Source organism: Sphingomonas longa (genome assembly GCF_016892685.1).
Taxonomy (GTDB): domain Bacteria; phylum Pseudomonadota; class Alphaproteobacteria; order Sphingomonadales; family Sphingomonadaceae; genus Sphingomonas; species Sphingomonas longa.
The window spans coordinates 170,222-227,892 of sequence record NZ_JAFEMC010000004.1; the positions used below are offsets into that span (position 1 = coordinate 170,222).

The window sequence follows — 57,671 nt, forward strand, 5'->3', positions numbered from 1 at the left end:
CGTTGCAGTGCCAGTTCGAGCCGACGCTGCTGACAGTGGGGAACTACAACGCCATCCTGACCGATCACAAGGAAGAGCTGGCCAAATCCTGGACGACGCTGACGAAGTATTTCCAGCGCACCAACAAGGTGCCTCGCGCTGCGCAGGGTGCGCTCGACCAGTTCGGAACCCGTACCTATTCCAGCTTTGCGACCGTCGCATCGCAATACGGTTTCTGCCGCACTGCCAATTCGATTGGACGGGATGCGCTGTTCAGCCCGCGCGGTGGCCTGTCGTCCCTGGCTCAGACGCGGATGAAGGAATTGCGCAACAGCCTGACACCCTATGGCGAGCAGCATTTCCCACGATCGATTGGTTTCGATCGCGCGACGACCCCGCGCCTCGACGCGCTGTGCTGGGACAAGAAGGCACGCTGGCAGGACAAGAAGTGCGGCCCGCTGACGTGGCCCATGGCGGCGACCACGATCGCGGCGGCGCCCGCGCCAGTGGTGGCGCAGCCCGCACCGGTGGTGTCTGCCTCGCGCTGACGGTCACTTCCTCGCGGACGGAATGGGGGCGAGATTGCTGGCGGTTCGCTTGCAAGAAGCCCCCCTCCTAATCTCTCCTCCGCGGAGATCGTTGCACGACCTTTTCTGCCACCCCGGTAAAGGTCGGGGTCCGGTAGGAATGACGCTGGTCATCGACCGAGAACGCTGCCCAACTGTACTCTGACCTTCACCGGAGAGGGCTCGGTGACACAGGCAGCGGCGCGATTTCGGACCGATGCCCGGCATCCAAGTGCTCCCGCGAAGGCGGGAGCCTAGTCCTGTGTCCCCGCCTTCGCGGGGACATATAACCGCCGCCCTACCGCAGCCCCAGATATTTGTGGGTCTGGAGCGATAGCCGCCAGCGGGGGCGTGCCATTGCCAGCGCCACGCATGCATCGCGGTTGGCGTCCGCCTGCGGGTCGTCGAGCGGCTGCACGAGATGATGCGCGAATCCCCAATCCTCCAGTGCGAGCGGATCGATCCCCGCCTGCGGCCAGACCAGCTTCAGCTCGTCGCCGGATCGTTGCACGACGTCACTGCCAGCCTTGGGACTGATACAGATCCAGTCGATGCCGGGATGCACGGACAAGGTGCCGTTGCTCTCGACCGCGATCCGGAAACCTCTGGCGTGCAGCGCCTCGACAATCGCATCGTCGATCTGGAGCATGGGTTCGCCACCGGTCAAGACCACGAAACGTCGCTCGAGGTCCTCGCCCCAATGATCCGCAACCGCCGCGGCGAGCGCATCGGCATCGGCGAACTTGCCGCCGCCGAGTCCATCCGTTCCGACAAAATCGGTGTCGCAAAACCGGCAAACCGCGGTTGCGCGATCCTGCTCGCGGCCCGACCACAGGTTACAGCCCGCGAACCGCACGAACACCGCCCGCGCGCCCGCGTTGACGCCCTCCCCCTGCAGCGTCAGGAACATCTCCTTGACCGCATAGGTCATGCGTAGCGGGTCGGATCGACGACGCCCGCCTGCTCGAACCCCTTCGATCGCAGGCGGCAACTGTCGCAGAGGCCGCAATGCAGGTCCTCTCCGTCAGCACCTTTGACCGGATCGTAGCAGGACCAGCTCACGCCCATGTCGAGACCGAGGCGTACGCCCTCGCGGACGATGTCGGCCTTGCTCATGTGCTGGAGCGGGGCCTGGATGCGGAACCGTTCGCCCTCGACGCCGGCTTTGGTGGCGAGTTCGGCCAGCCCTTCGAAGGCGCGGATGAATTCGGGGCGGCAGTCCGGATAGCCGGAGTAATCGAGCGCGTTGACGCCGATATAGAGGTCGCGTGCGCCCGCTGCCTCCGCCCAGCCGAGTGACAGGCTGAGGAAGATGGTATTGCGGGCGGGGACGTAGGTAACCGGGATGCCCGGTTCGACGCCGCCCTTTGGCACGGCGATGTCGGCGGTCAGCGCGGAGCCGCCGAACGCGGACAGGTCGAGCGGCAGGACGACATGGCGCTCGGCGCCCAGCATCGTCGCGACGCGCGCCGCGGCGGCGAGTTCGACGCGGTGGCGCTGGTTGTAGTCGACCGACAGGGCGAGGAGGCGGTGGCCATCCTCCCGAGCGCGGGCGGCGGCGACCAGCGAATCGAGGCCGCCGGACACCAGGGCCACGGCGAGCGACCCCGTCGCCGCAGGGGAAGACGTGAGATTCGAGACTGTCATGATCCGCGGGCGGCTACTCCGCTCTTCCCCAAAAAGAAAGGGCCGCGACGTCCGCGGCCCTTGGAGGTGTATGGGCCGAGCCCATCGAGGGAGAAAACCATGCTGCAATCAAGAAGCACATCCGCTTCATAACGGCAGTAACGTTACGATATGGTTAACGAACCGGGGCAAGATCGGAGGCATTTACCGGAAAGGTTGTCGCGCAGAAGGCACAGTCGACGGCGATGACGCCTTTGTCATCGGCCATCTCCTGCCGATCCTCGACGGAAAATTTCGCCAGCACGCCCAGAATATGCTCCGGCGTGCAGCGACAGCCGCGCGAAAGCTCTTGCCCGGCAAGGACGCGGATCTCGCTCTCTTCGTTGAACAATCGCCAGACCAGCGTCTCCAGCGGCAAAGCCGGATCGGCGAGTTCGTCGACACCCATCGTCGCGCCCAGCGCGGCGACATGCTCCCATTCCGGATGGTCGAGCTTGGTGTGCAGGCGCTCGCGACCCTCCTCCCCCTCCGGCAGATGCTGAAGGAGCAGGCCACCGGACACCAGCGACCCGTCCGGCCGACGCGCCATGCCCACCCGGACCAGCGTAGGTATCTGTTCGGATTGCACGAAATAGCTTTGCGCGGCGGCGGCCAGCGTCTCACCGTCGAGCGGGACAATACCCTGATACCGCTCGCCGGTGGTCGCCATGTCGAACGTGATCGCGAGGTACCCCTTGCCGAACAGGGCAAACAGCGTCGGCTGCTCCGGCGCCTCGGCGAGACGATCGGCATCGTACTGGATGTACCCGCGCAACTCGCCGGCGCGGTAGTCGCACACCAGCAGCTGCACGACGCCCGTCTCCGACCGCGTCTGCATCGTTAACTGAGCGTCCCCGTCCTTCAACGTCGACCCCATCAGCGCACACAGGGTCAGCGCCTCCGCGAGCAATGCCTCGATTGCGGGCGGATAGGCGTGCGCCGCCAATATGGTGTCGAGCGTCGGGCCGAGCCGCACGATCCGGCCGCGGGCGTGCCGCTCCGGGATCGCGAAACCGAGTGCGCGGTCGAGAGTATCGGTCATGTCGTGCATGCGGCCCGATGTGGGGACGCGGCGGCAGCGATCAACCGATCTGACCGAAGCACCAGCGCAACACCGACTTCTGCGCGTGAAGACGGTTCTCCGCCTCCTGCCAGATCAGCGACTGCGGACCGTCGATCACCTCCGTCGTGACTTCCTCGCCACGGTGCGCGGGCAGGCAGTGGAGGAACGCCGCACCGGGCTTCGCAGCGGCCATCAGCGCGGCATCGACCTGATAAGGGGCAAGCGCCGCCAGCTTCTCCTCGGCATGCAACTGGCCCATCGAAATCCACGTGTCGGTGACGACGATGTCGGCATCCGCCACCGCGTCGTACGGATCGGTGACGACGAGGGCGCGGCCAGAGGCGGCGGCGATCGCCTGCTCCGCAGGGGCGAAGCCGGGCGGACAGGCGGCGACGACGTCGAACTGCATCAGCGACGCGGCCTCGACGATCGAGGCCAGCACATTGTTGCCGTCGCCGAGCCACGCGACCTTGAGGCCGGGCAGCGCGCGGCCGGTTTCGAGGATCGTCAGCAGATCGGCCATGATCTGGCACGGATGCGACGCGTCGGTCAGGCCGTTGATGACCGGGACGGAAGCATGCGCCGCCATCTCCTCGATCTTGGCATGATCGTCGGTGCGGATCATGATCGCGTCGGCATAGCCCGACAGGATACGTGCGGTGTCGGCGACGCTTTCGCCGCGCCCGAGCTGCATCGACCCGGCGTCCATGACGATCGAGGTGCCGCCGAGCTGGCGGATCGCCATGTCGAACGACACGCGGGTGCGGGTGGAGTTCTTTTCGAACACCATTGCCAGCACGCGACCGGCGAGCGGCGCGTCGGCATCGACCATGCCCTTGGGCCAGCCGGCGCGGGCGGCCTTGCGATCCAGCGCGTCGGCCAGCATCGCCGCGACGCCGTCGGCGCCCGCATCGGTCAAGTTCAGGAAATGCGGCATTATCTAGTCCTCCCCTGCAAGGGGAGGTGGCGCGCGAAGCGCGACGGAGGGGTGAAACCCTCCGTTACGACGCGAGACACCCCTCCGTCAGGCTGCGCCTGCCACCTCCCCTTCCAGGGGAGGAGCGTTTCAATCATCGCTGACGGGGACATACACCCGCGCTGCATCCGACAGTTTCTGCGTGAATTCCGCGACATGGCTGTCGTCGATCACCAGCGGCGGCAGGACGCGGACGACGTTGTCGCCCGCCGCCACGGTCAGCAGCCCGTGATGATCGCGGCAATGCGCGACGAAGCGGCGGCTGTCGCTCTTCAGCTTCAGCCCGAGCATCAGCCCGCGCCCGCGCACCTCCTGAAACAGGTGATCGTGATTGGGGATCATCTGTTCGAGCGAGGCGCGCAGCCGCTCGCCCATCTGCGTGACGTGATCGAGGAAGCCTTCGCCATGGATCACGTCCAGCACCGCCTCGCCCGCCGCCATTGCCAGCGGGTTGCCGCCATAGGTCGAGCCGTGCGTGCCCGCGACCATGCCGCGCGCCGCCTCTTCGGTGGCGAGGCAAGCGCCGAGCGGGAAGCCGCCGCCGATACCCTTCGCCACCGCCATGATGTCGGGCGTGATGCCGTAGAGTTCGTGCGCGAAGAACTTGCCGGTGCGCCCGTAGCCGCACTGGACCTCGTCCAGCACCAGCAGCAGGCCGTGCTCGTCGCAGGCCGCGCGCAAGCCGCGCAGGAACTCCTCGCTACCCGCCATCAGGCCGCCCTCTCCCTGGATCGGCTCGACGAGGAAGCCGGCGGTGTTGTCACCGACCAACGCCAGCGCGGCGGCGAGATCGTTGAACGGCGCGTATTGGAAGCCGGGCAGCAGCGGCTCGAAGCCGTCGCGCATCTTCGCCTGATTGGTGGCGGAGATCGTCCCCAGCGTGCGGCCGTGGAACGCGTTGTTGAAGGTGATGAGGGTATGACGCTCCGGATCGCCGCCCGCGAAATGATAGCGGCGCGCGGTCTTGATCGCGCACTCGACCGCTTCGGCACCCGAATTGGTGAAGAACACCGTGTCGGCGAAGGTCGTGTCGACCAGCCGTTGCGCCAAATGCTCTCCCTGCGGGCTGCCATAGAGGTTCGACACGTGCATCAGCGTCGCCGCCTGATCCGCGATCGCCTTCACCAGATGCGGGTGGCCGTGGCCGAGCGCGTTGACCGCGATGCCGCTGGCGAAGTCGAGATACTGCTGCCCGTCCTCCCCGTACAGGTAGACGCCCTCGCCTCGGACCGGACGCACCCCGCACCGCGGATAGACGGGCATCAGGGGGGTGATGGTCACGACGACGACTCCTTCAAACAGCAAAGGGCGGCCCCGAACCGGACCGCCCGACTAGACGATACCGGGGGCGGTGGCGGGGCGTCAACACCGGGTATTGCCCGGCGAAACCAGTGGAACTGGCGAATGTTCGCAAAGGTCACGGGAGACCGCGTGGAGCCAGACCATTCCATAGAGGGTGGAACAACGGACCCGGAAGGGCTGCCAGATGCGATCCGTCTACAACGTACAGGATATAGATCAGGCACCGTGCGTAGGACGCCGCAGGCGGCGAATTTTACTGGCAGCCGTCGTCTTTCACCCGCAACACCGCGCCGAGTAATTCGGGGAGCTGTTCGGTGTTGAAAACGATGCTGGCGCTGGTCGCCTTGGTCGCCGCGGCTTCGGCCCCTGCTCAGACCACCGATGCCGGCGGGGCCTGCGCGCGACTGGCCGCGCAGACGGGGCTCAAACAGCAGAGCGATGGCAGTTGGCGCGCGAACATGCTGGGCGGCGTGGGAGCGGCCCTGTTCGGCGGTACGACCGGTGCGACGTTTCAGGTGCAGCCGATCGAGGGATCGACGGCGGAGCAAGCGCTGGAGAAAGCGTGTCAGCAGGAGAGAGCGGCCATCGCCTGCCGCGTGTCCGGTCCCGCGAGGATCATCGTGGGCACCAAGCGCGGCAACGCATCCATCGACCTCGCCAGCGGCGAAACCGCCGAGGTCGGCATGAAGGGACGCTATCTGACCTGCCGTCGCGGCAAGTGAGCCAGATCGCCCTTACCTGAAGGTTCACCGGCGCTTACGGTACGGGCACCGTTGTCTGACGGGTCGCTCTCGTCGTGGCGCGCCTAAATCGCCAGCGCTAAAGGCCCGTACCCGACGCTTCAGGCGAGTGCGGGCGCGCTCCGGCGACGGCGGGTCGCGCCGCCGACGAGGCCGACGCCGACGATCATCATCGCCCAGGTCGTAGGTTCGGGGACGACGGCGATCGCGTCGAGCATCTCGGTGGCGAAGAACGGCTTCAGGGTGCCGCTGGCGTCAGGAGCGAAGAAGAGGGCCTTGCCGCCCGACACCGAGGTCGCCGCGCCGTAGCGGAAGCTGGTGACGCCGGCGGTCAGCGGATCGCTGGCGATCGCCGCGCCGGTGGCGACAGTCGGGGCGACGATGCCGATGGTATCGTCGTTCAGACGGATCGAGGAACCGATGCCGGCGAGCAACCCGTTGGCGATCGCGTTCGCTTGCGATCCTTCGGTGAAGGCGGGAGCGGGTAAGGTGCTGTTGATAAACGACGCCTCGCCGACCAGCAACAGGCTGCCGCCGCTGCGCACATAGCGCTCGATCGCCATCATCTCGTCGCCGGCGAAGGCGTCGTTGCGGAACTGGAGCACCAGCAGGCCCGTGCCGGCGAGGATGTCCGTAGTGATGTCGCCCGCCGTCTGGACGACGTCGACGCCGGCCGTTTCGCGGTAGAAATTCGCGAGATTGGCGTTGACGAAGCTGGGGAAACCCGGAGGCGAAAAGCTGCGCTCCGAAATTACCACGCGCGTCGCCGCGCCGCGCACATTGTCGTAGAAGGCGCGGTTACCCGTGTTGCCCGCATCAAAGGCATTCAGCGAAAAGGTCGGCGTGGTGTCGCCACCCACGACCAGCGTTCCGGCATCGGCCGCCCCGGTCAGAAGGGTCGTGGCAAAGGCGAGCGCCGCAAACATCTTACGCATCAGAATCATCCCCCGTTTGGGCGGACGCTAAGACGAGTCCCGAACAAGTGTCAATTTGGGGTTAACGTCCCGATGCCGGACATAGAGCATGGCGCGTGCGCCGGCGCGTGCGCTAGGGACGCGCGCTGGTTTCATTGCGGAGAATGCAGTCATGACCTCTTCCCCCTGGGCCCACCACCGTCGCAGCGGCGTGGCCGACGATGTCGATTTCGAGATCAAGGGACAGGAGTTGCAGTTCGTCGAGATCGAACTCGATCCGGGTGAAAGCGCGGTCGCGGAAGCCGGTGCGATGGTCTGGAAGGACGCGTCGGTCGACATGACGACGGTGTTCGGCGACGGATCGGGCGAGAGCGGCGGCGGGTTCATGGGCAAGCTGCTCGGCGCAGGCAAGCGGCTCGTGACGGGGGAGAGCCTGTTCACGACCGTCTTCACGCATCACGGTCGCGGGAAAGCGCGGGTCGCGTTCGCCTCGCCCACTCCCGGCTCGATCCTGCCGCTGAACCTCGCCGATCTGGGCGGGACTCTGATCTGCCAGAAGGACGCGTTTCTGGCGGCGGCGAAGGGCGTGTCGATCGGCGTCCAGTTCCAGCGGCGGGTGATGACCGGCCTGTTCGGCGGCGAAGGCTTCATCATGCAGCGGCTCGACGGTGACGGCTGGGCGTTCGTGCAGATGGGCGGCACCGTGGTGGAGCGCGAACTGCGCAGCGGCGAGGAACTGCACGTCGATACCGGCTGTCTGGCGGCATACACGCCGTCGGTGGACTTCGATCTGGTGACGGTCGGCGGTATCCGCACGATGTTCTCTGGTGGCGAGGGGGTGTTCTTCGCGCGGTTGCGGGGGCCGGGTAAGGTGTGGATCCAGTCGCTGCCCTTCTCTCGCCTCGCCGGCCGGATGCTGGCGGCGGCGGGTAGCCGCGGCGGGCAGAATCGCGGCGAGGGTTCGGCGCTGGGATCGCTGGGGGACTGGATCGGCGGAAACGACTGATGATGTCGCAGCGTGGCGGGGCGTTCTATAACTCGGGAATGCCTCGCCTGCTCGTCATCGTGCTGGCGGCGCTGCTGACGCGGGCGCTGACGCTGGGCAACCCGATCCTGTATTCGGACGAGGAATTTTATTTCGCCGCCGCGCGCGCGATCGGGAACGGGGCGGTCCCGTTCGTCGACATCTGGGATCGCAAGCCGGTCGGGCTGTTCGCGCTATACCTGCTACCCGCCGCACTGGCGTGGCCGTGGGGTATCTGGCTATACCAGGCTATGGCGCTGGCGAGCGCGGCGGCGACGGCGTGGCTGATCGCACGACTGGCCGACCGAGCCGGCTGGGTCCGGGGCGGGACGGCGGCAGGGGTCGCATATCTCGCATGGCTGACCGTCGCAGGCGGTCAGGGCGGGCAGTCGCCGGTCTTCTACAACCTGTTCGTCGCGGCGGCGGCATGGTTCGCGACACGACCGGAGGCGCGGGCGCGCGACGCGACCGCGGCGATGCTGCTGGTCGGCATCGCGATCCAGATCAAATACACCGCCGGCGTCGAGGGCGTGTGGATCGGCCTGTGGCTGATGCACCGCTGCCAGTGCGAGCGGGGCGCGTGGTCGGCCGTCGCACGCGGCGCACTGCTGGTCGGGATCGCGCTGATCCCGACGCTGGCGGTAGCGCTGTATTATATCGCGATCCGGGAATGGCCAGCGTTCTTCTACGCCAATGGACTGTCGATCCTGGGGCGGCGGCCAGATGCATTCGGGGAGCTGGCGGGCAATCTGGCGATCTGCGCCACAATCCTCGGGCCGTTGCTGGCGATGGCCGTGCTGCGGGGGCCGGTGGAGGGCGGCGATGTCCTCGTCCGCCGATTCCTGAAGGGCTGGCTGACCGCGGCGCTGATCGCGTTCGGGCTCGTGGCGCCGTGGTTCGACCATTATACGCTGCCGGTCATGGTGCCCGCCGCGGCGCTGGCGGCGGGTTTCCTGGCGCGGCCGGACCGGCGGCGCAGAGGATACGGACTCGTCGCGCTGGTGGTCGTGATCGGGCAGGTGGCGCTGGTCGTCGACCGGGTTCGACGCGGGACCCCGGCGCAGTTCGCCGCGCTGGTGCGCGCGGTGGGGGGCGGGCCGGGCTGCCTCTACGTCTATTCCTCCACGGCGATGCTGTATCCGGCGACCGGCCGCTGCTCGCTGTCGCGCTACGTCTTCCCCAGCCATCTGACGCGGCTGCGGGAACAGAGCGCGATCGGCGTCGACCAGGCGACGGAGCTGCGCCGCGTTCTGGCGGCGGGGCCGGCCGTCGTGGTCGTCGGGCCGCCGTACAAGGGTGAGCGCGCGGACATCCGGGCGCTGGCGACGAGACTGATCGCACGCGATTACCGGCTGACGGCGCGGGTGACGCTGGGGCGGAAGTCGGTGGCGGTGTATCGGCGCGATCCGCCGGGGCTGGAGGAGGCGGTGGCGCGGTTTGATTGAAGGCCGTGGGGTCGCCGCACCCTTCCCTCTCCCAAGAGGGAGAGAGCGTTTTCAAGCGTCGAGCGATTCCTCGTCCAGCCGGGCCGCATTCTCCTGGATGAAGGCGAATCGGTGGGCGGGGTTGGTGCCCATCAGGCGGTCGACGAGGTCCTTCACCCCGGCCCGTTCCTCATATTCCTGCGGCAGGGTGATGCGGATCATGCTGCGCGTCTTCGGGTCCATCGTCGTTTCGCGGAGCTGGCCGGGGTTCATCTCCCCCAACCCCTTGAAGCGGCCGACATCGACCTTCTTGCCCTTGAACGCGGTCCGTTCCAGTTCGGCGCGGTGGGCATCGTCGCGGGCGTAGAGCGACTTCGTACCCGCGGTCAGGCGGTAGAGCGGCGGTTGCGCCAGATACAGGTGCCCGCGCCGGACGATGTCGGGCATTTCCTGAAAGAAGAACGTCATCAGGAGCGTCGCGATATGTGCCCCGTCGACATCGGCGTCGGTCATGATGACGACGCGTTCGTAGCGGAGCAGGTCGGCGTTGCATTCCTTGCGCGTACCGCAGCCGAGCGCGAGAGCAAGGTCGGCGATCTCCTGATTGGCCATGATCTTGGCCATCGTCGCCGATGCGACGTTCAGAATCTTGCCGCGGATCGGCAGGATCGCCTGCGTCTTGCGGTCGCGCGCCTGCTTCGCCGACCCACCCGCCGAATCGCCCTCGACGATGAACAATTCAGTGCCGGCGGGGTCGTCCGCCGAACAGTCCGTCAGCTTGCCGGGCAGGCGCAGCTTGCGGGCGGAGGTGGCGGTCTTGCGCTTGACCTCGCGCTCCGCCTTGCGCCGCAGGCGCTCGTCCATCCGGTCGAGGACGTAGCCGAGCAGCGCCTTGCCCCGCTCCATATTGTGTCCGAGCCAATGGTCGAAATGGTCGCGAACGGCACGCTCAACCAGCCCGGCGGCCTCCGGGCTGGTCAGCCGGTCCTTGGTCTGGCTCTGGAACTGCGGTTCGCGGATGAAGACGGAGAGCATCAGCTCGCTGCCGACCATCACATCGTCGGCCGTCAGGTCCTTGGCCTTCTTATTGCTCAGCAGCTCGGCGAAGTGCCGCAAGGACCGCACCAGCGCCTGCCGCAAACCCTGTTCGTGGGTCCCGCCGTCGGGGGTCGGGATGGTGTTGCAATACCAGCTATAGCTGCCGTCCGACCAGAGCGGCCACGCCACCGCCCATTCGACGCGACCCTGATCGCCCGGGAAATCCTGTCGCCCGGCAAAGAAGTCGGTTGTCGCACATTCGCGCGCACCGATCTGTTCGCGCAAATGGTCGCCAAGGCCGCCGGGGAACTGGAAGACCGCCTCCGCCGGCGTGTCGCCATCGATCAGTTCAGGCGCGCACTTCCAGCGGATCTCGACGCCGGCGAACAGATACGCCTTGGATCGCGCGAGCTTGTACAGTCGTTGTGGCTTGAAGTTCAGCTCCGGCCCGAAGATCTCCGTGTCCGGCGTGAAGGCCACCGAGGTGCCGCGCCGGTTGGGTGTCGCGCCGACGGTTTCCAGCGGACCGAGCGTCACGCCCTTGCTGAAGCGCTGGCGGTAGAGAACGCGCTCCCGGGCGACTTCCACCACCGTATCGCTGGACAGCGCATTGACCACGGACACGCCGACACCGTGGAGACCGCCACTGGTGGCATAAGCCTTCCCTGCGAACTTGCCGCCGGAATGAAGTGTCGAGAGGATCACCTCCAGCGCCGACTTGTCGGGAAACTTGGGATGCGGATCGACCGGGATGCCGCGACCATTGTCGACTACGGTCAGGCGGTTGCCCGGTTCCAGCGTGACCTCGATTCGCGTGGCGTGACCCGCGACGGCCTCGTCCATCGCGTTGTCCAGCACCTCTGCGGCGAGGTGATGCAACGCGCGCTCGTCCGTGCCGCCGACATACATGCCGGGACGACGGCGGACGGGCTCCAGCCCCTCGAGGACCTCGATCGACGATGCATCATAGGGGGTGCCGGATTGCGGCGCAGCGAACAGGTCCTCGGCCATGCGCGAACGTATGGGGTACGGTGGGGCGGAGGGCAAGTCGGGCGATTCGAACTCCCTCCCCTCCGACGAGAATAGCGGGTGAAGCCCAACTAGCCCTTCGCCAAGCAGATGTGCCTCGCGCCACGCCGCCCCGGGCGCCATCTCCGGGATCATGGCAACGTTACTCGATCCGCAGGCGCGCGGGCGCGTCATTCTCGTCGGGGCGGGACCGGGCGATCCCGGCCTGCTGACCGTGCGCGCCGTGGAGGCGCTGAAGACGGCGGAGGTGGTCGTCCACGACGGGCTGATCGATCCGCGCGTGCTCGATCTGGCACCCGCGACCGCGCACCGCATCTCGGTCGCGAAGACGCGGGCGCGCCATACGTTGCCGCAGGAGGCGATCAACGCGCTGATCGTCGCGCATGTGAAGGCGGGCAGCGTCGTCATCCGGCTGAAGGGCGGCGACCCGTTCGTGTTCGGTCGCGGCGGCGAGGAGGTCGAGGCGGTGCGCGCGGCCGGCCTGCCGGTCGAGGTCATTCCCGGAGTCTCGGCGGCGCTCGGCTGCGCGGCGGAGGCGATGCTGCCGCTGACGCACCGCGATCATTCCAGCGCGGTCAGTTTCGTCGCGGGCCAGTGCAAGGGCCTGTCCGAACAGGATTGGTCGGGGCTCGCCGGCCACGGCCGCACGCTGGTGATCTATATGGGCGTCGCGACCGCGTCGGACATCGCCGACAAGCTGATGGCGGACGGCGTCGCGCCGGACATGCCGGTCGCGGTGCTGGAGAAGGGCACGCAGCCGGGGCACCGTGCGATGAAGACGCTGCTCGCCGATCTCGGCCCGATGGTGACGCGCGAGGCGGTGCGCAGCCCGGCGATCATCGTCGTCGGCGAGGTCGTCGAGCTGTCGGACGCGGAGGACAAGCTGGCGCGCTGGGCGCGCGTCGCCGAAGCCGTCGCGGTGGAGGATGCGGCATGAGGCTGCTGACGGGCAACGACCTGCCCACGGGCGACGTGATCTGGTGGACCGGCTCGGGTTGGTCGCGCCATGTCGAGGACGCGGGCGACGTCGGCGCGGACGGCGAGGCGATCGGCCGCGCCGAAGAGGGCGCGCGGCGGGTCAACGGCCCCTATGTGATCGACGCGACCGTGACCCTGGACGGGCCGCGCCCCGCGCACATCAAGGACCGCATCCGCGCGCTCGGTCCTACCGTGCGGCCGGACCTGACGCTGAAGCCTGCCGATCCGACGGCGGGGAGTTGGGTGATATGACGATGCCAACGGCGCTCCTCCCCGGCACGGCGGGGAATTGAGGTAACATGTACAAGTACGACGAGTATGATCAGTCGATCGTCGATGCCCGCGTGGAGGAATTCCGCGATCAGGTGCAGCGTCGCCTGTCCGGGCAGATGACGGAGGACCAGTTCAAGCCGCTGCGGCTGATGAACGGTCTGTATCTGCAGTTGCACGCCTACATGCTGCGCGTTGCGGTGCCGTACGGTACACTCGACAGCCGGCAGATGCGGATGCTGGCGCATGTCGCGCGCAAGTACGATCGCGGCTACGGCCATTTCACGACGCGCCAGAACATCCAGTATAACTGGATTACGCTGAGCGATGCGCCGGACATCCTCGCCGAGCTGGCGACGGTGGAGATGCATGCGATCCAGACGAGCGGGAATTGCATCCGCAATATTTCGTCCGACCAGTTCGCCGGCGCCGCCGCCGATGAAGTCACCGATCCGCGCCCTTGGGCGGAACTGATCCGGCAATGGTCCACCTTCCACCCGGAATTCAGCTATCTGCCGCGCAAGTTCAAGATCGCGGTGATCGCCGCCGACGAGGATCGCGCGGCGATGCGGCTGCACGACATCGGCATCCAGCTGTGGGAGCGCGACGGCGTGCTGGGCGCGAAGATCTTCGTGGGTGGCGGCATGGGCCGCACACCGATGATCGCACATGAGATCAGGGACTTCGTCACCGCCGACGACCTGATGAGCTATCTGGAGGCGTGCCTGCGCGTCTACAATCGCTACGGCCGGCGCGACAATATCTACAAGGCGCGGATCAAGATCCTGCTGCACGAGATCGGCCCCGACGAATATCGCCGGCAGGTCGAGGAGGAGTTCGTGCTGGTCAAGACACTGGGGCTGGACCCTCCGGCGGCGGAGCTGGCGCGGATCACCGCGATGTTCGCGCCGCCCGCGTTCGATCCGGCGGCCTCTGCGGAGGTCGACCGTTCGGACCCGGATTTCGCCGTCTGGCTCGACCAGAACGTCCGGGCGCACAAGCAGGCGGGATACGCGATCGTCACGATCAGCCTGAAGCCGACCGGCGGCATCCCCGGTGACGCGTCGGCGGATCAGATCGAAGTGATGGCCGATCTGGCGGAGCGGTACAGCTTCGACGAATTGCGCGTCACCCATGCGCAGAACATCGTGCTGCCGCATGTCGCCGCGCGCGACCTGTACGCGGTGTGGCAGGCGCTGACCGAAGCGGGTCTGGCGGAGGCCAATCTGGACCTGATCGGCGACATCATCGCCTGCCCCGGCCTGGATTACTGCGCGCTGGCCAATGCCCGCTCGATCCCGCTGGCACAGAAGATCGCCAACCGCTTCGCCGATGCGGGACGGCAGCGCGATCTGGGCGAGCTGAAGCTGAAGATCAGCGGCTGCATCAACGCGTGCGGCCACCACCATGCCGGGCACATCGGCATCCTCGGCGTCGACCGGAAGGGCACGGAGAACTATCAGTTGCTGCTCGGCGGGTCGGGGGCGGAGGACGTGTCACTCGGCAAGATCACCGGTCCCGGCTTTTCCGAAGACGGCGTGGTCGACGCGATCGAGCGCGTCACCGACCGCTATCTGGCGGAACGGACGCCGGGCGAACGCTTCCTCGACACCTATCGCCGGGTCGGGATGGAGCCGTTCAAGGAGGCGATCTATGGTTGATGCGGCCGATCTGCGCTTTCGCGACGATGCCCCGCATGACGGTCCCGCGGTGACGCTCGATGCGTTCCTGGCGGGCCAGACCAACGCCACCGCGGTGCGGCTGGAGGCGGGTGACGATGCGCGCGCGCTGCTGCCGCACATGGAGCAACTGGCGCTGGTGGAGGTCAGCTTTCCGACGTTCCGCGACGGACGCGGCTATTCGGCGGCGCGTATTCTGCGCGAGGCGGGCTATGCCGGCGAACTGCGCGCGGCCGGCGACGTGCTGGTCGACCAGTTGCCGTTGATGCGCCGCTGCGGGTTCGACAGCTTCGCGCCCGAGGCGGAGATCGACGCCGACGCGCTGACGCGGGCGCTGGACCGGTATGATTTCCGTTACCAGCGTGCGGCGGATACGGCGGTGCCGGTATGGAAACTGCGTCATGGCTGAGGCGGCACGCGTCCTCGACATGATTGATGCGCGGCCGGCGTTCACGGCGGCGGATGCGGCGGCGATGCAGGTGCGGTTCGACGGCGTCGAGGCACCGGAGATGCTACGCCAATTGCTGACCGGCGAACTGGCGGGGCGGGTCGCGTCGGTATCTTCGTTCGGCGCGGAATCGGCGGTGCTGCTTCACATGGTCGCGAGCATCGATGTCGACGTGCCGGTGATCTTCACCAACACGCAGAAGATGTTCGGCGAAACGCTGGCATACCGCGACGAACTGTCCGAGCGACTGGGCCTGACCGACCTGCGCGTGTTCCGGCCCGACCCGCGGCGGCTGGCGGCGAAGGACAAGACGGGGTTACGCTGGTCCTACGATCCCGATGGCTGCTGCGACCTGCGCAAGGTGGAACCGCTGCGCCGCGCGCTGTTGCCGTTCGACGCGTGGATTTCGGGCCGCAAGGGCTTCCAGTCCGGCACCCGCATCGCGCTGCCACGGTTCGAGGAGGATGAGGGGCGGCTGAAGATCAACCCCCTCGCCGACTGGCCGAAGGAGCGGCTGGAGGCGTATTTCGCGGAGCACGACCTGCCCCGGCATCCGCTGGAGGCGCAGGGCTATCTGTCGATCGGCTGCGCACCCTGCACCAGCAAGGTCGCACCGGGCGAGGACCCGCGATCGGGCCGCTGGCGCGGGTGGGACAAGGTGGAATGCGGTATCCACGTGTCCAGCCCGTCGGGGGAAGAGCCGGCGTTCTAGGGCGGCGGCTATCGTTCCCCGAGCCCGGAGCGTCATCCCAGCGGAAGCTGGGATCTTCGTCGTAGCGGGACGACCTCTCCTCAAGGAGATCCCAGCTTCCGCTGGGATGACTGGGTGCGATCCCCGCTCTCGACCGGAGGCTGGGACGACAGCGCCAGGCCGAGCTTACGGTCGGATCGCTGAACTAACCGGCTAGGCTCGGCGTAGCGCCCGCGAAAAAGGCCGGGTCACCGCGATCGCGGTGCCCGGCCGAGGTCTCCCCCTGGAGATCGGGCGATCGGGTCTGCGGCCCCGACTCCGCAGACCCGTGCCCAGTGTCGGCTGTCAGAAACGATAGCCGATGCTGAACTGTACGATCGGGTAGAGCTTGTAATCGTCGACATCGTCCTGAACGTCGCGGCGCTCCGCTTCGAGATTGGCGCGGAACGCGGCGTTGTTGGACAGCGATCCCGTCGAGGTAAATTCACGGATCCTGACCGATCCCTGGAACAGCACGCCGGCGTCGAAGCCGAACATGAAGCCGCGACGGTTGCCGCCGCTCCAGCCGACCGTCACCGCCGGGGCGAACTTCTTCACCTCGGCGCGGCCGCGCAGCGTCCCGATCTGCGCCGGCGTATAGGTCTCGTCACCGACGTCGACGTCGGTCGCCGGCGTCGCGCTCACCCGCGCGCGGTTCTTGTTGATGCGCGCGCCCGCAGAGATGCGGAAATGCTCGCCCAGCGGGTAGATGTCCGCCATCAGGCCATAGCTTTCCAGCTTCAGCTTGCCGTCATAGGTGATGTCGTCCGGATCGATATCGCCGCTGACGCCCAGGAACGTGGCGCTGGCGCGGACACCGACATGGTCCGAAAAGCGGGCGCCGACTTCCGGCCCGACGCCCAAAGTACCGCCGGTCACGGCCGCACTGAACCGGATGCCCCCATCCGATCCCGCATCCTGCGCCATCGCCGGCGTTACGGCACCGATCGCCACTGCGGCGATCAAGTATTTCATTAACATCAACATTTCCCCCGTTAGAACAAAACTTGTCCTATCCCCGCCCGGCTTTTGCGATGCGGCGACGCGCCGCGCATGTCCCATTTGGGATAAGCCACCTTGCAAATCCTATATTTAGATGCATTTTCGAACATTCCGGCGTGGGGACGTCGGATGGGGGGGAATACGCATGACGCCGGACGCACAGGCGCTGGTCGAACGATTTCGACAAGCTGCGATGGGCATGACGAGTTGGGCCGACTCGTTGGAGACGCTTGCCCGCGCGACGGGCGGTGCCGCGGCGCAGATCGCGGCGATCGATCCGCGCCGGGGGCTGTTCGTCAACCTGCTGTCCGATTTCGGTCGCTACGTCGAACATGACTATCTGCGCGCCGGCGGGGCCGATCCGACGCACAATCCGCGCACGCGGGCTGCAATCGAGGGGCCGGCGTTCCGATGTCGGACCGACCGTGATTTCACGACGGACGCGATGCGCGATCGCTTGCCGATCTACACAGGCCTGTTCACCGATTACGACATCCCGCATTCGTGCATCGTGCCGCTGGGCCACACCGGCGACAGCGCGCAGATGGCGATGGCGGTGCTGCGGCCGGCGCGCAGCGGCGACGCGGGCGACGAGGAACGCCGTCTGCTGGAGGCGGTCGCTCCCGCCATCGCCGCGACCTTGGGTGCCAGCCTGATGCTCGGCACCGCGATCGACACGGCGCTGGTGCGCACGGCGGAGCATCTGTCGGGCCCGACGATCCTGCTGGGCTTCGACCGCAAGCTGGCATCGCTGTCGGCGGCGGCGGAGGCGATCCTGCGCACGTCAAACCACCTGACGATCCGCTACGGTCGCGTGATCGCCACCGGTCCGGGGGCCAATGCTGCCCTGGATGCGGCATTCCGCGAGGTGACCTGTCCCGAACGGCCGATGGCCGGTCGCGTGTCCGTCGCGCTGCGGCCGGTGCGGGGGCGGGAGCCGGCGATCGTCGACCTCGCCCCATTGCCGACCCGGATAGAAGGACCGTTATCGGCCGCCCGCGCCGTGCTGACGATTCGCACGCAGCGGCGGAGCGCCGATCCCGTCGCCTTACTCCAGGCGGCCTTTGCGCTGACCCCGGCGGAGGCGGAGGTGGCATTGATGCTGGCGGAAGGACACGACATCGCCACCGTCGCTGCGCATCGGGGTGCGGCGACGGGAACCGTGCGCAATCAGGTCAAGGCGCTGTTCGAGAAGACGGGGAAGAACCGTCAGACGGAACTGGTGCTGGCGATCCGGCCGTTTTGTTGAGGGTGGAGTCGCTGCAAGGCTTCTAAAGTTTGATACGAACCCAATCCGTTCGTGCCGAGCCTGTCGAAGCACAGGTGAGACCCATGCCCTTCGACAAGCTCAGGGCGAACGGATTGGGTGGATCGATCGTGCGTCATACCCCAGCCCCTCTTCAAGAGAGGGGAACTATACGATAGGATAACTCCGCCCCTACCCCCCGGCCTTGCCCAGCCGGCGACGATTCGCGCCGACCTTGCGCTGGTAGTGCTTCAGCACCTTTTGCGTGCCGGCCAGCGGCGTAGACCCGAGCCCGCCGGTCGCCATCGCGAATTGCAGTTCCAATGCAGCCTGCATCTTTTCCTGCATCATCAGACGTGTCTCGCGCTGGTCGGCGTCGCCGCCAGACGCGATCTTGGCGACGCGCATGCCGATCACCGCCGACGCTTCCATCCCCAGGGCCCAGGCGTCGAAGCCCGCTTTCGCCCAATCCGCATACGGCCATTTGTACATCCGGCACTCCCGATCCGCGGCGGACTGTCCGTCACGCCGCGATCGTTAGCACGTTGCGGGCCACGCGTCGCGCGCCGCCCGATCGATCCGCCTCAAGCGCGGCCGTCGATCTGGGGCCGTCGATCTGGGGCCGTCGATCTGGGGCCGTCGATCTGGGGCCGTCGATCTGGGGCCGATCAATAGCCCGCATAATCGGAGAAGCGGGTGATCGTCGGGTCGAACTTCATCACCACCTTGCCGGTCGCACCGTGGCGCTGCTTGGCCACAATCAGTTCGGCGAGGCCATAGACGCGCTCCATCTCGGTCGCCCATTTCTGGTGATCCTCGAAGATGCGGCTGTCGTCGCCCTCGGTCGGGCGCTTCGGCTCCTTGGCGGCGATGTAGTAATCCTCGCGGAACACGAACCAGACCATGTCCGCGTCCTGCTCGATCGATCCCGATTCGCGCAGATCCGACAGCATCGGCCGCTTGTCTTCGCGGCTTTCGACCGCACGACTCAGCTGCGACAGCGCCAGCACGGGCACGTTCATATCCTTGGCCAACGTCTTCAGCCCGCGCGAGATTTCGGAGATCTCCTGCACGCGGTTCTCCGACCCCTTGCCACCCGCGGTCAGCAGCTGGAGGTAGTCGACGACGACCAGCCCGATCTCGTTATTATGCCGCCGCTGCAACCGGCGGACGCGGGTATGCAGCGCCGAGATGCTGAGACCGCCGGTATCGTCGATGAACAGCGGCAGATTCTCCAGCTCCGCCGCCGCCGCCGCCAGCTGCGCGAACTCGGCGCGGCTGATCTTGCCCATGCGCAGGTTTTCGGAGCTGATCCGCGCCTGTTCGGCCAGAATACGCGTGGCGAGCTGGTCGGCGCTCATTTCCAGCGAAAAGAACGCGACCTTCGCACCGACCGAATCGGCGGGCGCGATGCCGTCCGCCATGTCGCGCATCCAGCGGCGCGCGGCGTTGAAGGCGATGTTGGTCGCCAGCGACGTCTTGCCCATGCCGGGTCGGCCGGCGAGGATCATCAAGTCGGAATGATGCATGCCGCCGATCTTGGCGTTGATCGAGTCGAGGCCGGTGGTCACGCCCGACAGGTTGCCGCCACTGTTCAGCGCGCGCTCCGCCATCTTGACGGCCATCGTCGTCGCCTGTGCGAAGGTCTTGGTCGCGTTCTCCGCGCCGCCGTCGCCCGCGACCTTGTACAGTTCCTCCTCGGCCGCCTCGATCTGGGCGCGCGGGTTGACCTCCTCCGACGTGTCCATCGCGCGATCGACGAGCGTGCGGCCGACCGTCACCAGCGCGCGCAGCATCGCCAGGTCGTAGATCTGGGTCGCGAACTGGCGCGCACCGATCAGGCCGGCACCCGATCCGGTCAGCCCGGCGAGGTAGGACGGCCCGCCCAGTTCGCGCATCGCCTCGTCCGCCTCGAACATCGGGCGCAGCGTCACCGGCGTCGCCAGCATGTCGTTGGCGCGCAGCGTCTTGATCGCGGCGAAGATACGGCCGTGCAGCGGCTCGAAGAAATGCACCGGCTCCAGCCGGTCGACCAGATCGTCGGCCAGCCGGTTGTCGATCATCATCGCCCCGAGCATCGCCGCCTCCGCCTCGACGTTGCGGGGAAGCTGCTGCTCCACGACGGGGGTAGCGGGAGTCGGAAATGCGAGTGTGGCCATGCGCCGTGCTGTAGCGCCGTGGCCGGCCCCGCGCCATTGCCGGGGCATGCGGTTCACCGTAATCGGGGTCATGGCCGATCGCCGCATCATCGACGTCACGCTGGACGAGCGCACGATCCTGTGGCGATCCGCGGACGTCGAGCAGGAGCGGCGAATCGCGATCTTCGACCTGCTGGAGGGCAACAGCTTCGCCCCTCAGCGCCCTGCGCCGGACGGATACCAAGGTCCGTACCGGCTCGCGATCTCGGTCGAGGAAGGCCGGCTGGTGCTGGCGATCAAGCGCGAGGACGATACGCCGCTCGAAACGCTCATCCTGTCGATGGCGCGTTTCCGGCGGCCGATCCGCGACTATTTCGCGATCTGTGACAGCTATTACCAAGCCATCCGCGCCTCCACCCCGCAACAGATCGAAACCGTCGACATGGCCCGGCGCGGCGTCCACAACGAGGCGGCGGAGCTGTTGATGGAACGGCTCGACGGCAAGATCGCGGTGGATTTCGACACCGCCCGTCGCCTCTTCACGCTGATCTGCGTCCTGCATATCCGTGGTTAAGGTCTGGCACGCGTTGGTGGGCGGGCTGGCGACAGTCGGCGCGCTGGGGGTCGGCGGCTGGCATCTCGTCACGCATTGGGCGCCGTCGACCGAGCGCTATAAATTGCAGGGGGTCGATCTCGGCGAGGATGCCGCCGTCCCCGAATGGCCGACGGTGCGCGGCCGCGGCGCGGATTTCGCGTATCTGGTCGCGACCAGCGGCACAGACCGTCGCGCGCCCAATTTCGAGACGAACTGGCAGGCTCTGCCCGACGCGGGGATGCGGCGCGGCGCGGTACACCTCTATTCGCTGTGCCAACCGGCGGAGGATCAGGCGAACGCGTTCAACACGGTAGTGCCACGCACCGGCGACGCACTGCCGGCCGCGGTCGACCTGTCGTTCCGCGAGGATTGCGCCGCCCGGCCGGAGCGTACGGCGCTGATCGCGGAGCTGCGCCGGTTCCTGACGATCGTGGAGACGCACACGGGCAAGCCCGCCCTGCTCCGGATCGCGAAGCCCGCGGAGCGTCAGTACACGTTGACCGCCGCCCTTGCCCGGCCGGTTTGGGCGACGGGCAATTTCTTCGCGCCCGCCTATCCTGCGCATCCGTGGCAGATGTGGCGCGCGACCGATATCCGGCGTGTCGACGGCATCGAAGGACCCGTGAATTGGGACGTAGTGGCACCATGACCGACACCGAAGCGACTCGCCTGATCGCCGCCGCGCGGGAGGCCGCGCGTCATGCGCATGCGCCCTATTCGCGGTTCGCGGTCGGGGCGGCGCTGCTGATGACCGACGGCAGCATCGTGACGGGCGCCAACGTGGAGAATGCCAGCTACGGCCTGTCGCTCTGTGCGGAGACGGTGGCGATCGCGACCGCCAGCGCCGCGGGACGCTTGCGCGAGGTTGTGGCAGTCGGCGTGATCGGCGGCGCAATGGACGCCGACGGACTTGCCACCGGCACCGTGCCGGTCAGCCCCTGCGGCCGATGCCGTCAGGTGCTGAACGAAGCGGCGCAACTCGGCGGGCGCGACCTGCCGGTGCATTGCGGCGCGGCGCAAGGCGATGCGGTGCGCAGTTATCGCCTCTCGGAACTGCTGCCCGATGCGTTCGGGCCGGCGGATTTGGGGATCAGTTAGCGAACCTTCGTCATGCCGCGGCGAGCCGGCATGACGAAGGTTCGGGAGAATGGCCTCAGCGCCGCTTGCGGGCCGCCGGCGGCGGAACGGGAACGGCAGCCGGCACCACGCCCTTTGGCGCGGCGGCAAGGCGACGGATCAGGTCGGTTTCGGCCGCGCGGTATGGGGTGCCGTCGGTGCGGAACACCTCGTGGAACCAGATCGTCGGCTCGGCCATCACATACGGCTTCTGCCAACTGTCCCACGGCAGCCGCGTCTGCGTCTTGCCGTCGACGAAGCCCCAGTTCATCGCCGCGACGTTGTAACGCTTGGCGATCGGCAGGCTGCCGTCGAAGGTCGATCCATTGCCGCGCGCCATGTATTCGGTGCACAGGATCGGACGACCATAGGGCAGCAACTGGCGGATGCGCCCCTCGAACGTCTCCGGCCAGTTATAGTCGTGGAAGCTGATAACGTCCGATTGCGTCAGTTGCAGCTTCTCCATCGGCGACGACTTGCCGTTCGGCGTCCAGTCGCTGCCCAGCCATACGCCCGATGTCAGCGGTTGCGACGGATCGGCGTCGCGCGCCCAGTCGAACACCTGCGCCAGCATCGCGCGGACCAGCGGCTCCTTGCCCTCCTGCCCCTTATACTGGTCCGCGCCATTATCGGGCTCGTTCCAGACATCCCAGCCGAGGATACGATCGTCGGTCGCGAATGCGCCGATCACGCCCTGCACATAGGCCTTGTAGCCGGGATAGCGGCTGCGATCGCGCAGGCCGGGCATGCCGGGGCCCTGCACCCAGCCGCTATTGTGGACCCCGGGGATCGGAGGATGCTGAAGCCCCAGCACGGGATGCGGGTCCCAGCAACTGTCGAACAGCACGAACAGCGGCTTGATGCCGTGACGCTGCGCGATCGTCAGGAACTCGCCGATGCGGCGCTTGAAGCCCTGCGCATCCTGCTGCCACAGCTGGTCGTGCAGGAACACGCGCATGGTGTTCATGCCGATCCCCTGCGCGAGGCCGAGTTCATAGTCGATCCGCTTCGGATCCCACGTCTCCGCCTGCCACATCTCCAATTGGTTGATCGCAGTGGCGGGGGCGTAGTTCGCCCCGACCAGCCAGGGCTGTTTCGCGTACCACGCATTGGCCTGCGCCTCCGTCCAGCGGCTGCGCGCGTCGGCAGGCGTCGCCGCCAGTGCCACGCTCGCCAGCAGGGTCGCCCAAAGGATCTTCATCGCGCCTCTTCCTCCAGTTCGCCGTCTACCGCGGCCTGATCGCTAAGCCCCGAGTATCACGGCATATTAGTCTTATAACAAGCCTCGATATTCCAGCGTCGCATGATATGCTGCACGAAAATACATCATCCGAAACTTCGGGAGAGATATGCCATGCGCCCTGCCCTGTTCGGCCTGTTCGCCGTCCTGACCCTCGGCGCCGCCGCGCCGCTGCCGCGCGACGGCGGCACGCCCGGAAACCCGCAGTTCGAAGGCGCCGACCCGCACGCGATGATGATCGACGGCGAGATGTGGGTGTTCCCGACCGGCGGCCCCAAGGACCAGACGGGTACGGCGACCGGAAGCTGGGACGCCGACCGGTTCGGGGCGTGGTCGTCGCGCGACCTGCGCCACTGGACCGCGCGCGGCGAACTGATCCGGCGTGACCAGATCAAGTGGATCGGCGACGACGGCGCGAGGGAGCATTTCCTCTGGGCACCCGGCGTCGCGACGCGCAACGGCAAATACTACCTCTATTATTCGGTCGGGCCGCAGAACCCGACGCCCAGCCGGATCGGCGTCGCCGTCGCCGATCGTCCGCAGGGGCCGTACCGCGACAGCGGCAAGCCGCTCGTCACCGGCGGCAACGGGTTCGAAGCGATCGATCCGATGGTGTTCGTCGATCCGAAGACCGGCGTCGCGTACCTGTATGCGGGCGGCAGCGCCGGCGCGAAGCTGCGCGTGTGGCAGATGGCCGACGACATGATGTCGGTCGTGCGCGAGATGCCGGTCGCGACGCCGAAGAACTTCACCGAGGGCGCGTTCGTCAACTACCGCGCCGGCACCTATTACCTGTCGTACAGCCACGGCCGCTTCAACGGACCCGACTACTCCGTCCATTACGCCACCTCATCCTCGCCGCTCGGCCCGTGGCGGTACCGCGGCGCGATCCTGACGAGCGATGCGAAGCATCAGGGGCCGGGGCATCACAGCATCGTGCCGACGCCGGACGGTCGCACCCTGATCGTCTATCACCGGTGGGAGCAGCGCCCCGGTCCCGCCCCGTTCAAGGGCGAGCGCGTCGTTGCGATCGATCGGCTCAGCTATGGGAAGAACGGGACGATCCTGCCGGTCCGGATGACCGATGGCGCGGAGGCCCCCACGCTGGCGGCGCGATGATCCGTTTCCGCTCGGACAATTGGCTGTTAGGCTCCCGGATCGCCTGATAATAGTCGGGCGGGGAGAGATGCCGATGACCGATACCGACCTGCCCGACGCCCTGTTGCCGGGCGTTCTCCGGACCGTGGACGGCGTGCGCGTGCCGCGTGGCACCGGCCGGCGGCTGCATGGCGGCATCGCGCGCAAACTGGGCATCGCCATCCTGTCCGGCGAGTACGTGCCGGGGCAAGTCCTGTCGGGCGAGGTCGCCTTTTCCGAAGCGCTGGACGTGTCGCGCAGCGCTTACCGCGAAGCCGTGCGCGTGCTGGCGGCGAAAGGGCTGGTCGAAAGCCGGCCCAAGGCGGGCACCCGCGTGCTGCCGCGCGACCGGTGGAACCTGCTCGACCCGGAGGTGCTCGCCTGGGCGTTCTCGGGCGAGCCCGACCGCGATCTGATCCGTGGCCTGTTCGAACTGCGCGGGATCGTCGAACCGGCGGCGGCGGCGCTGGCCGCCGAGCGGCGCGACCGCGTGCAGCTGAAGGCGATGAAGGACGCGCTGGCGGCGATGACCCGCCATACGCTGGCGAGCGAGGCGGGCCGCGCGGCGGACCGCGACTTCCACAACGCGATCCTGCACGCCACCGGCAATCCGGCGCTGATGGTGCTGAGCGCGAGCATCGGGGCGGCGGTGAACTGGACGACGCAGTTCAAGCAGCGTCAGCGCGCCCTGCCCCGCAACCCGATCCCGGACCACCGCGTCGTGCTGGACGCGATCGCGGCGGGCGACGGTCCGGCCGCCAGCGCGGCAATGAAGACGCTGGTCGATTTGGCGCTGGAGGATACGCAGCTGTCGATCGGGGGGTGAAAGCGTCGGACACGTCATGCCGGGCTAGTCCCGGCATGACGAGAATGCTTACGACCCTAGCCGCCCATCCGTCACCCCAGCGAAAGCTGGAGTCTCGTGGAGACGGGCACTTCGGCTACCAAAGAACCCAGCTTTCGCTGGGGTGATGAGAGCGTGGGATGCCGGCCGCCAGCCCGGATCAGTACAGCTTCGCCTCCACCAGTCGCATCGCGCGGTTGGGCGTGAGATCGAACATCACGCGCACCTTGCTGGTCGTCGTCGCCGGCCATTTCGCGTGGGTAATGCCGTTCGCGAGCGGTGCATCCGCCTGCGCCGGCAGGTCGCGCCACGTGCCGTTCACCCACGCCTGCATCCGGTACGCACGCGGCGCAGCGAAGTGGCCGCCGTCCGCGAAGAAGGCGAGTTCGGCGCGCTCCAGCTTCACCGGCTTGCCGAGGTCGATCGCATACCATTGCTGCGCCGGAGTGGGCTTGGAGGACCAGCCATTGCCGAGTTCGGGAAAGAACCAGACGCGGCCATCGATCGCGTCGTGGACGTTTTCCGCTTCGTCGGCGGTGGACGCGCTGCCCTTGGGGAAGTCGGCGCGCTTCAGTTGCACCGCGCGATCGATCGGGCGATCGATGGGCGGCAGGGCCACGCGCGTCACCGGCACGGTCAGACGACCGAGCGTCGCGCGCTGCGCCACGGCACGGCCGTCGACCTCGATCGACAGGCCCTTGCGCCCGTAATGCCGGCCGGTCGCGTCCCACGTCACGGCAACGCGGTGGCCATGATAGGGCACATCCTGCACGCGGAACCACGCCAGCGCCTGCGGATCGCGCGCGTCCGGCAGCAGCGGATTCACCTCCAGCACGTCATCCGCACGCGGACGGATACCGACGAGGCCGCCGAGGATCAGATCGGCATAGCCCGAGTGGAAGTAATGATGGCTACGGCCCAACCCGACGATCGGCCGGCCGGTGTCCGGATGGTAATCCTCCTCCAGATCCAGCGCGTCGCCCTGGTAATGGAGCTGCGTGTACTGGCGCAGCAGGCGCATATAGTCGCTGCGCGTCACCACCGACTGTTTGTAGTGATCGAGCAGGTTGGCCATGCCGAGCAGCACCTGCGTCGTCTGGAACGGCCAGACGGGCCCATTCCACTGGCATTCGGGCCGGCCGCCGGTGAAGACGCCGTTCTCGTACCGATATTGGTGCATATAATATTGGTAGGAGGGCTCGACCGTCCGCATCCCGCCCGCACCGCCGAGTTCGGTCGGCGACAGGACGTGGCTCCACGCGGCGGCGAAGCGGCGATCGTCGGCCGCCAGATCGAACGTCCAGGGCAGATAGCCTACGAGTTCGCGACCGCGGATCGGCTCCCAGTATTTCACGAACTGATTGTCGACCTTGTACCGGTCGGTGAAGTGGCCGAGCGCCGGGTTCCACAGGTCGCGCTCCACCCGCGTCCGGATGTCGGCGGCACGCGCGGTATAGTCCCTCGCCGTGGCGGCATCGCCGGACAGCGCCGCGATCTCCGCGATCGCACGGGCGTTGGCGAACATGTACGCGTTGATCGAGGGGCGGAACGCGTTGCCGCCGGTGAACCCCTCCTGCCCGCCGGAAGCGTCGATCGAAGAGATCGTATACTCGGTCGCGTCGAGCAGCGGCTCGACCCAATACAGCCCCTTCGCCTTGTCGAAATGATCGTCCCACTGGCCGTAGAGCGTCCGCATCGCCGTCAGGTGCCGCGTCGCCCCCGCGCGATCGCCGTCCACCAGATACCGGCCCCACACGCTGTCGGCCATGTAGTCGGTAAAGTGGCGGTCGTTGCCGCCATTATACATGTGCGCGATGTAATCGTCGGCGAAGCGCCGGTCGTTCAACCACCGCCCCTCCCCCAGATGGAAGCCTGTAGCGTCGTTCAGGCTGGCCCAGGGTTCGAGCTGCCAGCCCACGTCATCGAGAAATTCCGTCGAGATATAACCACGCTCGCCGAGGTCGCGCTGATGCGCGCGGTAGAGCGACCAGCGATAATAATAGACCGCGTCGATCTTCGGGTCGGCGGATTCGAAGAACGGGATGCGGTTCTCGTACCAGGGTGCATCGTTGCCGAACCGCGACTTGGCAATCGCCTTCGTGTCGAGCGTCGGCGGTGACGCCGCCGCACAGAGAAGCGCGGCGGTCGCCGCCAGCAGCAGCGCCTTCAACGCACCGGCCCGTTGGCGACGGGCGGGTCGAACTGCGGCACGCCGGCCGCGTCGTAGCGGATCGGCTGGACGCGAGTGTGGCGGTTCGGATCGAAGAGCGGGTCGCCCTTGATCGCCTCATAATCGCGCGCATGGAAGACGAGCATGTCCCGCCCGCGCTCGTCGACCGTGAAGCTGTTATGACCGGGGCCGTAGATCCTGTGCGCGACGCTGGTCTTCATCACCGGCTGTTGCGACTTCGCCCAGACCGCGGGGTCCATGATGTCCGCGTCGTCCTTTGCGGTGAGCATACCCAGGCAGTAGCGAGCGTCGGTGGCGCTGGCCGAGTAGGTCATGAACAGCCGCCCGTTGCGGGCGAGCAGCGCCGGCGCCTCCGCGACCTTGTAGCCGCGGATTTCCCACGGCAGCGTCGGTACCGTCAGGCGCGCGGGCTTGGCCGCGAGCGTCAGCGGCGTCGCCAGCGGCGCGAGATACAGGTTGGAGTTGGTCTCGATCCCCGGCTCCCGCTGCGCCCACGCCAGATAGCGCGTGCCGCGGTGGACGAAGCTGGTGGAATCGAGGTTGAAGCTGTCCCACGGCGTTTCCAGCTGGCCGAGCACGGACCATTTGCCCGTCATCGGATCGGGACCGTCACACACGACCGCATAGGTGCGGATGCGGAACACGTCCTCGCCGCCGCCGCTGGGCCCGGCGGCGAAATACATGATCCAGCGACCGTCGATCAGGTGCAGTTCCGGTGCCCACAGGAAGCCGGACCGCGGCCCCGACGCCTCATGCCGCCACAGCACCGCTTCCTTCGCCGTCGTCAACCCGGCGATCGTCTTCGACCGGCGCAGGACGAGCCGGTCGTACTCGGGAACCGAGCCGGTCAAGTAATACCAGCCGTCGGTGTGGCGGAACACCTGCGCGTCCGCGCGCTGGCGGACCAGCGGGTTGACCGGCACGGCACGCCGCTGCGCCAGCGCGGGCACCGCCAGCGTGGCGGTGGAGCCGGCGATGAACAGGCGGCGGGTGATCGGGTCCATGATGCTCTCCATTACGTCCTGTATCTTGCCATGTCGGCCGTCACACCTGCGTCGCCGCCAATCACCGTTCGCCCCGAGCCTGTCGTAGGGCTTTGGCGACGTACTTCGACAGGCTCCGCACGAACGGTCGGGGGACGTCCGAATGAGGCGAAGTTGTCGGCGGCTGCCCGTGTTTATGCATGTTCTGACGGATTACTGCTCCGCCACCGGCCACCCGTCCGCGCCCCAGCGGATGCGGGCGATGCGCAGTGTCGGCGCGCCTTTGTTCTGCCTGTCATACGCATGATAGACGACGTAGTCCGTGCCGTCCTTGTCGCGGAACGCGCCGGCATGGCCGGGTCCGCGATAGCGCTGTTGCTCCTGAAGGTCGGCGCGCAGGAAGATCGTGCCGCCGCCCTGCAACATCGAACTCCCGTCCTTGCCCAGATACGGCCCGTCTACGTCCTTCGATCGGCCGACGACGGTGTAATAGGTGCTCTGTGCGCCCTTGCAGCAATAGTCGTAGCTCGCGAGCAGCCAGTAGTAGCCGCCGTGATCGATGACGAACGGTGCCTCGATCGGTGCGGGGCCGCCGGCGGGGGCCGGGCGGCGGGCGATCGACACCGGCGCGGCGCCGGGCTTCAGCAACTTTCCGGTCTTCGGGTTCAGCTCGAACAGCTTGAGCCCGGTCCAGAAACTGCCGAGCGCGAGATACTGGCGACCGTCGCGCGCGACGATCAGGTTCGGGTCGATCGCGTTGTAATCGCTGTCCGGCGTCGAGCCGACCACCATCCCCTCGTCGCGCCAGCCATAGCCGGGCGCGGCGGGATCGAGCGTCGAACTGGTCGCCAGCCCGATCGCCGACCGGTTCGACCCGAACGTCGAGACGGAATAATAGAGGCGATAGCGACCATTTACATAGCTGATGTCGGGCGCCCACATGCCCTTCGTGCCGGGCACCGCCTTCGTCGCCCACTCGGGCAACGCGGCGATCGGTGACGGAGCCTCGGTCCAGTGGATCAGGTCCTTCGATGTCCGCGCGCCGAGCATCTGGCCCGGCCCCAGACCGGTGCCGTAGACGTAATAGGTATCGCCGGCGCGGATGATGACCGGATCGTGGACGGGGGCGATCGCCCCCTCCAGCCGCGTGTTGAGCGGCGACGGCGGCTCCTGGGCGACCGTCGCTCCCCCTGCAAGCAAGGAGAGCGCGGCGGCAAGGACGATCCGGATCATCGGACTTTCCTCAGCGCAGGTCGAGCATCACGACCGACTTGGGCGGCAGCGTGACGGTCAGCGTTCCGCCGCCGAGCTGCGCGCCGGTGAAGGCGGTCGGCACGACGTTGTTCGGCTGATCGAACGTGTTGATCGCCGTCATCGTCGGGGCGGTGACGATCGTGCCGGTGACGCCGCTGGCGGTGACGCCGGTCAGCGTCGTCGACACCGTAATCGACCGGTTCGGATCGCTGTTGGCCATGCCGACATGGACCTGACCCGCCTTGTCGCGGACTGCGCTGGCGCTGACGGTGGGGACGACCCACTTGTCCTTGTTGTACCAGGGCGACTTCAGTTCGATCGGCAGCACCGTCGCGTCCATGTACGGCTTGTACATCTTGAAGACGTGATAGGTCGGCGTCAGGACCATCTTCGGCCCCTCGGTCAGGATCATCGCCTGCAGCACGTTCACCATCTGCGCGATCGCGGTCAGCTTCACGCGGTCGGCATGCTTGGCGAAAATGTTGAGGTTGATCGCCGCGACCAGCGCGTCGCGCAGCGAGTTCTGCTGGCGCAGGAAGCCCGGATGCGTCCCCTCGTCCTGCCCATACCACGTGCCCCATTCGTCGATCGCCAGCCAGATCCGCTTGTTCGGATCGTACTTGTCCATGATCTTGGAATGCTTGGTGATGATCTCGTCCATCCGCCACGTTTCCGCGAGCGTCTCGGCCCAGCCGGCCTCGTCGAACTTGGACGGCGACATGCTCGGGGCCCAGCCGCCGGGGACGGTGTAGTAATGGAGCGAGAGCGCATCGATCTGACCCGACGCGTCGCGGATCATCGTTTCCGTCCACTCGTAATCGTCGCTGTTCGCGCCTGATGCGACCTTCAGGATGCGGGTTCCCGCCGGTGCCTTGATGAAGGTCGCGTAGCGACGCGTCACGTCCGCCGCATAGGGTGCGCGCATGTTGCCGCCGCAGCCCCACAGCTCGTTGCCGACGCCGAACAGCGGCACCTTCCACGGCTCCTTGCGGCCGTTCTTCGCACGCTCGTCGGCCAGCGTACCGGCGGGCGAGGTCATGTATTCGACCCACTCCGCCATTTCCTGCGGGCTGCCGTTGCCGACGTTGCCGCTGATATAGGCGTCCGCGCCGACCTGTTCGGCGAGGTCCATGAACTCGTGCGTGCCGACGGTGTTCGGCTCGGTCACGCCGCCCCAGTGGGTGTTGATCTTGACCGGACGCTTTGCCTTCGGCCCGATCCCCTCGCGCCAGTGATATTCGTCGGCGAAACAGCCGCCCGGCCAGCGGATGACGGGCACGCCGAGGCCCTTTAGCGCGCCGACCACGTCGTTGCGGAAGCCGCGCGTGTTCGGGATTTTACGATCGTTGCCCACCCACAGGCCGCCATAGATGCCGTTGCCGAGATGCTCCGCGAACTGCGTGAAGACGCGGCGGTCGTAGGTCGCGCCGGGCGTGTCGCCGCGGACGGTCGCAGTCGCGGTGAGCGTACCCTGCGCTGTGGCGGCAGGTGCCTGCTCGGTTTGGGCGACGGCGCCACCGCTGGTCGTCAGCAGCAGGGCGGCGGCGAATGTGCGCCAGGTCCTCATCATCGATCTCTCCCGTCTCATGTCCGTCATCGTCGCAGCGATGTTCGATTACTCGGACATAACGGGTCGTTCATGCTCGCGCAATCAGTCGATCGACCATTCCCATACACCGATGTCCTTGGAATCGGTGAAAACCATCCGCAGCCATCGGGTGGTCGCCGGGTGTGCGACGACGATCGGCGAACCGCTGCGAACCGCGTCCGGAGCCAGCGCCAACCAGGTGCGACCGTCGTGCGACTGCTCGATGCGGAAACGATATGGCTTCGTCGCAAATTCGGGCCGAAGTCGCGTTTCGCGGACCTGCCGGATCGCGCCGAGATCGGCGATCAGGGTCGCAGCACCCGTTCCCGTCGGTTTCCACACGGTGGCGTAATTGTCGTCCGCCGCACGATCCGGTCCGTGCAGCGAATCGCCCGCGCTGCCGCTCGCCTGCCAGCGGAGACCGCGACGGCGCTGGGCCGCGAAGCCGGACACCGCCGCGCCGGCATGGGTCGGTATGACCTTCGCGATCGTGCCGTTCGCCGCAAATAGAAGCGCGTCGACCGCCACCTGCCGCTTCACGTCGGTGCCGGCGGAATCGAAGGGCAGGCCCTGCCGGTGGTAGAGGATGTAGGGCTTGCCGCCGGACCGGAAGACGGCGTGGTGGCCGGGGCTGATCACCTGTCGCGCGGCGTCGGTCTGAAGGATCGGGCTGGTCGCGCCCTCCGTGAATGGGCCGAACGGCGTCGCGCCGACGGCGTAGCGGACCTTGTACGTGTCCTTGGTCGTGTTGCCGTCGCTGTAGGTCAGGACATAGCGGCCGTTCGCCTTCACCATGAACGGCCCCTCGAAATAGTTCGTGGGCGTCACGTCGCGGACCGGACCGTCGAAACCGATCATGTCGGGTTTCAGCTTCGCGACGAAGCAATGCCCATTGGTCCAGTTCCAGCCCGAACCCCAGTACAGATACGCCTGCCCGTCGTCGTCGATGAAGGCCTCCGCGTCGATCATGTGATACTTCGGCGCGAACGCCTTGTTCACCAGCGGCTTGCCGCCATTCGCATCGCGCCACGGCCCCGCCGCAGAGGGCGCGGTACCGACCCAGATCTCGTTGCCGACCGAGACGTACATCCACCAGCGGCCATCCTTCGCCTGCACGACGGACGGTGCCCAGACCTTGGCGTCGCCCGACGTGGGGCTGGTCGCCGCCCGTTTGGTCGGCCAGTCGGGTGTCGAGAAGGTCCAGTCGCGCCCGTTGTCCGACTGCCAGAGGCCGAGCCGGTCATCGCCCCACGGATCGATCGTCGCGAAGATGTACCAGCGGCCCTTGTCGCGGACGATCGACGGGTCGGCGAAATAGCCCGGCAGCAACGGGTTGCCCGCACCGGGCGCATCCCAGCGCGGTGCCGGAACGTCCGCTGCCACCCCCGCTCCGGCGATACACAAAGCGAGGATGGCGAGCGCGTTTTTCATCGTAACCTCAGAACCGGAACCGGGCACCGAGGCTGTAGTAGCGCCCTTCCTCGCGAACATCGCGCGGGAAGAACTGCGTGGCGTTGTAGTTGCGGTAGTTGTTGAACGGCGTCGCCAGGATGTTGTTGATATCCGCCGTCAGCGTCAGGTTCTTGAACGGCGTATAGGCCAGCGAGTAGTCGAGACGCTCGACCGCGCGCGTCGTCTCGCCGGCATATTGCTCCTCGTTCACGTTGCGGTTGAAGCTGTTCACGTACTGGCTGCGACGGTTGTACGACAGTCGCGTCGAGATCGGCCCGCGCTCGTAGAACGCAGTCAGGTTGTACGTCCACTTCGATACGCCGGTGATCGGCACGATCGGGGCCTGTTCGCCCAGCGCGGACGGCAGTTCGTTGGTGCCGTCCAGATAGGTGACGTTCGCCTGTCCGCCGAATCCGCTGAGGAAGCCGGGCAGGAAGTCGAAGAACGACTGGACGCCGATTTCCGCGCCCTTGACCTTGCCGGCCCCGGCATTTTCCGGCTGCGTCAACTGGACGCGGCCCAACCCCTCGAAGTTCTCGACCGGGTTGGTGTAGGTGTTGATGAAGCCGTACAGGTCGCGATAGAATACCGCGCCGGTCAGCGACCCCGTCTTCGAGAAATACCATTCCAGCGTGGCATCGAAATTGTTCGAGGTCAGCGGCTGGAGGTTGGGATTGCCGCGGGTGATGAAGGCGTTGAACAGCGGCTGTCCGTCCGGCCCGGTGGTCTGCCCGCCCGAGGTCTGGCTGTTGAACGTCACGGTCGCGCCCGGGTTCAGCTGACCGAACGTGGGGCGGGTGCGCGTTTCCGTATAGGCGAAGCGCGCCTGGAATTTGGGCGTGAACTTGATCCGCATATTCGCGGACGGCAGGATATCGAGGTAGTTCTGCTTGTTCGTGATCGGATCGATGCTGGCGACGCCCGCGGCATCGACAGAGCGCTGGAAGCCCGAATAGCGGCCGTCGGTGTTCACCGCGCGCACGCCGAACGTCCCGTCGATCTCCAGACCGCCGACCGTCAGCTCATACTTGCCCTGCGCGTAGAAGGCGTAGGTCTGCTCGGCCGCGGTGAAGCCGCCAAGCGGATCGAGCGGAATGATCGCCGTCTGGAAACGGGCGAGGTTGTCGGCGATGCCCGCATCGGTCGGGTTCGCCGCCGCAAGCTGCGTCAGCGCCGCGATCGACGCCTGCTGAAGACCAGCGAAATTCTCGCGGATGTTCGAACGGCTCGGCATCAGCCAGTTCTGGAAACCGGGCAGCGTGTCGCTGCGGAAGCCGTCCGTCACCGTCTCCAGCGCGCCCGACGGCAGGCTGGCGAGCGGAATGCCGAGTGTCGAGGTGTTCGCGTAGCGGTTGCCCTGGTCCAGGCTGGAATTGCGATCGACGTAGCGGACGCCGAACTGGATCGACGGCAGCACCGCGAAGTCGGTGGCGAGATCGACGTCGGCGCGCCACTGGATGCCGTCGCCTTTCGCCTTGTAGCGACGCTCGTAATAGCCGCGCCACGCATAGTTGGCGGGGTTCTGCGCGTCATATCCGTTCAGATCGTAATCGACCGATCCCTTCACGTCGAACGCCGCGTTGACGGTGGGCGCGGAGGTGAACTGGGAGTCGAGGCTGTACTCGCTCGCGGTGTAGGTCGACGTGGTATAGGCGAAATCGCTCGAAATCTTCGCGCGACCGACACTCCAGACGAAGCCGATCGCCCCCTGATAGGTGTCGGTGCGGTCGTTGTTGGTCGAACGGTACATCTCTGCCGGGTAGCCGCCGGTCTTGGTCAGGCTGGCGGCCTTGTTCGGCTCACCCTTGACCAGCACGACGTTGCTCAGGGTCGGGCGAACGCCGTCGACGCTCGCGCGTTCGAGGTTGGCGTTGAACCACTCGTTCGCCGCCTCGCCGCGATATGCCTGCCACAGGCCGTCGGCATAGATTTCGAGGTTCGACGCGGGCTTCCACTGGAGCGAGCCATTGATCGACGGCCGCCAGCGCTTGCCGCGGCTGTAGTAATTGCCGATCGAGCCGGGGAAGGCGAACGCGTTGCCGACGCCGGGAGTGGTGACCGGCAGGTCGTCGTCGGTGGTACCGAGGTCGCCGACCGGCGTCCGCACGAACGCCTCGTCATAGCGGACGGCGTTGCGATAGTGCGACTGCGTGTAGGCGAAGTTGATGAGCGCGCCGAAGTCGCCGATCCCCGTCTCCCAACGGTTGCTGATGAGCAGGTTGCCGTTGGGGTCGTACTTGTTCGACTGGTCGTTGTACGTACCGCGGATCGCGCCGGCGATCTCCAGCCCGTCGAAGTCGAACGGGCGACGCGAGCGCACGTTGATCAGGCCGGCGAGGCCCGGCTCGATCAGGTTCGACGTGCCCGACTTGTACACCTCCAGCGCGGCCAACGCACCGGCGGGGAAATCCTGCAACGCGACGCCGCGGTTCTCCGCGGTGAAGATCTCGCGACCGTTGAATGTGGTCGTCAGGTCGGGCAGGCCGCGGACCAGCACGCCGTTCGCTTCGTCGTTCGAGCGGTTGACCTGCACGCCGGTGATGCGGGCCAGCGCCTCCGAGGCGTTGTTGTCGGGCAGCTTGCCGATATCCTCGGCAACGATCGCGTCGATGATCGAGTCGGAATCGCGCTTCAACGCCTGCGCGGAGCTGAGGCTTTGGCGGAACCCGGTCACGACGATATCGCCGTCGTCGCCTTGCGCGGCGTAGCCGGCGGGCGGTGCGGCCCGTGCCGCCTGCTGGTCCTGGCCGCCCTCCGGCGACTGCGGCGCGGTCGGCGTCTGCGGAGCGGCCGGCCCGGGGGCGATATCGGCGCCGGGGTTGACCTGAGCCGCGGTGCCGGCGGCAGGCGCATCCTGCGCGGCGGTGGCGGGCGCATCCTGCGCGGTGGCGGCAGGCGCATCCTGCGCGGCGGCGGGCATCGCGCCGGCGATCACCAACGCCATCGTGGCGCTCGACAACAGGAATAGGGGTGCGCGCTTCATCGTCTCGTCCTCTCCACCGGTGCGATGTGCACCGTGCGGCCGTGCTCGGCCTGCTGAACCCGGGAGATCCCGACGCCGGACGGCGGCGGTAATACCCGCCGCCGCGCTAGTCCGCTTTATCGGACGAATGCAATATATGTCGGACTTAACAATGCGATAAGCGACGGGAGTGTGGCCTATCTGCACTCCCGCCGCGACGTAACGCGCTCATTCCGCGGCCAGTTGAGGGAACTACTGCGGCTCGGTCGCCTTGGCGGGCTTCGCCTTTGTCGGAGTTGTACCCTCGCCGACAAACGGTTCGAAGCGGAAGGCGACGCGTGTCGGCTCCAGCTTCGTGCGGTACTGCATGTGCGGCTTGCCGACGTCGCTCCACGTCGTGTCGCCACCGACGCCCCACTGCGCCGCGTCGATCAGCAACGATACCTGGCCATGCGGCACGATGTCGCTCGACTTCCACGTTCCCGGCGCGCGGCGATAGAGATCGGTGTAGGGAAATGCCAGTGCGTTCATCATCAGCGGCGTCTCGCCGACGACCCTCAAACCGTTACCCGCGCCCGACAATTCCATCCAGCGCACGTCGACCTTGTTGCCGGTATCCTGCGGCCGCATGAAGTCGTGGTTCTGCTCCGCGATCGCACCGCGCCACAGGCCGATCGCCGCACTCGTCTTGCGATCGACATAGCTTTCGTGCGGCCCGCGCCCGTACCACTCCACCGTCTTGATGCTGGTCGGCATCGCATACTGCAGGCCGACGCGGATCGGCGGCGGCAGGTCGCTCTTCAGCGGCGTCAGTTCGCCCGCGACCGCGACCGATCCGTCGCCCGCCATCGTGTAGGTGGTGACGAAGCGCACCGCCCCTGCACCCATCTCGTGATCGACGACGATCTCCGCCCCCGCATCGGTCTTGCGCACCGCAACCGAGCGCACCTGACGCTCGTCGTTGAAGCCCTTCCACGGCGCGACCAGCGCGATGACGCCGTTGGCGGTGTCGTTGTCGGTTTCCGCGCGCCAGAAATGGGGCGCGCCGCCGGTCGCCAGCACCGTACCGCCGCGGGCATAGCCATCGACCAGTCCGGTCTTGCGATCGATCGTCAGGCTTGCGTTGCCCGCCGACAACCGCACCGCATCGGCGGCGTCGCGCACCACCACCGCGCCGCTGCGCGCGACGACTGGTTTCGGCGTACTGCCCATGGCGAACTGCTCCCACCCGACCGTGTAGCCGGCGGGCACCAGCGGCACCGCATTCGCCTTGGCACGGGCACGCACGGTGACGAGATACTCCGCCCCCGGCTTGCGCGTGAAGGCGGGCAGCGGCAGCGTCACCACCTCCGCCGAGCGCGCGGCGAGCGTCAGTGCGGGTAGCGCGCCCTGCGCCACGGCAACGCCGTCTTCCTCCACGACCCAGTCGAAGTCGAAGCCGGACAGGTCGCGGAAATCGTGACGGTTGCGCACCGTGACGCGACCGGTCGCGGGATCGAACCCGTCGAACTGGATCGGCGAGAGGACCTTCTGGACCTCGTACAGTTGCGGATTGGGCGTGCGGTCGGGCTGGTTCAGGCCGTCGCCGAACTCGATATCGCCGCCGGGGTTCGGACCGTACTCGCCGCCGTCGCCCCAATAGCGGCGACCGTCCTTGGTGTAGCGGTACATCGACTGGTCCACCCAGTCCCAGATGAACCCGCCCTGCAGCTTGTCGTATTTGTAGATGGTGTCCCAATAATCCTTGAAGTTGCCGCCCGAATTGCCCTGCATATGAGCGTATTCGCACTGGATCATCGGCTGGGTACGGGTCGGGTCCGTCGCCCAGTCCACCATCTTCTCGATGTCGTCGTACATCGGCGCGTAGATATCCACGAAACCGTTGGGCGCGTGATTCCAGTCGAGCGTACCCCAGCCCAGATACGAGATCAGTCGCGAGGGATCGCGGCGACGCGCGGCGGCGGCGGCCTTCTCGAAATTGGGACCGATGCCGGCTTCGTTGCCCAGCGACCAAAAGATGATCGACGGGTGGTTCTTGTCGCGCTCGACCATGTTGGTGACGCGGCTGACGTGCGCGCCCTCCCAGGCCGGGTCGAAGCCGATCTGGAGTTTCGGGCGGAGCTCCGGATGCTTGTTCGCGTAGTCCATGTACGCGTGGCTCTCGATATTGGCCTCGTCCATGACGTACAGGCCATATTCGTCGGCGAGGTCGTACCAGCGCGGGTCGTTCGGATAATGCGACGTCCGCACCGCGTTGATGTTGTTGCGCTTCATCAACTCGATATCGCGGCGCATCGACGCTTCGGAGATGACGTGGAACGTCTCCGGATCATGCTCATGCCGATTGACGCCGCGGATCATGATCAGGCGACCGTTGACCACCACCCGGCCGTTCTTGATCTCGACCGTACGGAACCCGATCCGCTGCGGCGTCGCCTGAATGACCGTGCCATCGGCGTCGAGCAGTTCGACCATGAGGTTGTAGAGGTTCGGCGTCTCCGCCGACCACGCGCGCACGCCCGGCACCGGCGCGGACAGCGTCACCGTGCGCTCGGCGCGGCCGGGGGCGATGCGCGCCTCCTTCACCAGCACCGGCGTCGTGCCGTCGGTCAGCGTCATGCGCGCGGTCATCGGCTTGGTCGACGGCGTCACCGCGAGTTCGGTCGCCAGCGTGCCGTTGCGATAGGAGGCGTCGAGCCCCGCCTTCACGAACAGGTCGCGCACGCGCGCCTTCGGTGCGGCGACCATGTACACCGAGCGCTCGATCCCCGACACGCGCCAGAAATCCTGATCCTCGATGTAGCTGCCGTCCGACCAGCGGTGCACCTGGATCGCCACCGTGTTGCGGCCCGGCTTCACCAGCCGCGTGACGTCGAAGTCGCTGGGAAGCTTGGAGTCCTCCGAATAGCCGGCCTCCTGCCCGTTCACCCACACGCGGTAGGCGGAACCGGCCGCGCCGATGTGCAGGACCACGTCCTCCCCCGCCCACCCGGCGGGCAGTTCGATATCGCGCCGGTACGATCCGACCGGGTTGGTCGCGTGCGGGATCAGCGGCCGGTTGGCGGGAAATGGATAGGTGATGTTGTTGTAGCGCGGCTGGTCGTAACCCTCGGTCTGCCAGTCGGCGGGGACCTTGATGCTCTTCCACGCGGCGACGTCGTAATCCGGCCGCTCGAACCCGGCCGGCACCGCGTCGGAGGAGGGCGAGAAGGCGAACTTCCACTGCCCGTCGAGCGACAGGTAGCGCGACGACTTGGTCATGTCGCCGGCGGTCGCCGCGGCGAGGCTTTCGTACGGGAAGTGCGTGGCGCTGGCGGGCATCTTGCCGCGCGCATAGACTGCCGGGTTCTCCCAGTCGGGTCGGCTGGGATCGACCTGCACCGGCTGGACACGGGGCGCGCCGTCCTGCGCAACCGCAGCCGCCGTCACTGCGAGGAGCGAACCGCTCGCGAGGATGGTCCAGTGCTTCAAAACGTCTCTCCCTGCCCGCGGCCTCACCAGCCTGCTGATCTTGTATGACAATACAGATGAAATAGTGTTGCGCAACTGGTAGGCAGTGCCTGCCCGAACGATTGCAGACGCCATTCAATTGGCGGGAGAGGTACAGAATGACGATGTCACGCCGCACGATCCTGGCCGCTGCGGTGGCTTCCCTGACGGCCGCGCCCGCACTGGCGGCCGATCCCGCCGTGACGCTGCCGATCCGCGTCGATGTCGAGCATCCGGGCACGCCGTTCGAGGGATGGGGCACCGCGTTGGCGTGGTTCGCGAGCGTCACCGGCGGCTATCCGGATGCGACGCGCAACCGGCTGGCGGACCTGTTCTACGGACCGGACGGGCTCGGCTGGACGATCGCGCGGTACAATATCGGCGGCGGCAATCCGCCGGGCACCTCGGGCTATTTGCGGGTCGGCGGTGCGATCCCCGGCTTCTGGCGGCAACCCGCGGGCACGACCGGCAGCGACTGGTGGCGGGCGGACGATGCGCGGGTGTGGGACTGGTCCGCCGACGCGTCGCAACGCTGGTGGCTGGACGCGATCCGGGTGCGCGTGAAGACGCCGATCTACGAGGCATTCTCCAACTCGCCGCCGTGGTTCATGACGGTCAGCGGCAAGGTGTCGGGCGCGGAGAAGGCGACGGACGACAATCTCCGCCCCGGTCACGAAGCGACGTTTGCAAGCTATCTCGCGCGCGTGGTCGAGGAATTGCAGCGCCGCCACGGAATCGCGTTTCGCACGCTGTCGCCGGTCAACGAGCCCAATACCGATTACTGGTTCGCCGCGAACAAGCAGGAGGGGGCGCACTGGTCGCCCGCGCGGCAGGCGATGATGATCGACGTCAGCGACGCGGCGCTCAAGGCGCGCGGGCTGAAGACCGTCGTCTCCGCGCCGGACGAGACGAGTTCGAACCTGTTCCTCGAAGATTGGGCCGGCTACCCGGCTGCGACCCGCGCGCGGATCGGGCAGTTGAACGTCCACTCGTACGGCACGCTGAACCAGAGCGGCGTCCGCGATGCGGCGCGGGCGGCCAACATCCGGCTGTGGATGTCGGAAGTCGACCTGTCCGCCGACAAAACGGTGGAGGATTTCACCGACATCCGCCCGGCGCTGGCGCTGGGCGAGCGGATCATCGGCGACCTGAAGAAACTGGAACCCGCCGCCTGGGTGTTCTGGCAGGCGGTCGAGGACGACAGCGCGCGCGACGGCAAGCCGGGGTCGAACTGGGGCCTGATCAAGATGGACCTGCGCGCCCCCGCCGCCGGGCCGCACCGGATCGCGATCACGCCCAAATACTGGGCGATGGCGAACTTCAGCCGCTACATCAGGCCCGGCATGTCGCTGGTCAAAGTGGATGACGTCGACAGCGTAGCGGCATTGAGCGCGGACGGCGCGGAGGTGGCGCTGGTCCACGTCAATCCGGGCTGGTCGCCGCGCAATCTGGTATTATCGCTTCAGGGCGCATGGCGGGTCGAGACGATCGTCACCGATGCCGGGCGCAAGTCGGAGAAGACCGGATCGGTGCAGGCGTGCGGCACGATCCGCGCGGTGGCGCCGCCGCGGGGGATCACGACGCTGAGGCTGGTGCGGACGGCGGCTCGCTGCTGACCGGCTATTCGGCGGCGGCCATATTCATGTCGCCGCCGGGCATCGCGACGCCGCGGTGGATTCGCACGCCCGACATCGACGCCAGCTTCACCGGCTCCGCGGTTGGCTCGGCGGCAGGCTCGGCGGCGGCGGTGTCGGTGGCGCCGCGGTGGATAGCCACGCCGTGGACGGTATCGCCGCTCGGCTGAGGGTCGGCGGCGGCGAGCAGCGTTTCGGTACCCGGCTCCACGCCGGCATAACGCTGGCGCAGGCTGAGCGCCCCCGCCATCGCCCCGCGCCAGCGATAGAAGATATGCGCGCCGATCTGGCCGATGCGTGACAGGCTGGGGGCCCACCAGGGCGATACCGCAAAGGTGTGATAGAAGGTCGCGACGCCGACGGGTGCATAGACCGCACCGCTCAGGGCGGCGGCGGCGACGCGGCGCGCGCGCTCCCACGAGCCGACATCGCGCTGGCGATCCATTGACCCGTCGCAGGCGAAGCTGAACTGGCAGCCCTTGGACGAGCGCTGATACACGACGCCGCAGACGCTGGACGGAAAGGCACGGTCGCGGACGCGATTGAGCACGACCTGCGCCACCGCGCGCTGGCCGTCGTCGGTTTCCGATCGCGCCTCGTAGTAAATGGCGGCGGTCAGGCAGTCCTCCGCGCGGTTCGCATCCGACAGGGAGCGGGCGGCGGAGGTGAACGGCTCGGCGGGCGCGGCCGGGGTGGCGATCGTCGTTTCCGGCTGCTGGTCCGGTGTCAGGCCGAAATCGGCGAGCAGCTTGGCCTGCGCCTTCGACAAGGCCGGCGGCGGCACCGCCTGCACGACGCGCACGCGCTGTTCGGGCGCGCAGCCCGTGGCGGCCACAGTGGCGGCGATCGACAGGCTGAGGCGGAAGCGCATGTCGACCGACTACCCGGATATGGTTGACCCCCCGTTAAAGACGAGCGCTTATTGTGCAGCGCAGCATAGCCACCATATCCAGGTGATGATCGGTCGCGCGAGCGGCTCATGAGGAGCAGACATGCGACGTATCTCCGACACATTGGCCCGTCTGGCCAAGTTCCAGCCGCCTTCCATGCCCTCCGCCGGCGGTGCGGGTGGTAGCGACCGGCTGGGGACGCTGACCGGCTTCGGCAGCAATCCCGGCGCGTTGCAGGCGCGGCTGCATGTGCCCGAGGGGCTAAAGCCCGGCGCGGCGCTGGTCGTGGCGCTGCATGGCTGTACGCAGACGGCGGCGGGGTACGATCACGGCACCGGCTGGTCGGATCTGGCCGACGCGGAGGGTTTTGTCGTGCTGCTGCCGGAACAGGCGCGCGGCAACAATGCGAACGTCTGTTTCAACTGGTTCGAGCCGGGCGACATCCGCCGCACCGGCGGCGAAGCTGAGTCGATCGCACAGATGATCCGCGCGACGATCGCGCAGCACGGCATCGATCCGACGCGCGTCTTCGTCACCGGGCTGTCCGCGGGTGGGGCGATGACGGCGGTAATGCTGGCGACGTACCCGGAACTGTTCGCCGGCGGCGCGATCATCGGCGGCCTGCCCTATGGTTCCGCATCGAACGTGTCGCAGGCGCTCGACCGGATGCGCGGGCACGGGCTGGCCGGTGACGAGGCGGCGGCCGCGGCGGTACGCGCCGCCGGCAAGACCACGCGCTGGCCGCGCGTGTCGGTGTGGCACGGCAGCGCGGATTCGACCGTCACCGCAGCGAATATGGACCGGCTGACCGGCCAGTGGCGCACCGTCCACGGACTTCCCGCCGCACCGGACCGCGTCGAGACGGGTCCGCGCTGGGAACGCCGCGTGTGGGCGGACGCCGCGGGGCGCGATGCGGTCGAGCAATGGGCGATCGCCGGCATGGGCCACGGCGTGCCGGTCGATCCCGCCGCGCTGGGCCATGCGGGGCCTTACATGCTGGATGTCGGCCTCTCCAGCACGCTGGCGATCGCGCGATCCTGGGGCCTGACCGAACGGGTGAGCGTTGAGCGGACGGCGGAGGAGCCGGCGACGGCCTCTTCCTTCCCGGAGATGCCGTCGCTGGGGTCGATGCCGGCGGGCGTGCAGGATACGATCGATCGCGCGATGCGAGCGGCGGGATTGATGCGTTAACCTGCCAGCGATCGACGTTCTCGCGCGAAGGCGGAAATGGGGGAAATCACTGCCGCCGGTATCCGACATTACCGCCCACCCCTTGCCTACCGCCCCGCCTCGATAGAGGACGGCAACGAGGGAGAGCCGGGTTGGCGAGCGTAAGCGTTTCAGGTCTGGCGAAAAGCTTCGGCGACACGCATGTCCTCTCGCCGACCGATCTGACGATCGAGGACGGGGAGTTCGTCGTCATCGTCGGGCCGTCGGGCTGCGGCAAGTCGACGCTGTTGCGGCTCATCGCCGGGCTGGAGACGCCGAGCGCCGGCCGGATCGCGATCGGTGGCCGCGACGTCACCGATGCCGCGCCGGCAGACCGCGGCGTGGCGATGGTGTTCCAGTCCTACGCGCTTTACCCGCATCTGACCGTCGCCGGGAACATCGCCTTTCCGCTCAAGGTCGCCGGTCGCCCCAAGCACGAGATCGCCGAGCGCGTGGCCGCCGTCGCCGCGTCGCTCGACCTGACCGACCTGCTCGATCGCAAGCCGCGCGCCTTATCGGGCGGTCAGCGGCAGCGCGTCTCGATCGCCCGCGCGATCGTCCGCCAGCCGAAGGTGCTGCTGCTCGACGAGCCGCTGTCCAACCTCGACAGTGAATTGCGCGTGCGGATGCGGCACGAATTCGCGCGGCTGCACCAGCAACTCGGCGCGACGATGATCTACGTCACGCACGACCAGCTGGAGGCGATGACGCTGGCGAACCGGATCGTCGTGATGGCGAAGGGCCGCGTCGAGCAGGTCGGCGCGCCGCTGGACCTCTACGCCCGCCCCGCCAATCTGGCGGTGGCGAAGGCGATCGGCTCACCGGCGATCAACCTGATCCCGGTGACGGTGGTCGCCCCGGACGCGGTGCGGCTTCCGGACGGCGCGATCGTCAACGTCGGCGCGCGCGGCGTGACGGGCAGCGTCGCGACGCTCGGTATCCGGCCGGAGCATCTGTTCGCCGCGGACGACGGGCCGATCGCCGGCGCGGTGGAGCTGTTCGAGCGGCTCGGCCCGCTGTCGTTCGCGCATCTCGGCACCCGCCCGGACACGATCGTCGCACAACTTCCGGGCGATCGTCGCGTGACGCTGGGCGAGCCGCTGCGGTTCGGGGTCGATCCGACCGACACGCACCTGTTCGATGCGGAGGGACGCGCGATCACCCCTTGATGCTGCCGCCCAGCAGCCCGCCGATGTAATAGCGTTGCAGCGCGAGGAACAGCAGCAGCACCGGCATCGTCGTCACCACCGCGCTCGCCATCATCAGCTCGCCGTCCGCCGCATGCTCGCGCGCGATGGCCGCCACCGCGACGGGCAGCGTGTACAGATGCTGATCCGCGAGCACGATCAGCGGCCACAGAAAGTCGTTCCAGCTGCCCAGAAACATGAACAGCGCCAGCGTAACGGTGACCGGCGTCAGCAACGGCAGCACGATCGTGCGGAAGATGCGCGCCTCGCTCGCGCCGTCCAGACGCGCCGCGTCGATCATCTCGTCCGGGATCGCCAGCGTCGCCTGCCGCACGAACAGCACTGCGAAGATGCCCGCCAGCGACGGCAGGATCACGCCCGCATAGCTGTTGATGAGGCCAAGCTGCTTGAAGATCAGGAACAGCGGCAACATCGCCACCTGCCCCGGCACCACCAGAGACGCGATCAGCAGCTTCAGCAGCCGTTCGCGCCCCCGGAACCGCAACTTGGCGAAGGCATAGCCCGCCGGCACCGTCAGCAGCAGGCCGAGCAGCGTCGACATCGCCGCCACGAACAGGCTGTTACCGATCGCCGGCACGATCCGGTAATCGAACCACGCGCCGTCGATCAGCCGCCGGGCGAGCAGTTCGTGATAATTCTCCAAGCTCCAGCGGCTCGGCCAGAATGGCGGCGGGAACGCATTCGACTCCCCGCGCGGCATGAACGACACCGTCACCATCCACGCCAGCGGCAGCGTCACGACCAATGTCAGCACCGCGACCAGCGCGTTGGTCAGGATCGCTCCGATCCTCAAACGGGACACTTTCACAGCCATTCGTACCGCCGCCCGATCCGCGCCTGCACGAAGGTCAGGATCAGGATCAGCACGAACAGCACGAACGCCACCGCCGATGCGCGGCCCAGATTCCACCAGGTGAACCCCTCCTGATACATGAAATACAGCACCGTCGTGGTGCTCTGCGCCGGACCGCCCAGCGTCATCACGTACGGCTCGGCAAAGATCTGGAGGAAGCCGGCGACGCTCATCACGGCGGCCAGCAGCAGCGTGGGCCCGATCGCCGGCAGCGTGACGTGGCGGAACCGCGCCCATCGCCCCGCGCCGTCCAGCCGCGCCGCCTCCATCAGGTCGCCCGGCACCGCCGACAGCGCGGCGGTGAAGACGATCATGTTGTACCCGAAGATCTTCCACGTCACGAAGATCAGGATCGCCGGGATCGACGCGTGCGGATCGCCCAGCCAGTCGACCGGGCCGATGCCGACCCAGCCCAGCGCATAATTGACCAGCCCGAACCGCGTGTTGAGCAGGAATCGCCAGACGACCGCGGTCGCGACGACGCTGGTGACATAGGGCGCGAACAGCAGCACGCGCCACAGCGGCTTCCACCGAACCGTCTTCGCGTCGAGCAGCAGCGCGGTCGCCAGCGACAGCCCAATCGCCGCCGGCACGCCGAGCAGGGCGAACAGTGCGGTGTTGCCGAGCGACCGCCAGAACAGCGGCGTCCGCGCGAGATCGGTGAAATTGCCGAACCCGACGAAACCGAGGTTCGACCAATCCGCCAGTGCGTAGAGGCTGTAGTCGGTGACGCTGAGCGCCAGCGCCAGCACGGTCGGCAGCACCAGCACAAGCAGGATGATCGCCAGCACCGGGGCGGTGAACATCCACGCGGCGCGTTCCTGACGCGTCATGCCAGCTTTCCCGCCTGCACCAGCGCACGGCGTTTGGCGAGCAATTGGTCAACGCGTCGGTCCATCGTCGCCAGCCCCTCGTCGATCGTCATCAGGTGGCGGACGACGCGTTCGGCAATCAACTGCACCTCGATGCGGACGCGCTCCCATTCGACGATGTTGGGGTCGACGGACAGGTCGAGCATCTGCGCCGCGAAGGGCGCCAGCGCGGGCGCGGTCAGTTGCGGGTCGGACCACGCACTGCGCCGGGCGGGCAGATTGCCGATCAGCGTCTGGAAGCGCAATTCCGTGGCCGCGGAGGTCATGTGCCGGACCAGCGCCCACGCTGCATCCGGCCGCGTCGAGGTGCGCGACACCGCCAGCGCCGCACTGACCCCCGACACCGGGCCGGGACCGCGCGGTCCGGGCATCCGCGCGACGCCCCAGCGATCGGCGGCGATCTCGCTACGGCGGCGATGCAGGTCGAGCAGCAGCGACGGGCCGCTCGGATAGATCGTGAAATACCCCTGAGCGAAGGCGGCCAGCGGGTCCTGCATCTCGGTCGACACGATCGGCGGCGCGAGCCCCTCGTCGAAGAGCGAGCGGTAGAAGGCCAGCGCCTCGCGAAAGGCCGGATTCCGGAAATTGCCGCGCGTATCGCGCTCGCGCAGCAGCGACGTGCCGGTCTGGCTGGCGAAGGTGAACAGCGCGTCCCACCAGTTCAACAGCATCAGGAACGCGTAATCGTCCGGTCGCCGCCGCTTCAGCCGCCGGCCCATCTCGCGCCAGCCCGCCCAGTCCTCGGGCGGTGCATCGTAGCCCGCGTCCGCGAGCAGGTCGCGGCGATAGAACTGCACCTGCGGCGCGACCGACCACGGCACCGCGTGTGAAACGCCGCGGTGCTCCACCGTCGCAAGCGTCGCGGGGAACAGGTCCGCGAGCAACGCTCCGTCGGTGACGGGCGCGATCGCGCCGACCAGCGCGAACTCCCCCACCCAGCCGTTCGGCAGCATCATCACGTCCGGCAGCGCACCGCCCGCATGCGCGGTCAGCAGCTTCTCGTGCGCGGCGGTCCAGGGCAGCGACTGCACCTCCACCGGAATACCGGTCGCGCGGGTGAAGGCGGGCATCAGGTGGGGCGAATAATCCCCCTCGTAACTCATCGCCCACAGCCGCAGCGCGTTCGGATCGCGGCGCGTGGTGCAGGCGGCCAGCCCGGTCGCCGCCGCCCCGGCCAGCACCCCCCGTCGCGTCACGCCGCCGCTGCGCTCGCGCCCGCACTTCATGCGCGCTTTGTGGCAGGCGATTTCGGCACCGGCCAGCATCAAGTGGTGATCCATGTTTCTTCGCGAGGATTTGGAAGCGTCCCGCACGATCCAGTTGATTGATCGCGTGACGTCAACCGTTCACGCGTGCGACGACGACGACGGCCAAGGGGCTGCGTCGGCAGGGGAAGACCACATGATCTCGTACCGTTTCCGCGCGTTGCTGGCCGGCACCGCCGCCGTGATCGCGATGCCGCTCCACGCCCAGACCGCACCTGCGCCCGCACCTGTTCAGGACAGTGCGGCCGAGGCCACAACTCCGGCAGAGCCGGAAGCCGCCGACATCGTCGTCACGGGATCGCGCATCGCGCGGCCGGACTTCGCCGCGCCCAACCCGATCGTATCCTTCGACGCTGCCAACATCCAGCAGTCGGGCAACACCAACGTCACCAACTTCCTGCAACGCGTACCGGCGCTGACCAATTCGGTCGACAGCACGCAGACGGCGGGATCGGACCGGCTGAATTCCCAGCCGTTCGGCGCAGCGGGGCTGAACCTGCTCGACCTGCGCGGTCTGGGGCCGGCGCGGACTTTGGTGCTGGTCAACGGCCGGCGGCATGTCGCAGGCCAGATCAACTCCGCCGCGGTCGACATCAACTCCATTCCGACCGACCTGATCGAGCGGGTCGACGTGCTGACCGGCAGCGCGTCGGCGGTCTACGGCGCGGACGGCGTCACCGGTGTCGTCAACTTCATCCTGAAGCGCGATTTTCAGGGGGTGTCGGCGCGCAGCCAATTCGGCATCTCCCAGCGGGGCGACGCCGCCAACCGCTTCGCATCAATCCAGGCGGGGCAGAATTTCGGCAACGGCCGCGGCAACGTCACCGTCGCGTACGAATATAACGCCGACGATCCTCTGGCGAACGACGACCGGTCGTACCTGCGCCAGAACCGCCGCCGCTACCTGATCCCCAACGACGCCGATGTCGGCGACGACCCTAACGTGCCGGACAACGTGCTGCAGGGCGACCTGCGCTATCCGGGCGAATCGCCCTTCGGCCTGATCGATGTCGCCGGCACGCTGTTCCGGGGCGACGGCCAACTCTATAACCCGGGTACCCCCGCCGCCTTCTACGCCACCGGTGGCGACGCGACCCCGGTCGCGGGCTTCGTCGGCGACCTGTTGCCGCGCATCCGCCGCCACGGCGCGAACGTGCTGACGCATTACGACTTCAGCGACGCGGCCAAGCTGTCGCTGGAGGGCAAGTTCGTGCAGGTCCGGGCGACCACGTTCGACAGCCCGACCGGCAACTACCCGGCCACCTTCACGCTCGACAACGCATTCCTGCCCGCCAGCATCCGCAACGCCGCGCTTGCGGCTGGGCTGACCAGCGTATCGTCGGTGCGCGACAATCTCGACTTCGGCCGCCACGGCGAAAGCGACCGGCGGCAGACGTGGCGCGGTGTCGCCGACCTGACCGGCAGCATTTCCGATCACGCGACCTACGACGTGTACTACACCTATGGCCGCACCGATGTCCGCATCACCAAGATCAACGATCGGCTGAACGACCGCTATCTGGCGGCGCTGGACGCGGTAATCGATCCGGCGACCGGCCGCGCGACGTGCCGGTCGAACCTGAACCCCGCCGCGTTGCAGACGCCCGCGGTGACCTTCACCCCCGGCGCGGGCAGCGGCTGCATCCCGATCAACACCTTTGGTGCAGGCACCGCCGATCCCGCCAGCCTCGACTTCTTCCAGCTCGACAACAGCAGCGCGGCGCGGATCGAGCAGCATGTCGTCAACGCGTCGATCACCGGCGATCTCGGCCAGTTCTTCCGCCTGCCCGGTGGACCGGTGCAGTTCGCGACCGGCGCGGAGTATCGAAAGGAACGCAGCAGCTTCTCGCCCAACGATTACCTGACTCGCGGCCTGTTCTACCAGTATGACGAGTTCGTGATTCCGACGCCGTCGCGCGGCGCGTTCGACGTGTGGGAAGCGTTCGGGGAGGTCAACGCCCCGATCCTGGAGGGGAAGCGGTTCGCCGAGACGCTGTCGATCGGTGCGGCGGGCCGCTACTCCGATTACTCGACGATCGGCTCGACCCGCGCCTATCAGTTCAACGGCGTCTATGCGCCCATTCGCGACATCAGCTTCCGCGGCAGTTACGGGGAGGCGGTGCGCGCCCCCAATATCGGCGAACTGTTCACGCCGCTGACCGGGGCCAGCAGCTTCTTCACCGACCCCTGCTATCCGGAGCAGCGTGGCAACGGCACCGCCACGCGCGCGGCCAACTGCGCCACGCTGATCGCGGCGGCGGGCGGCAATCTCGCCGGCTTCACCGCCGCGAACAACCCCAATGCGGTGTCGTTCATCCCCGGATCGCAGCAGGGTAATCCCGATCTGCGCGAGGAGACGGCGCGGACCTGGACTGCCGGCGCGGTCCTGCGCCCGCGCTTCGTACCGGGCCTGACGATCGCGGCGGACTGGTACGATATCCGCCTGCGCAACGCGATCAGCACGCCTGGCGCGCAGACGATCGCGGAACTGTGCGTCGACCAGCCGACCGTCGACAACGTCTATTGCGCGGCGATCAGCCGGCAGCAGGGTACGGGCTATATCAGTGGCTTCACCGTGCAGCCGCAGAACGTCTCGCGCTTCCGCACCGCCGGCCTCGACCTCAACATCGCCTATCGCGTGCGCGCCGGCAGCGCCGGCGATTTCGATATCCGCTTCGTCGGCGGCTACCTGCACCGGCTCGATACGGTCGCGACGCCGGGTGCGCAGGTCGAGGATCAGGTCGATCAGCCGGGCCGGCCCAAATACAACTTCGTCTTCTCGCCCAGCTGGACGCTGGAGGGGCTGACGCTCAGCTACAATCTGCGCTGGTTCGATCGCGTCCGCCGCTTCTCGAAGAACACGACCGACAACAATCCCGATTACGCCCCTGCCGACCTACTGCGCTATAACGCGCTGTGGCAGCATGACGTGCAGGTCCAGTATGCGCTGCCGAGCGGCTTCGCACTGTATGGCGGCGTCAACAATCTGGCGGATCGCAAGCCGGACGAGGACAGCTACGATTTGCCCATTCCCTCGCTTGGCCGGTATTTCTACATGGGAGCCAAGGTCCGTTTCGGCGGGCGTTAACCCCTCTCCTGCCAAGCGACATCATGCCTCACAACGATCCGATCCCGCTCGCCCCCGTTCTGCCCGCCTATGACGTTGTCATTCCGTGTTTCGACCGGGCGCATGTCGTGGCGGATGCGGTGGCGAGCGTCCTCGCGCAATCGCAGCCGCCCGCGCGGATCGTGATCGTCGACGACGGATCGCGCGACGCCGGCGGCACGGTTATCCGCGCCCTGGCCGCGCGGCACGCCAGCGTCGAGGCGATGGTGCTGCCGCGCAACGGCGGTGCGTCGAACGCGCGCAACGTCGGCGCGGCGCTGTGCTCGTCGCCGTGGATCGCGTTTCTCGACAGCGACGACGTGTGGCTGCCGGGCGCGGCGGCGGCGCTACTCGCGTGGCCGGTGACGGAGACGGCGGACGTGATCGTCGGCCGCTTCGCGCGGGTCGAGGGCGGCGGCGCGCCGGGGGAGCCGGAATGCGGCTGGGACGGCGGCGATATCCGGCGCGCGCTGGCGACCGGCGGGGTAATCGGGCCGAGCTGGTCGATCGTCCGCAGGGCGACGTTCGACACGGTCGCGGGCTTCGACCCCAGCTTTCACAACTGCAATGACTGGGACTACTACACCCGCGCCGCCGCCGCCGGCGCGACCTTCGCGCGGATCGGACAGACCGTGGCGCTGTACCGCACGGTGGCCGGGCACCGGCTGGTCGCCGACCACGCCATCGGCGCGAAGAACGCCGCGCGGGTGCTGGCGCATCCCTATCTGGCGGATCTCGTCGCCGGCTGACGGCTTTAGTGCCGGCTGACGGCTTCAGTGGATGTGGCGGTAGAGTTCGCGCTCCTCGCGCGCGATCCGGTCGCTCAGTGCCGCGACGACCGCCTGCGTCTCAATGCAGAAGGCGGGCCACTCCGCCTCGATCCGAGTCGCCGACCAGCTCGCGACATAGGCGTTATACGTCGCGGCCAGTCCGCCCATGTCGTCACTGAACCGCTCCGCCAGCCGCGCCGCGACCGGGTCCGACCCATTCTTCAGCTTCGGGTAGAGCAGCTTGTCCTCCTTCGCGAGGTGCAGCAACAGCTTGCGCGTCAACTGCCACCGCACTCCCGCTACCCCGGCCACGTCGGGACGGTCCGACCGCGCCTGCGCCCCGAGTGTGGCGGCAAGCCGCGCGAGTTCGGCATGTTCCTGCGATAGATCGGCCCTGCTCAGCATGCTTCGCTCCCCTGACCCCCGACTGTTGGCCGGCCAGCTTGCGAAGTCGTTAAACAGCCAGAACGATGCTATTCGACGCAGGGAGGGGACGACTTGATGACGATCACCATCACCGCGTTCGAGGCCTCGCCGGATCGGGGTCGCGGGCTGGCGCGCGACATGCCGGTGCGCTGGGCGCTGGAGGAGGCGGGGCTGGCGTACGACGTACAGCTCCTGTCATTCGCGGCGGTGAAGGCGGCGGAGCATCGCAGCGCGCAACCCTTCGGCCAGATCCCCACCTACCGGGACGGCGACCTGACGCTATTCGAGTCCGGTGCGATCGTGCTGCACATTGCCGAACGTCATGCCGGGCTGCTGCCCCACGACGCCGATGCGCGGGCACGGGCGATCGCGTGGATGTTCGCGGCGCTGAGCACGATTGAGCCGCCGATCGTCGAACGCTCCCTCGCAACGCTGTTCGAGCAGGATCGAGCGTGGTTCGCGGAGCGGCAGGCGATGCTCGACGCCCGCGTACGGACGCGACTGGGCGACCTGTCCCGCCGCCTCGACGATACGGAGTGGCTGGACGGCGGATTCAGCGCGGGCGACCTGTTGACGATCGCGGTCCTGCGGCGGCTGAAAAGCTCCGGCCTGCTGGACGAATACCCGAACATCGCTGCCTATGTCGCGCGCGGAGAGGCGCGGCCGGCGTTCCGGCGGGCATTTGCGGCGCAGCTGGAGGTGTTCGAACGCAACGCTGCGGCCGGCTGACTACCACGCGAAGAACAGCCCCACCCCCGCACCGATCTGGATCGCGGCGATGACGCTCAGCTGCGTGGAGAAAGGCTCCTTGCGCGTCTTGTGCCGATAGAGGCGACGCGCGGCGAACGCGCCCGGCGACCCACCCAGCAAGGCGAGGCCGAGCAGCTCGCTTTCCGGCGTGCGGCGGCGGCCCTGGATCGCAGCGTGCTTGTCGTGCCGGAAACAGCGCATCGTCCAAAGGTTGATGGCCACCAGCCAGACCAGGATCAGGGTCGGCATGTCACCGCCGCCCCCGTACCGCCAGCATCGCCAGCCCACCGCCGACCGTCAGCACCGCCAGCACGATCAGCACGGCATCGAAATCGGTCGGTGTCGCCAGCCACCAGGTCAGCAGCGGCCCCAGCAGCGACGGCAGCGTATTGGCCAGGTTGAGCAGGCCCAGATCGCGCCCCCGCCGCCGCGGGTTCGGCAGCAACTGCATCGCGAACGCCGAATGCAGCGACAGGAACACCGCATGCCCCATCACGAACAGCCCGAACATCGTCGCGCCGACGATCGCGCCCTCCGCCCCCGCCATGCCCAGCAACCCCGCCGCAGCCACCACGGCGGCCCCGAGCAGGAACGGCTTGCGGCGGCCGACGCGGTCGGACACCCGCCCGACCAGCACCGCCACCGGCAGCGGGGCGATGAAGGCGATCGTCAGCAATTGCCCCGCGCGCGTCGCGACCGTGGACGAATCCTCGACCGGGGACATCCCGCGCAGGTAATAGAGGAGGTAGACGAACAGCACGCCGCTCGCGACCTGCACCAGCAGGCGCGCGCCGAGTGCCACGATCAGGTCGCGGTCGTCGAGCGCCGACGCGGCCACCTCCGCTTCGGCCACCACCACCGGCGCGGATCGGCGCATCATCAGCGGCAGGAAACAGGCCGCGATGGCGACCGCGACCGCGGCGAGCCGGCCAATCTCCCCCAGCACAAGCGTCGCGACGACCGCTGCCGAGAAAGCGGAGGCAACGGGATTGCCCAGCGCCAGCAGCCCGCCGGCGACGCCCTTGTCGCGGTCCGGCACCTCCTCCGCCATCAACGCGAACAGGGGTGACAGCAGCGCGTTGACCGCGATCTGGAACACCACGATCGCCAGCACCAGCGCCACCGGCGTGGCGGCAATCGCGACCAGCGCATAGGAGGCGATCGTCGCCGCCAACCCGGTCGCCATTCCGGCGCGCCGGCCACGTCCCCGCTCCACCGCGCGGTCGCCGAGCCACCCGAACACGATGTTGGAACCGCTGGCGGCGAGCGATCCCGCGACGACCGCCGCGGTCAGCACGCCGATCCGCGCATTGCCGGCGATGACGTCCACCTTGATCGGCAGCAACAGCGTCAGCAGTGGCAAATACGCGATCACCCCGCCGATGTTCGCCAGCGCGAACGCCGCCAGCAAACCGACCGATCGCCAGCGTGGCCTGTCCAGGGTCGTCTCGTGCAAGCCTTGCTCCCGCCGGCGATCATCGCGTCGCCATGACCGCGACTGTCGGCGCATCCACGGTGAAATACCACCCGTGACCGTGCAGGAACCTGACGGGAAGTCAGGGCTTCTATCGTCTCGAAGCAACGAAAAAGGGGATTGCCGTGACGAAACCTTTCCTCGCCGGACTGGGTCTGCTCATGTTGGCCGCAGGTCCGGCGGCTGCGCAGGACGCCTATATGTCACTGATGGATTTCTCGACGCAGAGTCAGGCACTGACCAGCAGCGTCATCGACGGCCTGTCGGTCGAGGAAACCGCGCGTGGCGAGCGGCGTGGTCGATCAGCCCGGGCATCGACACCGCGCCAGCGCGCCGCCAGGACCAGCGCCGCCACGCCCCGAGCGTCCGATGCGCGGCTGCCGTTCGTCAGCACGCCCGCGTCCCGGAAGCGCGCCGTCGACGCCTATCTTGCCGGGGTGGCCCGCAGCAGCCCCAAGGAAGCGGCGGCGATCACCGCAGGATTTCAGGGGCGCGACATCACGGGCGAGATGCAGGCGGCGATGCGCAAGCCCGGGCTCGACGCGAACGACACCGCCGACATCATGGCGACCTTCCTCGCGATCGGGTGGGAGACGATCACGGGAGGCGACGCGACACAGGCGCAGATGAAGGGGCTGCGGCGTCAGGTCGCGGGCAACCTCCTCGTCAATCCCGCCATGAAGAACCCGGACACACGGACCCGCGTCGGCGAGGAACTGAAGGTCTCCGCCTTCGCGGTCGGCACTTCCGCCGCAGCCGCCAAGCGCGACGGGCGGCTGGAGTCGTTCCGGCGTGGTATCGCGCGATTCTACCGCCAACAGACCGGGCTCGACCTTGCCCGGCTGCGCATGACGCCGGCGGGGCTGGTGCCGTAGGCCGAGGAGCCTCTAACCTGCATCAAGTTATTGATTTTACATGGACATTTGCGAAGGCCGAGACGTTCGGGGGGTTGGTTCAACACTGCACGATAAGGAGCGCCGCATGGCCACCCTCCCCAACGACGTCGTCCAATCGCTGTTCGTCACCGGCCTGAAGAACGTCCACGGCGTCGAACATCAGGCGCTGGCGCTGATCGACCGCCAACTCGACCATCTCGCGGATTATCCGGAGGTCGAAGACGCGCTCCGCCGCCACCGCGGCGAAACCGAGCAGCAGATCCAGCGCGTCGAGGAAATCCTGTCCGGCTTCGGAGAGACGCATTCGGCGGTAAAGGATTTCGCGCTCTCGATCTCCGGCAACCTCGCCGCGCTGGCGCATGTGTTCGCGCCCGACGAAATCCTGAAGAACAGCTTCGCCAACTACGCGTTCGAGAATTTCGAGGCAGCGAGCTACACGTCGCTGATCGCGCTGGCGGAGGCGGGCAGCTTCGGTGGACCGACCGCGCTGTTGCAGACGTCGCTGCGGGAGGAACAGGCGATGGCCGCCTGGATCGACGAGCACAACGCACCATTGACGCTGAAATACGCCGCCCGCCGTGCCGCCGGGGAGACGGCCAGCCATTGAGCGACACCCCTACGCGCCATGATCTGGCGCTGGCCCTCAGCGGCGGCAACGCGCTGGGGGCCTATCATGGCGGCGTTTACGAGGCGCTGCACGACCGCGGACTGGAGCCGGACCGGGTGGCGGGTGCCTCGGCCGGCGCGATCGTCGGGGCGCTGATCTGCGGCAATCGTCGCGATGAGCGGCTGGCGGCGCTGAGATCGTTCTGGCGGCCGGCATCCGGACCGCCTCTTTTCACGGCGGCCGAGACGCTGCGCCGGTCCGCCGCGGCGGCCACCGCGGCGGCGGCCGGACGGCCCGGCCTGTTCACACCGCGCGCCATGACGATGAACATGGAGCCGCCCAGCCTTTACGACACCGCACCCCTCGCGCGCTCGCTGGAGCAGTCGATCGACCTCGACCGCCTGAATAGCGGATCGCCACGGTTCACCGCGACGGCGGTCGATCTCGAAAGCGGCGAGGACGTAATGTTCGACACCGCGCATGATCCGCTGTCGATCGCGCATCTGCGGGCGAGTTGCGCGCTGCCGCCGGCGTTTCCGCCGCAATGGATCGGGGGTCGCCTGATCGCGGATGCGGGCGTCTCCGCCAACCTGCCGCTCGATGCGGTCCTCGCAGATTCCGCGAAACGACCCTTGCTCTGCATCGCGATCGACCTGTTGCCCCTCCACCGGCCCGCCCCCACGACGGTGACCGAAGCCGCCGAGCGCATGCAGGACCTGATCTTCGCGACGCAAAGCCGACGGGCGATCGCCGCGTGGCAAGCGGTGTTCGACGAACGCACGCGACGCGGCGATGCTGCGTCGGTGACGCTGCTGCACATCGCCTATACGGATCAGGACGAGGAGGTGGTCGGCAAGGCGTTCGATTTCTCGCCTGAATCGGTGCGCGCTCGCTGGCTGTCGGGGCAGCGCGACATGCAGCGGGCGCTCGCCGATCTCGACGCCGGCCGCATCGCGATCGGGGAGCCGGGGCTGACTGTCTACGCGGCCGACCCGGCGGCATCCGGTCCGCCGTTTCTGCGAAGGGTTCGTTACGATCTCGCCCCGCGGCCATTTCGCCCTGCAGGGTAAGCGATCAAGCGTCGAACAGGGGTAGCCCGGCGGCATCCCGATCGGCGGGATCCTCGAAGTTGGACACGGTGACGCCGACCAGGCGAATGCCGGTTTCGGGCGGGTAGATCGACCGGATCAGGTCGAGGCTGGCGGCACGCAGGGTCGCGTGATCGGCCACGGCACCCATCTGGCTGCGGCTGCGGGTGATCTGGCGAAAGTCGCGGAACTTGACCTTCACCGTCACGGTGCGGCCGAACATCCGCGCCTTCTCGCACCACGCCCAGACATCGTCCGCCATGCGCAGGACGCCCGCCTCGATCTCGGCCGGCTCGGTCAGGTCGCGATCGAAGGTGGTTTCCGACCCCGACGACTTGCGTACGCGATCGGGATTGACCGGCCGGTCGTCCTCACCGCGCGCGATCGCGTGATACCAGCCCGCCGAACTGCCGAAATGCCGTTCAAGGAAGTCGAGCGACTTCGCGCGCAGGTCGGCCCCCGTCTCGATCCCCAGCCGCTTCATCTTCGCCGCCGTCACCGGGCCGACGCCGTGGAACCTCGATACCGGCAGCGTCTCTACCCAATCAGCCCCCATGTCGGGCGTCACCGCGAACTGGCCGTTCGGCTTGCGGTGATCGGACGCCAGCTTCGCGAGAAACTTGTTGTACGAGATACCCGCCGACGCGGTCAGCCCCGTCTCCTCCAGAATGCGCGCGCGGATCGCCTTGGCGGTGGCCCAGGCGGTCGGCAGCCCCGCCAGGTTTGCGGTCACGTCCAGATACGCCTCGTCCAGCGACAGGGGCTGGATCACCGGCGTGAACTCCGCGAAGATCGCGTGGATCTGCCGCGACACCGTGCGGTACACGTCGAACCGGGGCGGTACGAAGATCAGGTCCGGGCATCGACGCTGCGCCGTCACCGACGGCAGCGCGGACTTCACCCCGAACGCGCGCGCCTCGTAACTCGCCGCCGCGACCACGCCGCGCGCCGCGCCATGCCCGACCGCGACGGGCTTGCCGCGCAGCGACGGATCGTCGCGCTGCTCCACGGAGGCGAAGAAGGCGTCCATGTCGACATGGATGATCTTGCGTACCGATCCGTTGGGCATGACTGGCCTATAGCAACATCGGAACGGACAGGGAACGCCGCTTTATCAGCTGATTGGGTCGTGGTGGCCTTGCTCGTCGTCGCGCCGATGCGCCGGCAGCAACTGAAGCTGCTGCGGCACCGTGCCCACATCGATATGCTCCTCCGCCAGCCGTTGCAGGATCATCATCAGCGCACTGCTGCGCGCCGGGTAGGAGGTCCGCGGGCTGGAGGTGTGGGCGAAGCAGTTGAACAGGATGCGGCCGTCGACGATGTTGTCGATGAAGGCGACTGGTGGGGGTTCGTCGAGGATCGTCGGTTCCGCCGCGAACACGTCGAGTACGATCTGGCGGATACGCTGGGGTTCGACGTTGAGCGGGACGGAGAACTGCACCTGCAACCGGCCCAGCGCGTTCGACATCGTCTTGTTCAGCACCGTCTTGGTGATGAGTTCCGAATTCGGCACGATCAGCGTCGAATGGTCCGCAAGCTCGATCTCGGTCGAGCGCACGCT

At 67.5% G+C, this 57,671-nt stretch carries 50 protein-coding genes and 1 pseudogene (2 of these 51 running past the window's edge); 24 read left to right on the top strand and 27 right to left on the bottom strand.

Features of this window, described 5'->3' with window-relative positions:
• Window positions 1–527: the 3' portion of a hypothetical protein gene (locus ILT43_RS14115; RefSeq protein WP_239474838.1), read on the top strand. It extends 220 nt beyond the left edge of the window; only the last 527 of its 747 coding nucleotides appear in the window; its start codon lies off the left edge, out of view; its stop codon occupies window positions 525–527.
• A 316-nt stretch (window positions 528–843) separates the two neighbouring features.
• On the opposite strand, the gene queE is transcribed toward ILT43_RS14115, so the two are convergent.
• From queE to ILT43_RS14140, 5 genes are all read right to left on the bottom strand, one after another.
• Window positions 844–1,476 carry a 7-carboxy-7-deazaguanine synthase gene (queE, locus tag ILT43_RS14120; RefSeq protein ID WP_204199621.1) on the bottom strand — a complete coding sequence of 211 codons (633 nt, stop codon included), beginning with the start codon at window positions 1,474–1,476 and terminating at the stop codon, window positions 844–846.
• Window positions 1,473–2,192: a 7-cyano-7-deazaguanine synthase QueC gene (queC, locus tag ILT43_RS14125; protein ID WP_204199622.1), complete on the bottom strand. Its 720-nt coding sequence runs from the start codon at window positions 2,190–2,192 to the stop codon at window positions 1,473–1,475. The genes queE and queC overlap by 4 nt, the downstream gene beginning before the upstream one ends.
• 154 nt (window positions 2,193–2,346) lie before the next feature.
• Window positions 2,347–3,261, bottom strand: a complete 915-nt coding sequence (hslO, locus tag ILT43_RS14130) for an Hsp33 family molecular chaperone HslO (protein WP_204199623.1) — start codon at window positions 3,259–3,261, stop codon at window positions 2,347–2,349.
• 31 nt (window positions 3,262–3,292) lie between these two features.
• Window positions 3,293–4,210, bottom strand: coding sequence for an ornithine carbamoyltransferase (gene argF / locus ILT43_RS14135; protein WP_204199624.1), 918 nt, complete (start codon window positions 4,208–4,210; stop codon window positions 3,293–3,295).
• Window positions 4,211–4,339: 129 nt separating this feature from the next.
• Entirely contained in the window at window positions 4,340–5,530 is a 1,191-nt protein-coding gene (locus ILT43_RS14140; protein ID WP_204199625.1) for an acetylornithine transaminase, read from the bottom strand.
• 335 nt (window positions 5,531–5,865) lie between these two features.
• Here ILT43_RS14140 and ILT43_RS14145 point away from each other — a divergent pair, with 335 nt between their 5' ends.
• Window positions 5,866–6,273, top strand: coding sequence for a hypothetical protein (locus tag ILT43_RS14145; RefSeq protein WP_204199626.1), 408 nt, complete (start codon window positions 5,866–5,868; stop codon window positions 6,271–6,273).
• A gap of 119 nt (window positions 6,274–6,392) precedes the next feature.
• Here the strand turns inward: ILT43_RS14145 and ILT43_RS14150 are convergent, their stop codons facing one another.
• On the bottom strand, window positions 6,393–7,226 hold the full coding sequence (locus ILT43_RS14150; RefSeq protein ID WP_204199627.1) for a PEPxxWA-CTERM sorting domain-containing protein: 834 nt from the start codon (window positions 7,224–7,226) through the stop codon (window positions 6,393–6,395).
• A 151-nt stretch (window positions 7,227–7,377) separates the two neighbouring features.
• On the opposite strand from ILT43_RS14150, the gene ILT43_RS14155 reads away from it, so the two are divergent.
• A complete protein-coding gene (locus ILT43_RS14155) occupies window positions 7,378–8,211 on the top strand; it encodes a TIGR00266 family protein (RefSeq protein WP_204199628.1) in 834 nt (277 codons plus the stop codon).
• Window positions 8,212–8,249: 38 nt separating this feature from the next.
• Complete coding sequence (locus ILT43_RS14160; protein ID WP_204199629.1) at window positions 8,250–9,674, top strand: hypothetical protein; 1,425 nt, start codon at window positions 8,250–8,252, stop codon at window positions 9,672–9,674.
• A gap of 51 nt (window positions 9,675–9,725) precedes the next feature.
• Here ILT43_RS14160 and parE read toward each other — a convergent pair whose 3' ends face one another.
• Window positions 9,726–11,702, bottom strand: a complete 1,977-nt coding sequence (gene parE / locus ILT43_RS14165; RefSeq protein ID WP_204199630.1) for a DNA topoisomerase IV subunit B — start codon at window positions 11,700–11,702, stop codon at window positions 9,726–9,728.
• Between the two features lie 151 nt (window positions 11,703–11,853).
• On the opposite strand from parE, the gene cobA reads away from it, so the two are divergent.
• From cobA to ILT43_RS14190, 5 genes are read left to right on the top strand one after another with little or no spacing between them, the layout of a single operon-like run.
• Window positions 11,854–12,657, top strand: a complete 804-nt coding sequence (gene cobA, locus ILT43_RS14170) for a uroporphyrinogen-III C-methyltransferase (protein ID WP_204199631.1) — start codon at window positions 11,854–11,856, stop codon at window positions 12,655–12,657.
• A complete protein-coding gene (locus ILT43_RS14175; RefSeq protein ID WP_204199632.1) occupies window positions 12,654–12,950 on the top strand; it encodes a DUF2849 domain-containing protein in 297 nt (98 codons plus the stop codon). Before cobA ends, ILT43_RS14175 begins: the two co-directional genes overlap by 4 nt.
• Before the next feature lie 47 nt (window positions 12,951–12,997).
• Window positions 12,998–14,629 (top strand): nitrite/sulfite reductase, encoded by a 1,632-nt coding sequence (locus ILT43_RS14180; RefSeq protein WP_204199633.1) that lies wholly within the window; start codon window positions 12,998–13,000, stop codon window positions 14,627–14,629.
• The gene (locus tag ILT43_RS14185) at window positions 14,622–15,056 is read left to right on the top strand and encodes a DUF934 domain-containing protein (protein WP_204199634.1); all 435 of its coding nucleotides are present in this window, start codon (window positions 14,622–14,624) and stop codon (window positions 15,054–15,056) included. Before ILT43_RS14180 ends, ILT43_RS14185 begins: the two co-directional genes overlap by 8 nt.
• A complete protein-coding gene (locus ILT43_RS14190; RefSeq protein WP_204199635.1) occupies window positions 15,049–15,807 on the top strand; it encodes a phosphoadenylyl-sulfate reductase in 759 nt (252 codons plus the stop codon). The genes ILT43_RS14185 and ILT43_RS14190 overlap by 8 nt, the downstream gene beginning before the upstream one ends.
• 324 nt (window positions 15,808–16,131) lie before the next feature.
• On the opposite strand, the gene ILT43_RS14195 is transcribed toward ILT43_RS14190, so the two are convergent.
• Complete coding sequence (locus ILT43_RS14195; RefSeq protein ID WP_204199636.1) at window positions 16,132–16,800, bottom strand: hypothetical protein; 669 nt, start codon at window positions 16,798–16,800, stop codon at window positions 16,132–16,134.
• 172 nt (window positions 16,801–16,972) lie between these two features.
• Here ILT43_RS14195 and ILT43_RS14200 point away from each other — a divergent pair, with 172 nt between their 5' ends.
• Window positions 16,973–18,076 carry a helix-turn-helix transcriptional regulator gene (locus tag ILT43_RS14200; RefSeq protein WP_204199637.1) on the top strand — a complete coding sequence of 368 codons (1,104 nt, stop codon included), beginning with the start codon at window positions 16,973–16,975 and terminating at the stop codon, window positions 18,074–18,076.
• Between the two features lie 189 nt (window positions 18,077–18,265).
• Here ILT43_RS14200 and ILT43_RS14205 read toward each other — a convergent pair whose 3' ends face one another.
• Window positions 18,266–18,565: a hypothetical protein gene (locus ILT43_RS14205; RefSeq protein WP_204199638.1), complete on the bottom strand. Its 300-nt coding sequence runs from the start codon at window positions 18,563–18,565 to the stop codon at window positions 18,266–18,268.
• Between the two features lie 176 nt (window positions 18,566–18,741).
• Window positions 18,742–20,232, bottom strand: coding sequence for a replicative DNA helicase (locus tag ILT43_RS14210; RefSeq protein WP_204199639.1), 1,491 nt, complete (start codon window positions 20,230–20,232; stop codon window positions 18,742–18,744).
• A 70-nt stretch (window positions 20,233–20,302) separates the two neighbouring features.
• Here ILT43_RS14210 and ILT43_RS14215 point away from each other — a divergent pair, with 70 nt between their 5' ends.
• Genes ILT43_RS14215 through ILT43_RS14225 form a run of 3 tightly spaced genes read left to right on the top strand, consistent with a single transcriptional unit; the run spans window position 20,303 to window position 21,904 of the window.
• On the top strand, window positions 20,303–20,785 hold the full coding sequence (locus ILT43_RS14215) for a UPF0262 family protein (protein ID WP_204199884.1): 483 nt from the start codon (window positions 20,303–20,305) through the stop codon (window positions 20,783–20,785).
• Complete coding sequence (locus tag ILT43_RS14220; RefSeq protein WP_204199640.1) at window positions 20,778–21,455, top strand: GH25 family lysozyme; 678 nt, start codon at window positions 20,778–20,780, stop codon at window positions 21,453–21,455. The genes ILT43_RS14215 and ILT43_RS14220 overlap by 8 nt, the downstream gene beginning before the upstream one ends.
• Complete coding sequence (locus ILT43_RS14225) at window positions 21,452–21,904, top strand: cytidine deaminase (RefSeq protein ID WP_204199641.1); 453 nt, start codon at window positions 21,452–21,454, stop codon at window positions 21,902–21,904. The genes ILT43_RS14220 and ILT43_RS14225 overlap by 4 nt, the downstream gene beginning before the upstream one ends.
• Window positions 21,905–21,959: 55 nt before the next feature.
• Here the strand turns inward: ILT43_RS14225 and ILT43_RS14230 are convergent, their stop codons facing one another.
• The gene (locus ILT43_RS14230; RefSeq protein ID WP_204199642.1) at window positions 21,960–23,123 is read right to left on the bottom strand and encodes a glycoside hydrolase 5 family protein; all 1,164 of its coding nucleotides are present in this window, start codon (window positions 23,121–23,123) and stop codon (window positions 21,960–21,962) included.
• 153 nt (window positions 23,124–23,276) lie between these two features.
• Between ILT43_RS14230 and ILT43_RS14235 the strand changes: the two genes are divergently transcribed.
• Window positions 23,277–24,281, top strand: a complete 1,005-nt coding sequence (locus ILT43_RS14235) for a family 43 glycosylhydrolase (RefSeq protein WP_204199643.1) — start codon at window positions 23,277–23,279, stop codon at window positions 24,279–24,281.
• A gap of 73 nt (window positions 24,282–24,354) precedes the next feature.
• Window positions 24,355–25,125 (top strand): FadR/GntR family transcriptional regulator, encoded by a 771-nt coding sequence (locus ILT43_RS14240; RefSeq protein WP_204199644.1) that lies wholly within the window; start codon window positions 24,355–24,357, stop codon window positions 25,123–25,125.
• A 178-nt stretch (window positions 25,126–25,303) separates the two neighbouring features.
• On the opposite strand, the gene ILT43_RS14245 is transcribed toward ILT43_RS14240, so the two are convergent.
• From ILT43_RS14245 to ILT43_RS14275, 7 genes and pseudogenes are all read right to left on the bottom strand, one after another.
• Window positions 25,304–27,313, bottom strand: a complete 2,010-nt coding sequence (locus tag ILT43_RS14245; protein WP_204199645.1) for an MGH1-like glycoside hydrolase domain-containing protein — start codon at window positions 27,311–27,313, stop codon at window positions 25,304–25,306.
• Between the two features lie 2 nt (window positions 27,314–27,315).
• Window positions 27,316–28,338: pseudogene (locus tag ILT43_RS14250) on the bottom strand (glycoside hydrolase family 43 protein); the annotation flags it as partial.
• A gap of 192 nt (window positions 28,339–28,530) precedes the next feature.
• The gene (locus ILT43_RS14255) at window positions 28,531–29,550 is read right to left on the bottom strand and encodes an arabinan endo-1,5-alpha-L-arabinosidase (RefSeq protein ID WP_204199647.1); all 1,020 of its coding nucleotides are present in this window, start codon (window positions 29,548–29,550) and stop codon (window positions 28,531–28,533) included.
• Window positions 29,551–29,560: 10 nt separating this feature from the next.
• A complete protein-coding gene (locus tag ILT43_RS14260) occupies window positions 29,561–31,141 on the bottom strand; it encodes an alpha-N-arabinofuranosidase (protein WP_239474799.1) in 1,581 nt (526 codons plus the stop codon).
• A gap of 81 nt (window positions 31,142–31,222) precedes the next feature.
• Window positions 31,223–32,590 (bottom strand): family 43 glycosylhydrolase, encoded by a 1,368-nt coding sequence (locus tag ILT43_RS14265; protein WP_204199648.1) that lies wholly within the window; start codon window positions 32,588–32,590, stop codon window positions 31,223–31,225.
• Between the two features lie 7 nt (window positions 32,591–32,597).
• A complete protein-coding gene (locus tag ILT43_RS14270) occupies window positions 32,598–35,594 on the bottom strand; it encodes a TonB-dependent receptor (protein WP_204199649.1) in 2,997 nt (998 codons plus the stop codon).
• Between the two features lie 231 nt (window positions 35,595–35,825).
• A complete protein-coding gene (locus ILT43_RS14275; RefSeq protein ID WP_204199650.1) occupies window positions 35,826–39,044 on the bottom strand; it encodes a glycoside hydrolase family 2 TIM barrel-domain containing protein in 3,219 nt (1,072 codons plus the stop codon).
• 137 nt (window positions 39,045–39,181) lie between these two features.
• Between ILT43_RS14275 and ILT43_RS14280 the strand changes: the two genes are divergently transcribed.
• Window positions 39,182–40,678 carry a glycoside hydrolase gene (locus ILT43_RS14280; protein WP_204199651.1) on the top strand — a complete coding sequence of 499 codons (1,497 nt, stop codon included), beginning with the start codon at window positions 39,182–39,184 and terminating at the stop codon, window positions 40,676–40,678.
• A 4-nt stretch (window positions 40,679–40,682) separates the two neighbouring features.
• On the opposite strand, the gene ILT43_RS14285 is transcribed toward ILT43_RS14280, so the two are convergent.
• Window positions 40,683–41,567, bottom strand: a complete 885-nt coding sequence (locus ILT43_RS14285; RefSeq protein ID WP_204199652.1) for a cell wall hydrolase — start codon at window positions 41,565–41,567, stop codon at window positions 40,683–40,685.
• 121 nt (window positions 41,568–41,688) lie between these two features.
• Here ILT43_RS14285 and ILT43_RS14290 point away from each other — a divergent pair, with 121 nt between their 5' ends.
• Complete coding sequence (locus tag ILT43_RS14290) at window positions 41,689–42,777, top strand: extracellular catalytic domain type 1 short-chain-length polyhydroxyalkanoate depolymerase (RefSeq protein ID WP_204199653.1); 1,089 nt, start codon at window positions 41,689–41,691, stop codon at window positions 42,775–42,777.
• Between the two features lie 131 nt (window positions 42,778–42,908).
• On the top strand, window positions 42,909–43,964 hold the full coding sequence (locus ILT43_RS19705) for an ABC transporter ATP-binding protein (RefSeq protein ID WP_204199654.1): 1,056 nt from the start codon (window positions 42,909–42,911) through the stop codon (window positions 43,962–43,964).
• Here ILT43_RS19705 and ILT43_RS14300 read toward each other — a convergent pair.
• The 3 genes from ILT43_RS14300 to ILT43_RS14310 are packed head-to-tail and all read right to left on the bottom strand — an operon-like array spanning window position 43,954 to window position 47,008.
• Window positions 43,954–44,805, bottom strand: a complete 852-nt coding sequence (locus ILT43_RS14300) for an ABC transporter permease subunit (RefSeq protein WP_204199655.1) — start codon at window positions 44,803–44,805, stop codon at window positions 43,954–43,956. The genes ILT43_RS19705 and ILT43_RS14300 overlap by 11 nt on opposite strands.
• Before the next feature lie 2 nt (window positions 44,806–44,807).
• On the bottom strand, window positions 44,808–45,689 hold the full coding sequence (locus ILT43_RS14305; RefSeq protein ID WP_204199656.1) for a carbohydrate ABC transporter permease: 882 nt from the start codon (window positions 45,687–45,689) through the stop codon (window positions 44,808–44,810).
• A complete protein-coding gene (locus tag ILT43_RS14310; RefSeq protein ID WP_204199657.1) occupies window positions 45,686–47,008 on the bottom strand; it encodes an extracellular solute-binding protein in 1,323 nt (440 codons plus the stop codon). The genes ILT43_RS14305 and ILT43_RS14310 overlap by 4 nt, the downstream gene beginning before the upstream one ends.
• Before the next feature lie 121 nt (window positions 47,009–47,129).
• Here ILT43_RS14310 and ILT43_RS14315 point away from each other — a divergent pair, with 121 nt between their 5' ends.
• On the top strand, window positions 47,130–50,081 hold the full coding sequence (locus ILT43_RS14315) for a TonB-dependent receptor plug domain-containing protein (protein ID WP_204199658.1): 2,952 nt from the start codon (window positions 47,130–47,132) through the stop codon (window positions 50,079–50,081).
• A gap of 23 nt (window positions 50,082–50,104) precedes the next feature.
• Window positions 50,105–50,848 (top strand): glycosyltransferase family 2 protein, encoded by a 744-nt coding sequence (locus ILT43_RS14320; protein ID WP_204199659.1) that lies wholly within the window; start codon window positions 50,105–50,107, stop codon window positions 50,846–50,848.
• Between the two features lie 24 nt (window positions 50,849–50,872).
• On the opposite strand, the gene ILT43_RS14325 is transcribed toward ILT43_RS14320, so the two are convergent.
• Window positions 50,873–51,274: a hemerythrin domain-containing protein gene (locus tag ILT43_RS14325; RefSeq protein ID WP_204199660.1), complete on the bottom strand. Its 402-nt coding sequence runs from the start codon at window positions 51,272–51,274 to the stop codon at window positions 50,873–50,875.
• Between the two features lie 96 nt (window positions 51,275–51,370).
• Here ILT43_RS14325 and ILT43_RS14330 point away from each other — a divergent pair, with 96 nt between their 5' ends.
• Window positions 51,371–52,024, top strand: coding sequence for a glutathione S-transferase family protein (locus ILT43_RS14330; protein ID WP_211534555.1), 654 nt, complete (start codon window positions 51,371–51,373; stop codon window positions 52,022–52,024).
• Here ILT43_RS14330 and ILT43_RS14335 read toward each other — a convergent pair whose 3' ends face one another.
• Entirely contained in the window at window positions 52,025–52,294 is a 270-nt protein-coding gene (locus tag ILT43_RS14335; protein ID WP_204199662.1) for a DUF1294 domain-containing protein, read from the bottom strand.
• A gap of 1 nt (window position 52,295) precedes the next feature.
• Window positions 52,296–53,501: an MFS transporter gene (locus tag ILT43_RS14340; protein ID WP_204199663.1), complete on the bottom strand. Its 1,206-nt coding sequence runs from the start codon at window positions 53,499–53,501 to the stop codon at window positions 52,296–52,298.
• A 143-nt stretch (window positions 53,502–53,644) separates the two neighbouring features.
• On the opposite strand from ILT43_RS14340, the gene ILT43_RS14345 reads away from it, so the two are divergent.
• The 3 genes from ILT43_RS14345 (at window position 53,645) to ILT43_RS14355 (ending at window position 56,092) form a co-directional block, all read left to right on the top strand.
• Window positions 53,645–54,394: a DUF6683 family protein gene (locus tag ILT43_RS14345; RefSeq protein WP_204199664.1), complete on the top strand. Its 750-nt coding sequence runs from the start codon at window positions 53,645–53,647 to the stop codon at window positions 54,392–54,394.
• A gap of 106 nt (window positions 54,395–54,500) precedes the next feature.
• The gene (locus ILT43_RS14350) at window positions 54,501–55,022 is read left to right on the top strand and encodes a ferritin-like domain-containing protein (protein WP_204199665.1); all 522 of its coding nucleotides are present in this window, start codon (window positions 54,501–54,503) and stop codon (window positions 55,020–55,022) included.
• A complete protein-coding gene (locus tag ILT43_RS14355; protein ID WP_204199666.1) occupies window positions 55,019–56,092 on the top strand; it encodes a patatin-like phospholipase family protein in 1,074 nt (357 codons plus the stop codon). The genes ILT43_RS14350 and ILT43_RS14355 overlap by 4 nt, the downstream gene beginning before the upstream one ends.
• A 4-nt stretch (window positions 56,093–56,096) precedes the next feature.
• On the opposite strand, the gene dinB is transcribed toward ILT43_RS14355, so the two are convergent.
• Both dinB and ILT43_RS14365 read right to left on the bottom strand, forming a co-directional pair.
• Window positions 56,097–57,179, bottom strand: a complete 1,083-nt coding sequence (dinB, locus tag ILT43_RS14360) for a DNA polymerase IV (protein WP_204199667.1) — start codon at window positions 57,177–57,179, stop codon at window positions 56,097–56,099.
• A 45-nt stretch (window positions 57,180–57,224) separates the two neighbouring features.
• A protein-coding gene (locus ILT43_RS14365) for a DUF3772 domain-containing protein (RefSeq protein WP_204199668.1) crosses the window boundary here: on the bottom strand, window positions 57,225–57,671 show its final stretch. The gene runs 2,004 nt beyond the window's last position; only the last 447 of its 2,451 coding nucleotides appear in the window; the start codon falls outside the window, past its right edge; its stop codon occupies window positions 57,225–57,227.

Bases quoted from the DNA above. Each gene is read 5' to 3' on its own strand.
- queE (WP_204199621.1), bottom strand. From the start codon at position 1,476: ATGACCTATGCGGTCAAGGAGATGTTCCTGACGCTGCAGGGGGAGGGC.
- queC (WP_204199622.1), bottom strand. From the start codon at position 2,192: ATGACAGTCTCGAATCTCACGTCTTCCCCTGCGGCGACGGGGTCGCTC.
- hslO (WP_204199623.1), bottom strand. From the start codon at position 3,261: ATGCACGACATGACCGATACTCTCGACCGCGCACTCGGTTTCGCGATC.
- argF (WP_204199624.1), bottom strand. From the start codon at position 4,210: ATGCCGCATTTCCTGAACTTGACCGATGCGGGCGCCGACGGCGTCGCG.
- ILT43_RS14150 (WP_204199627.1), bottom strand. From the start codon at position 7,226: ATGCGTAAGATGTTTGCGGCGCTCGCCTTTGCCACGACCCTTCTGACC.
- ILT43_RS14155 (WP_204199628.1), top strand. From the start codon at position 7,378: ATGACCTCTTCCCCCTGGGCCCACCACCGTCGCAGCGGCGTGGCCGAC.
- ILT43_RS14160 (WP_204199629.1), top strand. From the start codon at position 8,250: ATGCCTCGCCTGCTCGTCATCGTGCTGGCGGCGCTGCTGACGCGGGCG.
- parE (WP_204199630.1), bottom strand. From the start codon at position 11,702: ATGGCCGAGGACCTGTTCGCTGCGCCGCAATCCGGCACCCCCTATGAT.
- cobA (WP_204199631.1), top strand. From the start codon at position 11,854: ATGGCAACGTTACTCGATCCGCAGGCGCGCGGGCGCGTCATTCTCGTC.
- ILT43_RS14175 (WP_204199632.1), top strand. From the start codon at position 12,654: ATGAGGCTGCTGACGGGCAACGACCTGCCCACGGGCGACGTGATCTGG.
- ILT43_RS14180 (WP_204199633.1), top strand. From the start codon at position 12,998: ATGTACAAGTACGACGAGTATGATCAGTCGATCGTCGATGCCCGCGTG.
- ILT43_RS14185 (WP_204199634.1), top strand. From the start codon at position 14,622: ATGGTTGATGCGGCCGATCTGCGCTTTCGCGACGATGCCCCGCATGAC.
- ILT43_RS14190 (WP_204199635.1), top strand. From the start codon at position 15,049: ATGGCTGAGGCGGCACGCGTCCTCGACATGATTGATGCGCGGCCGGCG.
- ILT43_RS14195 (WP_204199636.1), bottom strand. From the start codon at position 16,800: ATGAAATACTTGATCGCCGCAGTGGCGATCGGTGCCGTAACGCCGGCG.
- ILT43_RS14200 (WP_204199637.1), top strand. From the start codon at position 16,973: ATGACGCCGGACGCACAGGCGCTGGTCGAACGATTTCGACAAGCTGCG.
- ILT43_RS14205 (WP_204199638.1), bottom strand. From the start codon at position 18,565: ATGTACAAATGGCCGTATGCGGATTGGGCGAAAGCGGGCTTCGACGCC.
- ILT43_RS14210 (WP_204199639.1), bottom strand. From the start codon at position 20,232: ATGGCCACACTCGCATTTCCGACTCCCGCTACCCCCGTCGTGGAGCAG.
- ILT43_RS14215 (WP_204199884.1), top strand. From the start codon at position 20,303: ATGGCCGATCGCCGCATCATCGACGTCACGCTGGACGAGCGCACGATC.
- ILT43_RS14225 (WP_204199641.1), top strand. From the start codon at position 21,452: ATGACCGACACCGAAGCGACTCGCCTGATCGCCGCCGCGCGGGAGGCC.
- ILT43_RS14230 (WP_204199642.1), bottom strand. From the start codon at position 23,123: ATGAAGATCCTTTGGGCGACCCTGCTGGCGAGCGTGGCACTGGCGGCG.
- ILT43_RS14235 (WP_204199643.1), top strand. From the start codon at position 23,277: ATGCGCCCTGCCCTGTTCGGCCTGTTCGCCGTCCTGACCCTCGGCGCC.
- ILT43_RS14240 (WP_204199644.1), top strand. From the start codon at position 24,355: ATGACCGATACCGACCTGCCCGACGCCCTGTTGCCGGGCGTTCTCCGG.
- ILT43_RS14255 (WP_204199647.1), bottom strand. From the start codon at position 29,550: ATGATCCGGATCGTCCTTGCCGCCGCGCTCTCCTTGCTTGCAGGGGGA.
- ILT43_RS14260 (WP_239474799.1), bottom strand. From the start codon at position 31,141: ATGATGAGGACCTGGCGCACATTCGCCGCCGCCCTGCTGCTGACGACC.
- ILT43_RS14265 (WP_204199648.1), bottom strand. From the start codon at position 32,590: ATGAAAAACGCGCTCGCCATCCTCGCTTTGTGTATCGCCGGAGCGGGG.
- ILT43_RS14270 (WP_204199649.1), bottom strand. From the start codon at position 35,594: ATGAAGCGCGCACCCCTATTCCTGTTGTCGAGCGCCACGATGGCGTTG.
- ILT43_RS14280 (WP_204199651.1), top strand. From the start codon at position 39,182: ATGACGATGTCACGCCGCACGATCCTGGCCGCTGCGGTGGCTTCCCTG.
- ILT43_RS14285 (WP_204199652.1), bottom strand. From the start codon at position 41,567: ATGCGCTTCCGCCTCAGCCTGTCGATCGCCGCCACTGTGGCCGCCACG.
- ILT43_RS14290 (WP_204199653.1), top strand. From the start codon at position 41,689: ATGCGACGTATCTCCGACACATTGGCCCGTCTGGCCAAGTTCCAGCCG.
- ILT43_RS14305 (WP_204199656.1), bottom strand. From the start codon at position 45,689: ATGACGCGTCAGGAACGCGCCGCGTGGATGTTCACCGCCCCGGTGCTG.
- ILT43_RS14310 (WP_204199657.1), bottom strand. From the start codon at position 47,008: ATGGATCACCACTTGATGCTGGCCGGTGCCGAAATCGCCTGCCACAAA.
- ILT43_RS14315 (WP_204199658.1), top strand. From the start codon at position 47,130: ATGATCTCGTACCGTTTCCGCGCGTTGCTGGCCGGCACCGCCGCCGTG.
- ILT43_RS14320 (WP_204199659.1), top strand. From the start codon at position 50,105: ATGCCTCACAACGATCCGATCCCGCTCGCCCCCGTTCTGCCCGCCTAT.
- ILT43_RS14325 (WP_204199660.1), bottom strand. From the start codon at position 51,274: ATGCTGAGCAGGGCCGATCTATCGCAGGAACATGCCGAACTCGCGCGG.
- ILT43_RS14330 (WP_211534555.1), top strand. From the start codon at position 51,371: ATGACGATCACCATCACCGCGTTCGAGGCCTCGCCGGATCGGGGTCGC.
- ILT43_RS14335 (WP_204199662.1), bottom strand. From the start codon at position 52,294: ATGCCGACCCTGATCCTGGTCTGGCTGGTGGCCATCAACCTTTGGACG.
- ILT43_RS14350 (WP_204199665.1), top strand. From the start codon at position 54,501: ATGGCCACCCTCCCCAACGACGTCGTCCAATCGCTGTTCGTCACCGGC.
- dinB (WP_204199667.1), bottom strand. From the start codon at position 57,179: ATGCCCAACGGATCGGTACGCAAGATCATCCATGTCGACATGGACGCC.